This is a genomic window from Luteolibacter flavescens (assembly GCF_025950085.1).
Classification (GTDB): Bacteria; Verrucomicrobiota; Verrucomicrobiia; order Verrucomicrobiales; family Akkermansiaceae; genus Haloferula; species Haloferula flavescens.
Genome location: NZ_JAPDDS010000007.1, coordinates 228894 through 283795, shown reverse-complemented (window position 1 = coordinate 283795; position 54902 = coordinate 228894). Strand labels below are relative to the sequence as shown.

The window sequence follows — 54902 nt, the reverse complement described above, 5'->3', positions numbered from 1 at the left end:
CAAGGCATGGTTTCCTCCTCCTTGAAGGTGTAACCCATGTCCCCGAACACCTGCTACCTATGTCCCCGGTCTATACAAGATCCCTGCCCTGCTCGATCCCGCGAAAGTGCAAGTCGTGAACCGCGCGATCGGCGGCCGTTCCTCGCGGACCTTTTTCACGGAAGGCCGCTGGGACGACATGCTGGCGACCATGAAGCCCGGGGACGTGGTGCTCGTGCAGTTCGGCCACAACGACGTCGGCCCGCTCGACGAACGCGGGAAATTCCGCGGCTCGGTCAAGGGCATCGGCATAGAAACCGAGCAGGTGACCAAGCCCGACGGCAGCGTGGAAACTGTCCGCAGCTATGGATGGTATCTCAGGCACTTCGCGCAAACGGCCAAAGCCAAGGGCGCGACCGTCGTGCTGTGCTCCCCCGTCCCGCACAGGAAATTTGCCGGCGACTGGGAGCAGTGGCGAGGCTGGGTGAAGGACTCCGCCACGGCCGAGGGCGTGCTTTACCTCGACCTCGCAGGCCTGATCGGCACGCGCTATGCCTCGATGACTCCGGAGGAAGTCGGGGCGCTCTTCGCCGACAAGGGCACTCACACGAATGCCGCCGGAGCGAAGCTCACCGCCCGCGTCGTGATCGAGGGCCTGAAAGCATTGCCCGGCAATCCTTTGGCCGACCTCTTGCCGAAAGCCGCAGGCACGCCGCCTTGACCGGGGCCTAAATCCGCGCAGTCTGCATGTAGCGGATGTCCACCCATTTGAAAACCCTTCAGGCCCATGCGAAGACGGCTCTCAAGCCCGCGGTGCAAGGCCACCTTTCCCCTGCCGAGCGCATCGCGCTCTACAAGCGCTTCCTGAAGATCGAGGAGCACCGCATCAAGCTGCGCCACCGCGCGGGTGCGGGCGGGCTGGAGATCGCGAGTGCGCGCGCCGAATTGCTCGATGTGGTGCTGCGGTCGCTCTTCGACCTCGCGCTGTCGAAGCGCAAGGAAGCGCCGGTCCTCGCGCTGGTAGCCGTGGGTGGCTACGGCCGCGGCACGCTGAATCCTTGCTCGGACATCGACCTGCTTTTCCTGCTGCCCCGCGCGTCGAACAAGCTGCCGGAAGACCTGACCTCGTTGATCCAGGAGATCCTCTACCTGATGTGGGATGTCGGCTTCAAGGTGGGCCACGCCTGCCGCTCGGTGGCCGAGTGCCTGGAGCAGGCGAAGGCCGACCAGGAGAACAAGACCGCGCTGATCGAGGCGCGGATGATCGCGGGCGACAAGAAGCTCTTCGCCGAGTTCCAGAGCCGCTTCGACAAGGAATGCCTGACGAAGGGACAGGAGGCATTCTTCGAACTCCGCCGTCAGGATCTCCGCAGCCGCCACCAGAAGTATTCCAAGACCGTCTTCCTCCAGGAGCCGAACGTGAAGGAAGGCTGCGGGGGGATGCGCGACTATCACAACATCCGCTGGGTGACCCGGGTGAAGCGGGGCAGCACCGACCTGCGCGACCTGGTGGACGGCCGCCTGCTCACGGCGCGCGCGCTCCGGAACATCGAGGCCGCGTATGACTTCCTCAATCGCGTCCGCAACGAACTGCACTATCAGGCGGGCCGCGCGAGCGACCAGCTCACGCTGCGGTTACAAGGCGTGGTGGCCACGAATTTCAACTACCCGCAGCGCAGCATCCTCCGCCGCACGGAGGCTTTCATGCGCGACTACTACCTGCACACGCGCTCGCTCTACCAACACACGGGATCGCTGATGGAGGCCTTCGAGCTGGAGCAGGAAGAGACCACCGTGACCGGCCTAAGATCCTTCCTCATGCTGCGGACGAAGAAGCGCGAAGAATTCGACGGATTCATCGCTCGCGAAGGCCGCATCTACCCGGTGAACAACGACATCTTCAACGATGATCCGAACCGGCTGATGCGTCTCTTCCAACACACGCAGGTCCGCGGGCTGAGGCTGAGCCCGCACATGCGGAAGCTGATCAAGGCGCACCGCGACGCGATCGACCGGCCCTTCCGCTATTCGAAGGCGAACCGCGAGACCTTCCAGGGCATCCTCGAGCGAAAGGGCGATGTCTCCCGCACGCTGCGGCAGATGCATCGCGTCGGCTTCCTCGGGCGCTACCTGCCGGAGTTCGGCGCGCTGGATTGCCTGGTCCAGCACGAGTTCTTCCACCGCTACACGGCCGACGAGCACACGCTGCGCTGCATCGAGGAACTCGACGCGCTGGTCGGCAACGAGGAGCCGAAGAAAGCGATCTACCGCCGTCTTCTCCATGAAGCGGAGGACCCCTACGCACTCTATCTCGCGCTGATCCTGCACGACACGGGCCGCGCCGAGAATGTCCGCGAGCACATCGACGGCTCGGCGATGCTGGCGTCCCGCCTCTGCAATCGCCTGCAGGTCCACGGAGCGCGCCGCGCTCTGATCATGTATCTGGTGGACCACCACCTCACCTTCTGGCGCTTCGCCACCACGCGGAATATCGAGGACCCGGACGTGGTCTCCGAATTCGCCCGCATCGTCAAAACGACCGAGCGTCTCGACCTGCTGATGCTCTTCACCTACGCCGACTCGAACGGGACGAACTCCGAGGCATGGTCGAGCTGGAAGGAAACGCTGATGCTCCAGCTCCACTCCAGCACGCGTCGCTTCCTCAAGGAGGGCAAGGAGCGCTACGCCGCCTCCATCCGCACCGAGAAGAAGGCGCTGAAGGACGAGGTGAAATCCGAGCTGAAGGACGAGGATGCCGAATCCGTGGATGAGCACTTCCGCCGCATGCCGGAGGCCTACTTCCGCTTCCGCGAGGCGGACTCCGTCGCCGCCCACGTGAAGGCGGTGATGAAGCTGGGACCGAAGGCCGAGGAGGCGAATTTCGAATGCTCGCTGCAGTGGCTCGACAGCCCGGAAAAGGGCTACACCGAGCTGGTCATCGCCACCCACGACCGCCCGCTGCTGCTGGAAAAGATCTGCTGCGCGCTCGCCTCGGAGGAGCTGAACATCCTGGCCGCAGACTTCTTCACCCGGACAGACGGCATCGTGCTGGATATCTTTCGAGTCTGCACCACGAACTTCGAGCCGGTGTCCGATCTCTCCCTGCGCAAGCGCCTGTCCACCACGCTCCGCGAGGTAGGCCTGCTGGAGAAATACGAGCACGCCCGCTACTTCCGCCGGAAGCCGAACCTGCTCCGGCCGAAGGACGACCACGGGATGCAATTCCCGGTGCGCGCCTACATCTCGAATAACCTGCACCCGGCATTCACCGCGATCGAGGTACAGGCGGTGGACCGTATCGGCCTGCTGCACGACCTGTTCCACGCGATCAATACCCACGGGCTGAACACCGCCAACGCACGGATTTCGACCGAAAAGGGTGCCGCGATGGACACGATCTACATCACCACGCGCGATGGGAAGAAAGTGGCGGACGACGCACTTTTGAGCCGGCTTCAGGACAGCATCGAGGACCTTATCGGCAAAAAGGATCAATAAATCATCGCTTCAAGCGGTCGCTTGAGGCGATTTGTGAATGGCTGTGAACAAGTTTCTTCGCCCGCTGCCATTTCTTCCTAGCTAAAAACAGGTCGTGGGACATTTTCCACCAACCTGAGCGGAATCCATTTCGGATACCGTTTCAGCACGCGGGAAACCCAAGCGCCGCATTATCTTAATTGGCAAGTTCCGGGGGGAGCTTCCGATCAAGGGCAGGCCGTGCGGATTTCCGCGAAAAACCAGAAAAGGCGTGAGTCGGAATCCGGGGGGACTACGGCTCACGCCTTTCTCGTGTCCGGAGGCATGGACGCCGCCGCGGTTACCGGGAAATCAGGGTGCCTTCGTGAAGGGCCGGGCGTTGAGGCGGTCATTCACTTCCTGCGGCATCCAGGTCCAAGGATCGACGCCCTTTTCCGTGAAGACGGCCAGGCCGATAACACCGACATTCCGGTGATCGCCATGCGCGAGATTCGCATAGGAACCCGCGACGGTGGAGAAGCGGAAACGAGCGACCGTCTCGGGACTGGTGCGCCAGCCCTTCACCTCCAGCGTTTCATTCGGATCGATGATGTAGCCGCGCTTGGCGAAGGAAGCTTTCTTGCCGTCCATCACATCGAGGCCGTCCACGCTGAGCACGACCTCGAGGCGGCTCTTGCAGCGGTTTTTGAGGACGATGGAGTAGTGGCCATCGTTTTTGCCGACCACGAAGCGCCGTTGGTCGCTGGTCCACGTCTTATAGGTGGGCAGATAGCGGAAGCCACCTTTGATCCCCCACTCCAGCTTTTCGCCGGCGGCGGTCTCGAGCGGGCTCATCTTCCACTTTGAGCCGGTCATTGCATCGATGCCCTCGCGATTGTTGTAGAAGACGACACCGGTGCCGTCCGGCTTCGAGGACTCGCGGGTGAATGACTTGTTATACCACGGGGAGACCACGGAATCCCCGAAGGCGGTGGCGAGACCGGGACGCTCTTCGGCGGCCTTTTGCCTCGGCTTTGATTCGCGCGTGGCGGCTGGCTTGGGGTCGTTCAGGATGGCATCGATGCTGTTGCGGTTGACCGCACCCAGACCGCTTCGATTGCCCGCGGTCACGATGTTCGAGACGTCAGTGGAAGGTTCTGCCGGAATGTCGGGAATGGTCACATTCGGCAAAGCTCCGATGAAGTCCTGATTTGATCTACCCGGCGGACCATATGGTGCTTGAGGCGCACATGCGGATAACCACAGCGCTGCCAGCGTGGGGGTGAAGAAGAAACCACCGGCCCGCAGACGGGACCACATCGACTTAGCGTTCCATTTCATGGTGCTGGAAAAACAGCACTTCGGGATTCCGCGGTCAATTCCTTTGTGCTGTTTTTTCAACATTTAAATTGCAGCTTTTCCAGCAGGATCGTATGACCCTGTCATGAGCAATGCGGAAAGTCTGGCAAAGCGGGAGCGGCAGGTCATGGACATTCTCTATCGCCGCGGTGAAGCCACGGCGCAGGAGGTGATGGAAGACATGCCGGAGCCGCCGACCTACTCGGCCGTGCGGGCGCTGCTGGCCACGATGATGGAGAAGGGCTTGGTCGAGTATCGCAAGGACTCGCGCCGCTACATCTACCGCCCCGCGGTGCCGGAGAAGAAGGCAAAGCGCTCGGCGCTGAAGCAACTGCTCTCCACCTTCTTCGACGGCAAGCCGGAGAAGCTGGTGGCGGCGCTGCTCGATCCGAAGGACCAGCAGCTCAGCACCGAGGAAATCGAGCGGATCCGCACCCTCATCGACAAGAAGGACTGACCCGCCATGCTCCCCACCGCCATCGCCTTTTCGCTGATCTCCGCCGCAGTCGTGTGGTTCGCCGGGCGGCGGGATGAGGCGCGTGATCCGCGGCTCACATTGATGGCGCTGGGTCTGCTGGCGGTGTTTCCCCTGCTCTTTTTCCTGCCGGAGTGGCGGGTGCTGCCCCCTGCCGACGGCACCCGGAGCGATGCCCCGGACCTGATCTCATGGCTGCCGTGGATATGGGGCACAGGCGTGCTGCTCTTCTCCACACGATTGTTCGCAGCCCTCGTGGCGCTGCATCGCTGGCGGAAGAACTCGGAGAGAATCGAGGTGCGCGAGGCCGGGGAAGCGCTTGTCGATATCCGGCTGCTGGAAGGCATCTCGGGACCAGTCGCAGCCGGGATTTTCAAGCCCGTCGTCTTCGTCCCCGCGGCGTGGCGCGAGTGGCCACAGGAGACCCGCGACGCGGTGCTCGCGCACGAAATCAAGCATCACCGGCGACGCGATCCCCTACTTCGGGCGATCGGCGCCGTGGCCTGCACACTCCATTGGTTCAATCCGCTGGTGTGGTGGATGGCCCGCCGCCTCGCCGACCAGTGCGAATTTGCCTGCGATGAGGAAGTGCTGGCAGACGGCATGGGGCCGGAGCGTTACGCGAATGTCCTCTGCGATCTCGCGGCCTCCACACGTTCACCTGCCACCACGCTCGCGATGGCTCACGAAAGCGGGCTGGAGGCGCGGGTGAAGCGCATGTTTTCCAAGGTGCCGAAAGGTTCGCGGGCCGCGCTATCGGCCTTGCTGGTGCTCACCAGTCTCACGGCCCTAGGCTTGGCAGTGATCCGACGCGCCGATCCGCCACCGAAGCCCGCGATCCCCGTAGAGGAAATTCAGATCCGCCTGAGCGCGGACCCATTTCCCGGCAACTAACAGATTATCAGAACCGTGCAAAACGGAACTGAGGTCGGCTCTCATTAGGAATTTTTCGTAGGTGACGATTCCGTGCTGGCCAATAGGGGGGAAATCGGACAGGTTGCTCCCCGTAAGGGATAGTTGCACAGCCCCCAGGCAACTGGGACCACGGCCCCCGGACACTGGAACGGTTCCCCCCTCTAGTGTCCGGGGGCTTCCCATTTCCGGGCCTGATCCCCCTTGCTTGCCGGGGAAGGCAGGTTTTAATCCGCGGACATGGCGATCGACACAGGCTTCATCGGGAAAGTGGACTCACCGCGTTTTTGCGAGCGGTTGTTTGCCGTCCTGCCCGACGTGATGTTTTGCCTGAAGGACACCGACCGCTGCTACCGGGCACTCAACCAGGGATTCGCCGACCGCACCGGCATCAAGGACGCACGGCGGCTGATCGGGCGGCGTGCCGAGGACTTCTTCCCTCGTGCGCTGGCCGAGGTCTATCGCGAGCAGGACGAGGAGGTGCTGGAAGGTGGACGCGAAATCGTTGACCAACTGGAGCTTTCCCTGAACCGCGACGGCAGCCAGGGTTGGTATCTCGCGACCAAGGTGCCGCTGCACGACCGCGATGGAAAGATCATCGGCCTGGCCTCCGTTTCCCGCGACCTGCGGGCTCCCCGCGAGGGTGACGCCGAGCTGGCGGGCATCGCCAAGGTAGTCGAGCACGTGCGCGACCATCTGGACGACCCGCTCCGGGCTGCGGAGCTTGCGGCGATCGCGAAGCTCACGCCGACCCAGCTTGAGAGGCGGATGCGCCGCGTCTTCCAACTCAGCACCACGCAGTTCGTGAGAAAGGCCCGCATCGGCCACGCGGCCAAGCTGCTGGCGGAAACGCCGATGGCCATCGCCGACGTCGCACTGGAGTGCGGCTATGGCGACCAGACCGCGCTCACCCGGCAATTCCGCAGCATGGTGGGCATGCCCCCGGCGGCCTACCGGGATCACATGAAAAAGCGCGGCATGGCATGAGCACGCCGCGCCGCATCGCGCTTTTCGGCGGCACCTTCGACCCGATCCATCAGGGGCATGTCGAGATCGCCTTGCGGGCAAAGGAACTGCTGGATCTGGATCAGGTCCGCTTTTTCCCCTGCCATACCTCCCCGCACAAGCTGGGCTTGACCAGCGCGCCCGCGGGAGACCGGCTGGAAATGGCCCGCCTCGCAACCCGCGACCTGCCGTGGGCCGTGGTCGATGACTTCGACCTGAGCCGTCCCCCGCCCTCCTACTCGTATGAGACCGCGGAGGAAATGACCCGCCGCTTCCCCGATGCCCGTCTCTTCTGGCTGATGGGGGCAGACCAATGGCGGGCCCTGCCGCGCTGGAAGGAACCGGAGAGACTTGCCGGGCTGGTGGAGTTCATCGTCTTCGCCCGCGATGGCGAGCCGGCCCCTCACCCCGGATGGACGATGCATTTCCTGACCGGAACGCACCCCGCCTCTGCTACGGCGATCCGCGAAGCTGCGGCAGATGGACGAGAAGAGCTGCCATGGCTGGATGCGGAAGTCGCGCGCTACATCAGGGAGCGGGGACTTTACGCCCGCTGAAAAACCCCGGCTTGCACGGTCATCCGCCACTGCCTAGCTTGCGGCTAAGAATTCCCCTGCCATGAAATCCATCGCGACTTTCCTTTGCTGCCTCGTCCCGCTTGCCGCCGTGAATGGTCAAGAGGCCCAGGCACCCACGAAAAAAGAGGTCCCAGCCTTCATGGTAGAATTCTCCAATCTTCCGAAAGAGGATCGCGAGAAATTCGAGATCGCTCTGGCCGAAGCCCAGAAGCTTTTCAACCAGAAGCGGGTTTTCGAAGCCATCGTGAAGGCAGAAGAGGCGTCCAAGATCTTCAAGGACCGGCCGGAAATCCATAACATCCTGGGTGCCTGCCAGGTCGAGTTCCGCAACTTCGACAAGGCGATGGAGCACTTCAAGGAGGCGGACAGGCTCGCTCCGAACGAATCCAGCATCGTCTTCAACATTGCCGAGCTGGACTTCGTCACCAAGAACTGGGAATCCGCCGAAAAGAATCTGGAGAAGGTGCTGACCCTCGTTTCGAAGGCTTCCGGTCAGGAGGACCTGCAAGTCGCCCGCTTGGTCGAGTTCAAGCTCCTGCTTTGCAAGCTGAAGCTCGACAAGAAGGCCGAGGCGGTCTCGATGTCGAAGAAATACGATTACCTCGATGATTCCCCATATCCGTATTTCGCAGACGCGGCGATTGCCTTCTCCGAGGGCCGGGAAGTGGACGCCGAGGGCGAAATGGCCCGTGCCGTGCGCATCTTCCAGAACCCCGCCCTGCTCGCCGCATGGCAGGACACGATGATGGAATACGGCTACATCAAGGGCTTCTTCGGCGGCGACGTCGCCGAGCCGGCTGCCGCAAAGTAAGGATCCCTCAGGCCACCGGCCCCACCGTGCCATCGAACGGCGTGAACTCGACCTGCTCGAGCTTCACGCTATAGAGGCGGGCGATTTCCGGGGCATCGGAGGCGTGATAGATGTCACGGTAGTAGATCTCCTTGATGCCATAGGCGCACAGGGTCTGCATGCAGGCCGTGCAGGGCATGGTCGTGGTGGCGATGATCTTGGCCTCACCGCGGCGGAAGAGGCTGCAGAGATTCACCTCGGCGTGGAGCATGAATTTCTGCCGGGCCTCGCGGTCGTCCCAAAATCCGGGAGGAGCATTGAATCCCGGAGCGAGGCCATTGTAGGCCGTGCCGATCACGCGGTTGTCGAAATCGAGCGCTGCGGCACCCACCTTCCGGTACGGGTCTTCCGAGCGCATGCTGGCCACATGGGCCAGCGCCATGGCGTATTCGGGGATGCTGATGCGGGACACGGCACGACTCAAGTCAGCCCGTGCCCGCTCGTCAACGTCCCGAGGAAGCGATGTCGAGGGCTTTGCCCACAAGCTGCCGGATTTCGGCGGACCGCGGGTCAGGATTCTCCTCCGCAGCGACCAGAATCCTGCGCAGCCGGGTGTCATCGACCCCCTCGCCCCGCAGCCAGATGCCAAAAGCCGCGACCAGCCCGGCCTGCTCAAGGCTCGGTGCCTTCGTCTCCACGGCGGGGATACGGCGGCTGCGGCCATCCGCAGCGACGACCAAGTCGCCGACTTCTTCTCCTGCGGCAGAGGTCAGCTCGATGAGGACCAAGGTGCGATTGCCTGCGGGCAGGGTCGAGGGCACGGACGCCGCTCCACCTGTCGATGCAAGCACACGGACCAGCCCGCCGCGCGAACCGGCCGCCGGACGGAAGGCCCACGAAACACGCCGCGCCTGATTCGACTCATTGGCGATCTGGACGCCCACCAGACGTCCCTCGCCCGTCAGTCGCGAGGGCATCGAGACGCAGGCGACTTTCAGGCCAGCGAAGGACTCCGTCTCCTCTTCCGGCGGAAGCGGGAAAGCATTGGCAAGCTCCTCGATGCGAACGGCTTCCTTCGGCGGAAGCTGGTTCTTTTCCTGAATCCAGCCGCGCACCCAGTCATAGCTCGACCGCCCGACGACGAGCGGCAGATCGATGTCCGCGGCCTGATTCATCGGTGTCGCGGGGAGCTTTGCGGCGTCCGGAAGCTTCACATGGGAAAAGTCCGCCAAAGCAGTGCTGGAAGCGTCATCGATCCCGTGGACATGGCGGGAGCCGCCTTGGGCATCACCCTTGCCAACTGTCGGTCGGATGGAAGGGGCATCGCCAGCCTCCGGTGGTGAAAGCTTCGCCATTCCGGAATCAGCACCCCTCTCCTGCCCCATCTGGGAGGCGAGAAAAACGCCGAGGGTGATGACAGCAGCCGTGGCAAGCAGCGCATGCCACTGCTGGAATCCCGCCTTTTTCTTCGGCGCGGGAAACTCGATGACCGTGCTGCGACCCGCCTGACGGACCGCCTCGCGCTGCTCGGGACGGAGCGACGGTGCCGCAAAGGTGCCGCCGAGAAAATCGCACACGCCCTGCAACTCGGTCACGGCTGCCTGCAACTGCGGATCGGCAGCCACAGCAGAGGCCACAGCATCGGCTTCGTCGGCCGGGAGTTCGCCGAGCACCCAGGCGCTCAGGCGGGGATCATCGGGATGGAGATTCATGGTTCGAGAAGTTCGGAGGGGAGGAGTTCGCGCAGCCGCTTGAGGCCGGCATGGATGAGAAAGCCGATGTTGCCACTCGTCAGCCCGGTGGCCTCGCTGATTTCCTGATAACTGAGCCCGTCGCGGAATTTCATCAGAATGACGGTCTTTTGATTCTCGGTCAGGCGATCGAGATAGCGCATCACCGAGGCGATCCGCTCGGATTGGTCGAGCGAGTCATCCGGCGACGGGGCCTCGGTGGCGCGGCGCTTGAGCAGGTCGTCATCCAGCGGGCTGACGCGGGATTCCTTCCGCAGCACGTCGAGCGCCCGGTTGCGGCAGACGGTGAAAAGCCACGTCTTCAGGCCGTCCTTCACCTTTGCCACATCCTGCTGGCAGAGGCGGATGAAGGTGTCCTGGACGATGTCGCGTGCCCGCTCGAGGTCGTGGACGAAGCCGTAGGCATATCCGACGAGCGGCGACTCATACTCGGCCAGCGCGCGTTCGACGAATTCTTCCCGGGTCTCCACCATGCCACTTGAGGCATCGCGCGACGGCGTGCCACCGGGGGAAACGGATGGCTCCGGATTATCTTGGGAAAAATTCGCCATTATCCCTCGGGCCGGAGATTACACCCGGTCAGCGCACGAAGAAACTGAGATGCTCCAGTTCGAGCGCGAGATCGACGTTGTTCACCACGACATCCTCGGGCACCTCCAGCACCACCGGGGAGAAATTCAGGATGCCCTGGATGCCGGCGACGACGAGCCGGTTCGCCACGGCCTGCGCGAAGCCGGCCGGGACGCAGAGGATGGCGAGCTTCACGCCTTCCGCCTGGACGAATGTCTCGATCTCGTGGTCACCCCTGACCGGGATGCCGATACCGCGGCGGATCGCCCCCTCGGGATCGGCGTCGAAGGCGCAGACCACCTCGAAGCCCTCCTTCTGGAAGCCCTGGTAGCGCAAAAGCGCCGAGCCGAGATTACCCGCACCCACGAGCACCACCGGCTGGAGTCGCTCCCGGCCCAGCAGGTCGCGGATCATCGAGGCCAGCGTCTCCACCGGATAGCCGAGGCCGCGCGTACCGAACTGGCCGAAGTAGGCGAGGTCCTTGCGGAGCTGTGCGGGCTTCACCCCTGCCGCCTTCGCAAGCGCGGTGGAACTCACCGTTTCCTGAGCGTTGTCATGCAGACGCTGGAGGCAACGGTGGTAGATCGAAAGGCGGTAGATGGCCTTTTTGGGGATATCGATCTTTTCCACGCGGGCGGAGGAAACGCAGGGATTGTCCCCGGGTCAAGCCCGGGTGCTCGGGCGGAAGGTCCCGCAGAACCACAACATCACCAATGCCAGGAGCACCGCCGACAGGCCGAGATGGGCGACCTGGACCACCGGATGGATCTCCACCCGGGCCATGATCAGCCCCAGAACCATCTGGCCCAGCACCACCGCCAGCACGCCGGTGACCACGCGCCCGGGACCACCGACCTGCTTCGCGCGCCACCAGCCGAAGACCGCAGCAGCGAGAATCACCCAGGAAAAGCTGCGGTGGATAAGGTAACTCCATGTGTGCTCCAAAATCCCGATCCACTCCGACCGGTCGAGGCCCGCGTGCGATTTCGCGAGCTCCGTATTCATCTCACGGATGCGGGTTCCGAAGACTCCCTCGACGAAGATCAGCACGAGCAACAACCCGGAGAGCCAGCGCATGCCGGTGCGGAAGCGGTCGTCGCCCTTGATCGTCCACGGACGATCCGCCCCCCGCCACGCGGTGTAGGTCATGGGGATGACCACCATCATGGCCAGTGCCATGTGGACGGTCAGCACGCCCGGCTTGAGATCGCTGGAAACCACCTGCGCCCCCATCCAGGCATTCACCCCGACGAGGAAAACCGAGGTGAAGGCCGCCAGCGGCACCGATGGCCGACGCCTCTGGCGAAGCAACGCGAGCGCCAGCGTGGACATCGAGAAGAAGCCTACCGGCAACGAGGACAGCCGGTTGATGAACTCCGTCCACGTGTGGACCGGATTGAAATTCTCCAGCAGGTGCTCTGGCGTGACGGTGGATAGATCCCGACCGTGACGAACGGCAGCCCGCTCGAACTTCTTGAAGTCGATCTTCGACAGGTCGATCTCCTCGATTTTCGTCGGCGGGATAAGGCGGCCCCAGCAGCGTGGCCAATCCGGGCAGCCCATTCCTGCCCCGCTGACACGGACGATCGCGCCGACGCAGATCAGGAAGATCACGGCGACCAGCGCGGCAGTGGCGGACTTCTGAAACAGAGACATGATCAATTCCCGCCGGGCAGCTTCGCCGTATCGCTGGTCGCGGCTACGGAGTCATTCGCCACGTCCGGCGGCGCCCCCTCAGTCTTGCGCGGCTCTTGGCCGATCGCCACGGCGACCCAGCGGAACTCGTCGCTATTATCCAGGATCACCTTCAGGATCATGGTGAGCGGCACTGCCAGCACGATGCCGATGAGGCCCCACAGCCAGCCCCAGAAGAGCACGCAAAGCACGACCACGAGGATGGAAAGGCCGAAGCGCTTCCCGAGCAGGGTCGGCTGCACGAAATTGTCGAGGAACATGTTGATCAGCCCGTAGCCGCCCGCAACCACGATGGCATTCGTCGTCCCTCCGTCCTTGGCGATCAGTGCCAGGAGGATGGGCGGGACCGAGGCGATCAGCGAGCCGACCGCCGGGATGAAATTCATCACAAAGGCAAGGATGCCCCACAGCAGGAAGAAATCGATGCCCGCCACCCAGCAGAGGATGCCTGCCAGCACGCCGGTCGCGAGACTGATGACCGTCTTGATGCCCAGATAGCGCTGAGTATCAAGCATGGCACCCGACAGGCGCTCGAAATTCGGTCCGCGGGCTGCGCGGATGGCACCGAAGCGACGGCTGAATCCCTGTGCCTCGGAGAGCATGAAGATGGTCAGCACGATCACCACGCCGAAGGTCGCGAAGAACGTCAGCACCCGTCCGACGACGCCCGTGCTGACCGTCCAGATCTGGGCGAACTTCACGTTCTTCAGCTCGGCGAGATTCTCGTTGGTGAAGGTATTCAGCTTCTCCACCGCGTCCTCGACGCCCCACTCGTCGAGCTTGCTGGCGATCGCGCCGTTGGCTTCGAGGATCTTCGCTTTCGCGAGCTCATAGTACTCGGCATCCCACTTCTCCTGCAGGTCGCCCACGATGGTCACCCCCAGCACCACCACGGCGGCGAGGAAGGCGAAATCGACCAGTACCGTGAAGACCACCGAGACGGCGGGCGGCACCTTGTGCCGCTGGAGCCAGCCCGTGATCGGGTAGCTGATGGTGGCGATGAAGAAGGCCAAGAAGACCGGGACAAAGAACGCCTGGGCGGCCTTCAGACCGGCCACGCCGATCACCAGTGCGGCAAAGAGCAGCACCATCTGCGAGGCACGCGGTTTTCTGGGGGTGATTCCGTGTTCCGACATCCGGTTTGGAGATCAGACTAGAAGACAACCTGACGTTTCACAAAGCATTCCTCTGTGAAAAATCAGGGAGTCCATGGGGAAATCCCCCACCCTCAGCGGCTTCCTGCAGCGATCTTTTTTCCCGGCGTCCAGACGCGCACTCCGGCGGAGCGGCGGTCGGGCTGATGGAAGAATCCCTCAAGGCCGTAGCGCCCCTCCAGATCGGCCAGGGCGGTGTCCAGCTTCGGCCAGCGCCAGCGGAATCCTTCCTGCCGGAGCCTGAGCGGATCGGCCCAGCGGCTTTTCAGCACCAGCTCGGTCTCGGTCTTCATGACACGCGCTCCGATCTCCAGCATCCAGCGGGAAGCAGGCAGGCCGAAGGGTGCACCCTGCTGCTCGCGGAAGGCCTGCATCAGCTCGCGATTCGTCGGATGCTCCGGCGCGGCGATATTGTAAACCCCGTCGCGCCAAGGCTCAGCGGCGATGAACTCGATCGCCGAGATGAAGTCGTCCATGTGGATCCAGCTCACGCGCTGGTTCCCCGCGTCCATCCGGCCACCGAGGCCGCGACGCGTGAGGTGCCGCAGCACCTCGAAGACGGTGCCGTCTTCATAAGCCATTACCATGCTGGTGCGGAGCGCCACCTTGCGAGTCGCCCCGGGGACCTGTGCGGCGAAAAAAGCCTCTTCCCAAGCCTGTGCCACGCCGACCGAGAATCCGGTCCCGGGCTCGCCGGTCCACTCGTCCTGCGGGCAGTCCTCCGCGTGGCGGTAGAGGGTGGCGGTGCTGGAATTCATCCACAGCTTCGGCGGCACTTTGCAGGCAGCTATGGCCTCCCCGATGACATGCGTGGAAGCGACACGCGAGTCCATGATTTCGCGGCGGTTCCGCTCGTCGTAGCGGCAGTTCACACTGCGCCCGGCGAGATTGATCACCCGCTCGGCTCCCTCCAGTGCGAGTGCCCACGGGCCGAGGGTCTTGCCATCCCACTCCAGGAACATCCCGTCCCCGCTCCATCCGTCGCGGCTCCTGGCAACGCACACCACCTCGCGGCCTTGAAGTTGGTAATACCGCGCCAAGTAGCGGCCTAGGAAGCCATTCGCTCCGAACAGCACGATCTGAGGATTCATATGCGCCTCGCTTTCCTTTCGATTTTTCTAAGTTCCTTTCCTTTCGGAAAATTCTGAAAATTGATTTCAAAAAATAGTCCCGCCCTACCCCAGCAGCTTGGCAGCAAGTTGGATGGCGAAGCCGTGCTTCATGGCCCCCACCTTGTCCGCCACCTTTGAAGCGAAGCCGACAAACTCCTCCAACTGCTGCATCTGGGCATAGAAGGCCTTTCCTTCCGCGGACCGGAGGTCGCGGGTGGTCTCGGAGCAATGCTGGAGCACGCCGAGCGCAGGCTGGATCTCGCGCTTCTTTCGCTCGCGGGCGACGATGGTGAAGATCTGCCACACGTCTTTCTCTGCCTCGAAGTATTCGCGGCGTTCGCCCTTTTTCACCACGATCCGGACAAGGCCCCAAGCCACCAGTTCCTTGAGGTTCGTGTGGGCATTGCCGCGGCTGATCTGGAGCTCGGCCATCACCTCATCGGTGTCCACCGCCTCCGGAGCGGTCATGAGAAACGCATGGATCTGCGCCATCGTGCGATTGATCCCCCACTGCGACCCCATCGCGCCCCACTGGGCCACGAACTCGTCGCGAGCTTGTTTCAGGATCGCCGCCTCGTCGCTCATCTCGTTTTCAGTATTTACTGAAAATTCGGGGACTCAAGCGGAAACTTCGCATTTCCCCTCACTGCCCCTTCCATCACTTGGCAAGCAGCAGAACGGGTCTAGCGTGGAAGGTCCGGTTGATATTCCCCTGCACCTGAAGATGAATGGCATGCTTTCCATCACCCTGTCCGCCCTGCTGGGACTGACCGGGACCGCGATCTCCGCCCCGCTCCGTATCATGGCGATCGGCGACAGCATGACGGAGGAGTATGCCTACGAACTCCCCTTCTCCGCTCCGGCATCTGCCCCGACGAATGCGAACACGCGGAGCTGGCCGGAACTGCTGAGGGTGTATCGCCCCACGGAGGCAAGCCTCGGCCCGCTGGAGGCGACCGGTGGTGCCTACGGCGATCTCCGCAATGCCGGGCACGAGTGGAACTTCGGCATCCCCGGGATGACGACGCGGAACTGGATCCAGTTGCTCGCCGCGGACGATCCGTTCGACTTTTCCACCGACCCGCTGGAGATGCTCTACTATCGCACGCGGCAGAGCCTCATCGACGAGTTGCAGGTGGCCGAGGTCGTGGTGATCCTGCTGGGGGCAAATGACCTGAAGCAGGAATACAACGACATCTTCAATAACACCGAGCCGGCGAACCTTTTCACCGGCATCAAGAACCGGATCACGAAGATCCACCAATTCGTCCGGGAGCGCCGGCCCAACCTGCCCATCGTGGTCTGCACGGTGCCCGACGTGGGAGCGACACCGCAGATCTCCGGGACCTACTCGGACCCGGTGAAGCGGTCGAGCACGCGGACGAAGATCGCCGGTCTCAATGCCTCGATCATCACATGGGCGGATGCGACGCCGCTCACCGGCGTTGCACGGCTCGACCGGCTGACAGACCGGCTCTTCGACGAGCAGCCCTTTCACGTGAATGGCACCGTCTTCACGCCGGAAGGGCATCCGGAAAACCTGCCGACGAGGATCTTTTGCCGCGACAACTTCCACATTGCGACCATGGCCCAGGCCCTCCTCGCCAATGAGATCATGGTGACGATCAATGCGGAGCTTGGCACCAGCCTCACGCCATTCGCCAACCGCGAGATCCTGAAAAACCTGCTCGGCCTAGAACCCGACCAACCCTACCTGACGTGGGCCACCGGGCTGGCGGATGCAGGCATGGACGCCGACCCGGATGGTGATGGCATTCCGAATCTCGCGGAATTTGCCCTCGGAAGCGCCCCGGGCACACCGGGCCGGGCATTCACCGGAAGCTACGCGCCCGGCAAGACGTTGTCGTGGAAACCCGATCCGGTCGCGCTGCGCTTCGCCAACCTGATCCCCGAAGAATCCACGGATCTCTCCACGTGGACGCCGGTACCTGCCGCCCGTCCACAGACGGCGGGCGACGGAACCGTGTCCGTGACGCCCGCCGCGGGATCGAAGGGCTTTGTCAGGCTGCGTGCCGCGACAAAGCTGTGAGGGTCACTTGTCCACCTTCACCTTGAAGTCGCCGAGAGCCCACTGGATGCCGGCGAGGTAGTGGCTGAGGATGGTCGGGTGCCAGTACATCTCGTGATTGTGGCCGATGGAGCAGTAGAAGACGCGGCCCTTGCCCCATGAATGCGCCCACGCCACGCCGAAGTCGCCATCGGTGCGCTTGATGCCGCCGATCTTCATGTCGGTCTTCTCGGTGTCGAGGCGCAGCAGCATGTGATACTTCTTCGAGTCGTAGGGAGCCTTGAACTGATAGATCTCCTCCTTGAACTCGACATTCTTTCCATCGAACATGGCCACCAGCGGGTGCTTCTCCTGACCCGGCTCGACCTTGATCGAGACGTCATTGCCCGCGCCCCATGGATGGCCGTCGAAGAAACCGCCAACCATCTCGCCATACTCGGCCCAGTCGTAGAAGGTGTCCGTGGCGGCGTGGATGCCGACGAAGCCCTTCCCGCCCTTCACGAAGTCCATGAGGCTCTTCTTGAGGACCTCGACTTGCTCGAGCGCCTCCTTGCGCCGCTCATCGCTGAGGCCCTTCAACACGTCCTGCGGCGGCATGAAGGGGTCCATCGTGGTGCTGAGGAAGACGATGGCGTCGAATTGATCGATGGTCTTCGGCTCGAAGTTCGACAGGTCGTCGCTGACCACCGTCTCGAAGGCCCCGGTCTTCTTGCCCAGCTCGGTGAGAGCCAGCTTTCCGGTCGGGATCGACTGGTGGCGGAAGCCTGCGGTCTTCGAGAAGACAAGCACCTTGCGGGTTTTCTCAGGCTTGGCGAAGGCCTTCTCGGGCAGCGCCTTGGCGATCGCCTCGGCGGCTCCTGGAGGTACCTGTTCTTGGTTTTCGCCTGCGGCCACGAGGAAAAACGCGGCGGCAGCCCCGACGAGCGGGAGGAAAAGGGTCGGTTTCATGGAGTGGGAGATGATTGCAGGTGCTCTTACGCGCCGGGCTTCGTCCAAGCTGCATTGTTTTTCGAGGAAGCCACGGCCGCCTCGATGAATGCCATGCCGGCGACGCCGTCCTCGACGGTCGGGAAGTCGTAGCCTTCCGCACGCGGGAACTTGCCCTCGACCTCGTCACGGATCGCTTCGCCCGCGGCGAGGTAGGTATTCGCGAAGGCCTCGATGAAGGCCTCCGGGTGGCCGAAGGGCAGGCGCGTGAAAGCGGCAGCCTCCGGGCCATTGTATGAATTGCCGCGGCGCCAGATCTCGCGGGGCTTGCCGAGCCACTTCACCACGAGTTCGTTCGGATGCTCCTGATGCCACTCGATGGATCCCTCGGTGCCATAGACGCGGATGTTCAGGTTGTTCTCTTCACCGGTGGAGACCTGCGAGGCGAAGAGGATGCCCTTCACGCCGTTCTGATAGCGGACGAGGATATTACCGTCGTCATCGAGCTGGCGACCGGGGATGAAGGTCGTGAGTTCCGCGGCGAGTTCCTCGATCTCCAGCCCGGTGATGTAGCGGGCGAGATTCTCCGCGTGCGAGCCGATGTCACCGATGCAGTTCGAGATGCCGGAGACATTCGGGTCCATGCGCCAGTTCGCGATCGCGCCGTCGGCGGCTTCCTTGAAGGCGCTGGAGCCGTAGCCCTGCGGATACTCCGCCACGATCTTGAGCAGCTTGCCGAGCTTGCCCGCCTTCACCATCGCGCGGGCTTCCTTCACCATCGGGTAGCCGGTGTAGTTGTGGGTCAGGGCGAAGACCTTGCCGGACGACTTCACCACGTCCACGAAGTCCTTTGCCTCGGCGAGCGAGATCGCCAGCGGCTTGTCGCAGATGACATTGATGCCCGCCTTCAGGAAAGCGGTGGCCACCGGGACGTGCAGGTTGTTGCGGACGACGATCGAGACGAAGTCGATGCGCTGGTCCGCGGGCAGGGCGGCTTCCTTCTGCGCCATCTCCTCGTAGGAGGTGTAAACGCGGGCGGGATCGAGATAGAGATCCTCGCCGGAAAGGCGGCTCTTCTCAGGATCGGACGAGAAACAACCGGCGACGAGCTCGATCTTGCCGTCGAGATTTGCCGCCATGCGGTGGACGGCGCCGATGAAGGCACCGCGGCCGCCACCGACCATGCCCATGCGGAGTTTTCGATTCATGTGGAGTGAAGTCTGGAGTCGCACGGAGATCGATGAAACTCCGGTCGGTGAAGATGGAATGATTTATCAAATAGGGATATGCCGGAAACCCACGGCATCCCCTCAGGGAGAAAGGCCGGTCGTTTCCCTCACGAAGACGCAGAGGACAACATTCCCTTCGCCTCGCCAGACATGAATGGCGGAGGTGGAAAAGAGTTCCCACCCCGCCTTCTGCATGTCGTTCAAGTACTGGTCGAATTTGTCCGTATCGACCTGCCCGCCCCTGATGGGCCACTGCGAGGTCTTGTACTCTTTCATGAAGGAAACGACCGGTTGGTCAGATCAGACGGCCACCGGTGCGCCGGACTCAGCCGAGGCGTAGATGGCGTCGATGATCTTCATCAGCTTGAGCGCCTGGTCGGGCGTATTGAGCGGTTCGGCGGTGCCTTCGATCGCCTGGATGAAGTTCGCGGCGGAGGCGCTGCGGCCCATGTCCTCACAGGCTTCGGTGACGATGCTGCGGTTCACGGAGCAGCCGTTTTCCTGCACGTAGAGTTCGCAGGTATCGATCGCGGTCTCGTCGATGCCGTCGCGGCCGAAGAGACGCTCGACCTTGCCACCGGCCTTCGAGCCCTGGAAGACGACGGACACTTCCTCGCGCTTGATCATCTCCGCCCAGGAGACTTGGAGCGAGAGGACCTGGCCGGTCTTGAAGGTGACGAAGCCATGGGCAGCGGCCTCGACGTCATTGACGCCATCGGCACGGTCCGGGATGCCCCACGGGCCCTTGAAGCCCTTGTCGGTGATGTGGTCGTTGAAGGTCTGCGCGAGGACGTGGGACGGCTCCGGGTAGTCCATGAAATACAGCGCGAGGTCGATCATGTGCAGCAGGTCGATGACCGGGCCGCCGCCGGAGAGCGCCTTCGTGGTGAACCAACCGCCGAAGCCCGGGATGCCGGTGCGGCGGATCCACTTGGCCTGCGCGGAGTTGATCTTGCCCACGGTGCCGTCGGCCGCGTAGTTCTTCATCGCGATGGACTCGGGACGCGCGCGGTTGTTGAAGTTGAACATCAGCTTCTTCCCGGCGGCATTCGCGGCGTCGATCATCTCCTGCACCTCGGCGGCATTGAGCGCCGGGGGCTTCTCGGAGAAGACGTGCTTGCCCGCCTGAAGGCACTGGATGGCCAGCGGCTTGTGGAACTTGTTCGGCACGATGATCGACACGGCGTCGATGTCCGCCTTGGCGAGCATGTCTTCGACGCTCTCGTACGCGCCTTCGATATTCCACAGCTTGGCGGCGCGCTCGGCGGCACCCGGTGCGGCGTCCGCCACGGCGGCGACGGTGGCTCCTGCCTTGCGGAATCCTTCCGCGTGATAGCGCAGCATGCCGCCGGCTCCGATGACTCCTACTTTGATGGACATGATCTTTTGTGGGGAAAGGGAAAGAGAGATTGCCAGTGAGGCTTGCGGCAAGATGCCGCAGCCACGTTATTGGTTCGATTTGTCGAAGGCCGCGTCGAAGGCGACGGTGTTGCGCGGGAAATCGAGGCCCTTGATGAAGGCACAGCTCTCGGTGGCACCGTGGAAGCGGTCCATGCGGCCGTCTTCCCACTCGATGGAGAGCGGGCCATTGTAGCCGGTGTCGTTGAGAGCGACGATGACTTCCTCGAAATTGATGTCGCCGCGGCCGACGCTGCGGAAATCCCAGTAGCGGCGGGCATCGCAGAAATCCGTGTGGCCGCCGAAGACGCCGACCTCGCCGGTGCCGTGGCCCCACCAGACGTCCTTCATGTGGGCGTGATGGATGCGCTCGGAGAACTGGTAGATGAACTTCACGTAGTCCACGCCCTGGTAGCCGAGGTGGCTCGGGTCGTAGTTGAAGCCGAAACGCTTGTGGCCGCCGACGGCGTCGATGGCGCGCTGGGCGGAGACGATGTCGAAGGCGATCTCGGTCGGGTGGACCTCGAGGGCGAAGAAGACGTCTTCCTTGTCAAAGGCGTCGAGGATCGGCTTGAAGCGGTTCCCGAAGTCGTCGAAGCCCTTCTGGATGTATTCCTGGCTGGTCGGCGGGAAGGCGTAGAGCGCGCCCCAGATCGAGGAGCCGGTGAAGCCGTTCACGACGGTCTTGCCGGAACCCGCGGCCTTCGTGGCCATGTATTCCTTGCCGACGTCGAAGAACTTCCGGGCGGCCTTGGCCGTGTCGATCAGCTCCTGGGCGGCGCGCTGGCGCACGCCTTCCGGATCGCCATCGCCCCAGACGTAGTCCGGCAGGATGGACTTGTGGCGCTCGTCGATGAGGTCACAGATTGCCTGGCCGACGAGGTGGTTGGAGAGTGCGTAGCAGGCGAGGCCGTGCTTTTTCAGCAGTTCCCAGCGGCCTTCGATGTAGCCGGGCTCATTGAGCGCCTTCTGGACGTCGAAGTGATCGCCCCAGCAGGCCAGCTCGACCCCGTCGAAGCCCATGGCCTTGACCTTGGGAAAAAGCTCTTCCGCGGGAATGTCGGCCCACTGGCCGGTAAAAAGGGTAACGGGTCTGGACATAGGCGTCGGTAGGATGGTGCGGGGAGATTGGCGAAGGCCTTTCAGGGGAGGAAAGGGAAAATCCCCGCCGGAGTGAAAATTGCGCCATGATCCGGCCTCCTCCCCGCCCGACCCCTTGACCTGCGGCCCGGCGCGGATGAGTCTCCCCGCGCCCATGGCCACCCCGCTCATTTTCAGCCCTGTCGAGGAAATCATCGCCGACATCGCCGCCGGCCGCATCGTGATCGTGGCGGACGACCCGGATCGGGAGAATGAGGCGGACCTCATTGCCGCGGCCTCGCTGTGCACGCCGGAGACGATTTCCTTCATGGCGGTCCACGCCCGCGGCCTGATCTGCGCGCCCATCACCCTGGAGCGCGCGGAAGAGCTTGAGCTGCAACAGATGACCCGCCGCAACCGGGAGGTGCTGCGCACGGCTTTCACCGTCTCGGTGGACGCCGCGAAGGGGGTCACGACGGGTATTTCCGCCGCTGACCGGGCGCTGACAGTGCAGTTGCTGGCGGACGGAAAGGCGACGGCTGACGACTTCGTCCAGCCGGGCCATATTTTCCCCATTCAGGCACGGGACGGCGGCGTGCTGCGCCGAGCCGGGCATACCGAGGCTGCCGTGGACCTGGCCCGCCTCGCCGGACTGCCACCCGCCGGGGTGATCTGTGAGATCATGCACGAGGACGGCACCATGGGACGGGTCGGCGATCTGGGAGAATACCAGCAGACCCACTCGCTGAAGGCCTGCACCATCGCCCAGATCATCCAGTGGCGTCGCCGCTCCGAGAAGCTCGTGGTGCGCGAGGAGACGATCAAGCTGCCGACCGACCACGGGGATTTCGATTGCCACCTCTACCGCGTGGAGACGGATGGCTCGCACCACCTCGCGCTGAGCCGCGGGCCGATCAGCCCGGACACGCCGACGCTCGTCCGCGTCCACTCCGAGTGCCTGACCGGCGATGTCTTCCTCTCCCAACGCTGCGACTGCGGCGGCCAGCTCGATGCGGCCATGGAGCACATTTCGAAGGAGGGCGGCGTGCTGCTCTACCTCCGCCAGGAAGGCCGCGGCATCGGCCTCGCGGCGAAGATCCACGCCTACAAGCTGCAGGAGCAGGGATTCGACACCATCGAGGCGAATGAGAAGCTCGGCTTCCCCTCCGACCTGCGCGACTACGGGATGGGTGCCCAGATCCTTTGCGATCTCGGCGTGAAGAAGATCCGCCTGCTGACGAACAATCCGAAGAAGGTCGTGGGCCTGGAAGGCTACGGGCTCGAGATCGTGGAGCAGCTTCCGATCCGACTGCCGGAGAACCAACACAATGCCCGCTACCTGGCCACCAAGCGCGAGCGCATGGGCCACCACCTCTGAAGAAGGACATGATCCGCAAGGCCTTCATGATGTCGGTGAATGCCGGCTCGGAAGACGAATACCAGCGCCGCCACAGCCCCATCTGGGAAGATCTGGCCGCGGTGCTGAAGGATCACGGCGTGCATAACTACTCGATCTTCCTCGATCCGGAGACACGGCGTCTCTTCGGATATGCGGAGGTCGAAAGCGAGGAGCGCTGGGAAGCCATCGGACGCACCGAGGTCTGCCAGCGCTGGTGGAAGCAGATGACCGACGTGATGCCGGTGAACGCAGACGACTCACCGGTATCGGCACCGCTGCGCGAGGTGTTCCATCTGGCGTGACGCGGTCTTGTTGTTAGGTCGCGCATTCGTTTCGTCCGGGAGTTTTCCGGAATGCGTTGTATAGTGGCGATAAGTCGCAACCAGCGCCCGTCGCTTTTTCGCAAATTCCCTGCGCTTTTGCGACCCGTTTCATTTTGACAATGGACTCACCTGCCGCCACTTCCGCCGCATGACCCAATCCTCTCCCGCCCGCGTTTTCGCAGACCGTGCCGAAGCCTGCCGCATCCTTGCGGCGGAGCTCGCCGAGTTGGTCGCGTCGATCAACGCATCCGGGAGACCCGCAGTGCTGGGGTTGGCGACGGGCCGCACTCCCCTGCCCTTTTACGCCGAGCTGATCCGACTCCACCGCGCCGGTCAGTTGTCATTTGCAAATGTGGTGACCTTCAACTTGGACGAATATCTCGGCCTGTCGGCGGATCATCCGGAAAGCTACCATGCCTTCATGCGTCGGGAGCTCTTCGGCCATGTGGATATCCCCGCGGAAAATATCCACATCCCGGATGGCACGGTGACGGATATCCCCGCCCACTGCGCCGCCTATGAAAAGACGATCCGCGACGCGGGCGGCATCGACTTCCAGCTCCTCGGGATCGGGCGCACCGGTCACATCGGCTTCAATGAACCGGGCTCGCCACGCGACAGCCGCACGCGAAGGGTCGAGCTGGATCCAATCACCCGGCAGGACGCCGCACCGGCCTTCGGCGGACTGGAAAACGTGCCGACGCACGCGATCTCGATGGGCTGCGGCACCATTCTGGAGGCGCGGAAGATCGCGCTGCTGGCATGGGGCGAAGCCAAGGCCGCGATTGTGAACGAGGCCCTCTCAGGCCCCGTCACCGATCAGGTGAGCGCGTCATTCCTGCAGCAGCATCCGGATGCGACCTTTTACGTCGATGCCGATGCGGGTGCCCGACTGTGATTGACGGGACCGGTGCCGGATTGGGAGTCTCGGACCGTCATGAAACCTTTCCAGTTGCTCGCCGTCCTCGCCGGAGTCTTCGCGCTTTCCTCCTGCATCCCGCAGGGACCGGGATACTACCCGCCCTCCGCCGGACCGGGACCTGGTCCACGCCCCGGCCCCGGACCGCGTCCCATCCCGGGCCCGCCGGTCCCCGGACCGCCGATGGGTGGCGGCGGCCTGCAAGCCGAGCGCGACAAGGCCTATCAGCAGGGCTGGAGCATCGGCCGCCGCGACGCCCTGCAGCACAAGCAGGCGAACTTCATGATCTACAGCAACTTCTACAACTCTGCCACTAAGAAGGACTTCGGTGCGGGATACATGAATGCCTACCGGCGCTTCCACCGCTGAGGCGGACAAGGCTCACATGCCGGTGAAGTAGGGATTGATCCCGTGCTGCTGGCGCGCCCGGCGGCGGCGCTCTTCCCGTTCCTCGTCCTCCTGCTCCTTCGCCACGGCCCGGCGGGCGTCGATCTCGTGAATCTCCGCCTTCATCTCGTCGATCTCGTGGTCGGAGAAACGCACGCCGTCCGGCAGGATGCCGCCGCAATGCCCGCACCGGGCGTGCTGGCGGCTGTAGAGGAGACGCTGGCAGTGGGGGCAATTCATCGCACCCGGAGATACGCCGTCGGGTGAAGTCATCTTGCTTTCATCATGGCAGCCCGCGGGGGTGATGAAACTTCCCGCCGGTGCCACGATTTCTAGTTTGGCATTTCGCCAGTCCCGGCTTCATTCGGCTCGTGAAGGGCCCTCGTCGGTATCCGCTCATTTTCAACCCCAAGGCCCGCAGCCAGAAAGGCCGCCGCGCCCTGCGATTCCTCATGGATCATGCGACGCGCTTCGCGCTGCATGCGACCCGTAGTGCCGAGGAGGCACGCGAGCTCGCCGCGATGTTCGCCCGTCATGGCGAGCCCGTGGTGATCGCGGCCGGCGGCGACGGGACGCTGAATGCCGTGGTGCAGGGCCTCGCAGGCTCGCAGACCGCGCTCGGGGTGCTGCCCGCCGGGACCATGAATGTCTTCGCCCGCGAGCTGGGCATCCCCTTCGACAATCTCGCGCGGGCCTTCGAGGTCATCGAGGAAGGCCGTATCCAGGAGATCGACCTTTTCGAGGCGAATGGCACGCCCTTCGTCCAGATGGCCGGGGTGGGCTTCGACGCGATGGTCATCGAGGAGACGACCTGGGAGAGCAAGAAGATGCTCGGCCCTCTCGCCTACCTGCTGGCCGCGGTGAAGGTGCTCGGCGAGACGCCCCCGCGCATGATGGTGACCTGCGACGATGGCACGCAGGAGGAAGGCGTGGCCGTGCTGGCGGGCAATGGCTCGCTCTACGGCGGCCAGTTCAAGCTCTTCCACAAAGCCGACAACCGCGACAGCATGCTCGACGTGCTCGTCTTCAAGGAGGCGGGCTACAAGCTGGTGACGGATTCCCTGCGCGGGATCGCCCTCGGAAATCTCGATCAGGCGGGCTCCACCGTGACCTACCTGCAGGCGCACTCGCTGCGCGTCACCGCGGACCGCGAGGTGCCGGTACAGGTTGATGGCGAGCTGGTGGGACGGTGCCGGGAGGTCGCCTTTGGCAATCAGGATCCGGGACGCCTGCGAGTGCTGGCACCCGAGGAGCCGATCGGCAGCCGCTTCGTGGAGGCGGTGAAGTCGATGGTCTCGTGGACGAAATGGAAGCCGCAGGACCAGAAGTCGTGAGCAAGGGCACCACGCCTCTCAAGCGCTGGCTGAAACGGACCGTGCTCGCCACGGGTGCCCTCGGTGTCCTTGGCGCAGGATTCGTCGGTTGGGCGAATTTCGCCGCGGTGAATGCCGGTCGCGACAAACTCTACAACGACGTGGCGCAGGTGCCGGCGGGCAAGGTCGCGCTGGTCTTCGGGACCGATGACCGCACCCAAGGACGGGAGAACCTGTATTTCCGCTACCGCATCGATGCCGCGGAGAAGCTGTGGAAGGCAGGCAAGGTCCGGCTGCTGCTTGTCTCCGGCGACAACCGCCAGAAGCACTACAACGAGCCGGAGAAGATGAAGGCCGCGCTGATCAAACGCGGCGTTCCGCAGGACCGGATCGTGTGCGACTACGCGGGCCTGCGAACGCTGGATTCTGTGGTGCGGGCGAAGGAAATCTTTGGCGTGGACGACGTCGTCTTCGTCTCCCAGCGCTTCCACAACGAGCGCGCGGCGTATCTGGCGAAGGCCAACGGGATCGCCTACTGCGGCTTCAACGCCCAGGACGTGGCGACGAAAGGCGGGCTGAAAACGAAGGTCCGCGAGGTGGGCGCACGGGTGAAGATGTGGCTGGACGTGCGGGTGCTGGGCACCCGGCCGCGGCACCTCGGCGACAAGGTCCCGCTGCCGGAATAACGCCGGCTCCCAAAACGAAGAAGGCCTCCCGCAATGGGGAGGCCTTCGTGAGATCGGAAGTCTGTCCGGGACGGTCGATCAGCGGACCTTGAAGTGCACCGAGTTGCGGAGCTTGCCGCCTTCGATGCTCTCGCTGATGCTGAGGCTGTCGAATTCCTCGAAGGCTTCGAGGCCCTTCTTGATGCGCGGGAGCTCTTCCTTGAAGGCAGCGAACTTGTCCGGATCGCCGAAAGCGACCTCGCCGTGGGCTTCAAGGAGGTTCACCCAGTCACCGGTGAACTTGCGCAGCGTGTCGAAGTCCAGCTCCAGCCAGGCGCCCTTGCGCTCGCCTTCGGCCGCCTTGTCGGCAGCACCTGCGAGTTCCAGCGCCTGGAGCTTCGAGGTGGAAGCCACGAACCACTTGTCGCTGACGGTCACGGACGGGAGGAAGTCGTCATTGAAGAAAGGCATCGAGAAGAACCATGTCTTGAAGTCGTCCTTCTCCGACGACATCGGCTTCTGCATCGGGATGTCCTCACCGGCCATCTCGCTGACGGTCTTGAAGATGTTCTTCATCGAGCCATCCAGCTTGCTCCAGCCTTCCTGCAGCTTCGCGCGGTCGGTGACCGGCGAGATGAGGGAGGCGCGGACGAAGCGGCCATTGTCCACGATTTCCTGCGGGACATTCGGCACGGGTGGCACGGTGCCCTTGAGATCCACGACCAGTGCGGACTCGTTGCCGAGGCCGTCGCCTGCGACCGAAAGAGCGTCCCAGAGGGCGATCGTGTCGGTGCGGAACTTCTCATTGAAGAGCGCGAAACCCTGCTGGAACTGGGCGAAGTCCTCGGCATCCTCGGAGCCTTCCATGTTCAGGCCGGAGACCTTCTCGGCGATGGCATAGGCAGTTTCCACCAGCGCTTCGCCGTATTCACCGGCGCGCTTGGAGTATTCCGCATCGGCCACCCAGTTGCCGAAGAGCAGCACGTCATCGGACGAGCCGAGATTCGCGAGCTTGTGGGTCGCGGTGTGATCCACCGAGCCGCGGTTGACGCCGCCGAAGAACTCGAACTTCACGCCTTCCTCCAGCACGACGAGACCGCCGAGCGTGTCGGACTTCGCCAGGGAGATCAGCGCGTCTTCCTTCTCGCCGACGAGTTCCAGCAGCGAGGCCAGCTCGCGGGTGTCGCCGAGGCCCTCGGCACCGGCGAGACCGTCGCGGATGCCCAGCGCCATGTCCTTCAGGCTGCCGGACACACCGGCCTTCACCACGCCCTGCTCCCCGTAGAGGAAGCCGGCGAGCTTCTTGCCCTGATAGCCGTCCACGAAGGAGATCGAGTCATTCGCGGCAAGCGAGTCCTCCACCTTGTCCGCCAGCGGGCAGAGTTCCTCGTTGTCGCCGACGAAGATCATCAGGTAGTCGCCGAGGGCCGCCTGGGCGATGGCGAGATTCTTGGTCTTGAGGGTGGCGAGCAGGCGATCCACGTCGGCAGGCTCGAGGGTCTCCTCCATGTCCGCGCGGTTTTGCTCCATCTGCTCGGCGAGGAAGCTTCCGGCCAGCTTGTAGCCCTTGAAGGTAGCTCCGCCCTTGGTGAATTCCAGCGGTGCAGCACCTTCACCGAGCATGCTCGGCAGGTTTTCCAGACCGGAGACGATCTGCTCCTGGGCCATGTCCAGCGACTCCTTGTCCTGGGCCTTGATGCCGACCAGCAGCGGCGGCATGACGGCGGCTTCCACGAGCGCCATCTCCTTGCCGATCTCCTTGGCCATTTCCATCATCGCGCCTTCGCTGGCGCTATCCATTCCGGAGAAATCGCCCTCCTTCGCACCGGCGGCGAAGGCCTGCGCGAGCACGCGCATCTGGTAGTAGTTGCTGCGCTGGCCGAGCTTCGTGAGGTTCTCGACCTGCGGGCCGGTGCCCTTGCCGCTGGCGAAGAACACTTCCTGGCCGAGGAACTTGCCCGCCTCGGTCGCGCCGTCGGTCATCTCGGCCTCGAGGTCGGTGCCGTCTTCCTTGGCGAGTTCATTGATGAAGCCCCAGCTCTTCAGGGACTTCATGCGGGAAACGATGTCCTTGCCGTCATACACGGCCAGAACGGCCTCGGTGTCCTTTGCAAGATGGCCGACGATGCCGAGCATGGCGGCACGCTCGCCGGGGGTGAGGGCTTTCACCGCGGGAGCGGCAGGAGTTTCGACGGGGGCTTCAGGTTTCGCGGCGGGGGCGGTGGCGACCTCTCCGGGAGCTGCCGGGGCGGCAGGCTTGGCCTTCTCCTCGCAGGAGGCGAGGACGAGGGCCGACACGGGAAGGACGGTGAACCAAGGACGAAATGCTTTCATGGCTCGCGAATGCTACGGGAAACCACGAAGGCCGGGCAATTCCAAACCGGGACGGATTACGGAATCCACTGGGGCTCAATCCCCCGCCCGCCGGAAAACCCGCGCCGGATCGTTGTCGTTTGTGGCGGGCGTCCTGCTTTGTATGCTCCCCCGAGTGACCAACGCCGAACGCCCCGTAATCTACCAACTCCTGCCGCGGTTGTTTGGAAACACCTGCGAAACCCGGAAAACCAACGGCACTCTGGAGGAAAACGGCTGCGGGAAATTCCGCGACCTGGACGCTGCGGCGCTGGAGGCGATCCGGTCCATGGGCTTCACCCACATATGGCTGACCGGCGTGCTGGAGCAGGCCAGCGGCACCGCCTACCCGTGCCGGGCCGCCGATGAGCCGGATATCCTGAAAGGCATCGCCGGGAGCCCCTATGCGATCAGGGACTACTTCGACGTGTGCCCGGACTACGCGCTCGATCCCGTGAACCGGCTGGCGGAGTTCCGGGAACTGCTGGGCCGCTGCCGCGATCACGGGCTGAAGGTCATCATCGACTTCGTGCCGAACCACGTCGCCCGCTCGTATCAGTCGGACGTGCGGCCGGAGGAGTCCTTCGGAAACGGGGACGACAAGGACGCCTTCTTCGCCCGGGACAACCATTTCTACTACCTCCACCGAGACCACCCCGGCGGCGGCCCGCCATTGAAACTGCCGACCGCACACCTGCCCGGATGCAGCGGACTCTTCGCGCCCGAGACGGACTTCGGACGGGTAACGGGAAACAACGTTATCTCGTGGTCGCCCTCGATCAACGACTGGTATGAGACGGTGAAGCTGAACTACGGCCACGACTTCACCACAGGCCGTGATACCTCCCATCTCCCAAGACCTGAAGCATCGCCTGAAGAGGTGCCGAAGACCTGGCGGACGATGGATGCGATCCTCGCCTACTGGCAGGAGATGGGAGTGGATGGATTCCGCGCGGACATGGCGCACATGATCCCGATGGAATTCTGGCGCTGGGCGGTCAGACGCGCGCGTGACCGCAAGGCGGACGTATTTTTCTCCGCGGAAGCCTACGACAATGACCCGGCCAAGCTGACGGACGGGCACGTGCTGGATGAATTGCTGAAGGCTGGCTTTGACGCGGTTTACGACGACCCGGCCTACGACGCGCTCGAAGCTCTCTACGACTCCGGCAAGTGGGCGAATGACCTGGATGGCCTGACCTTCACCGGCGAGCGCTTTCACCGGTCGCTGCGCTATGCGGAGAATCACGACGAGGTGCGGCTCGCGAGTCCGAAGGAATGGGGTGGACTGGGGATGCATGTGGGCAGGCCGGTGACCGCCGTTCTCTTCGGCATGGGTCGCGGGGCGCTGATGATTTACTCGGGCCAGGAGGTCGGCGAACCCGCCGCGGGATCGGAGGGCTTCAGCGGCGACAATGCCCGCACGACGATCTTCGACTACTGGTCGATGCCCGAATTCACGAAATGGGTGAATGGCGGGAAATTCGACGGCGGGCGGCTGAGCGACGAGCAGAAGGCGCTGCGCGATTGGTATGGAGCGCTGATCCGGCTGATGAAGGAGCCAGCCTTCACCACGGGCGAATTCTACGGGCTGAACCACGCCAACAAGGAGAATCCCGGCTATGGCAGGCTGGACGGCGAGACCACCAGCGGCCACTGGCTCTACAGCTACCTGCGACAGGACAAGGCGACCGGGCAGAGCTTCCTCGTCGTGGCAAATTTCAATGGCTGGCACGCGATCGAAGGCGCGACGCTACGTCTGCCAGAAAACGCGCTGGAGTGGCTGGGCGTGACGGAGGCCGGTCAGCTTGGTTTCGCAGACCGGCTCGGTTCGGGGTGGGAGACATCGTTCGCAACCGCCCCCCTGCCCCATGACGGCTTGCCGCTGCCGAGGCTCGATCCGCTCAGCTCGCTGGTGATCGAGGTCAGCCGGTGAGCTTCCGTCATTTCAGGATGACCAGCAGCGGGCGGTGGTCACTCGCGCGCGAGACCTCGGGGCCGTCGATGATGCGGCAGTCGTCCCACTTCACGGACTTCCGCAGCGCATCGCTGACCATCACGTAGTCGATGCGCGTGTAGGTGTCCTGATAGTCCCAGAAGTGGGTCCAGGATTCGCCCTGCGAGTCCTTCAGCGAGATCATCTGCAGGGTGGCCCGGCCATTCCCCGATCCGCGGACGGTGCGCACGGCGGGGCTGTTGCGGGTGTCATTGAAATCGCCGTAAACGACCAATCGCGCGGCGGGATCCTCGTGAAGGATGCCATCGAGCTTCATCCGCAGCAGGTGCGCCTCGCCGAGCCGCATGCCCTCTTGGTCCCCGTCCTGTGTCTCGCGCTTCGACTTCAGGTGGACACCGAGGAATCGATAGGCACCCGAAGGCGTCTCGATGGAAGCGTCTAGGATGCCGCGCTGCATGCCGTATTCCTTCCCCTTTGAGCGGTAGGTGAGGCCGTCGTGAGCGACGCTCCGGGCAATGGGAAAACGGGATAGGAGAACAAGGTTCCGGACCGGGTCCGCGCCGCGATTCAGGTGAAAATGCGGCATCGGATGCCCCGCTTTCTCCAAATGCGTCTGGAGGTCCCGCACATCTTCCTCCGTGCCGATCTCGGAGACGCCCAGAATATCGGGCTGCGCACCGGCCAGGACGCTGGCGACGGCGAGGCGCTCCTTTTCCGGCTTTGGCCGACCCGGCTGGGCCTTGCCAGCCACGTAGCGCTCCATGGTCAGCCAGTTTTCCACGTTGAAGACGACGAAGCGGATCGTGCCCGCCTCGACTGCCGGAATCGTGGAGGCAGTCGTGCCGGAATTTTCCGCCGTCGGAGCAGGCTTCGGGGCGGAGACAGGCTTCGCAGGGACATCCGCACCGGGAGGCTGGGCCAGAGCCGCCCAATCCCCGGTCTGGTCCTTCTTTTCGCAGCCTGCCAGCGACAACAAAAACGCCCCGAGTATCCCCGGGGCGGTCTTTGAAAAGAAGTGCGCGTGAAATCTCACGCCGGAATCATGCCTTGTCGCGGGCTTCCTTGCCAGACGCTTCCTTGATGCGGACTTCGTCTTCGGAGCGCGTGATCTCGTGCTCGAATTCCTCGCGGGCCTTCTTGAACTCACCCATGCTCTTGCCGAGGCCGCGTGCGAGTTCCGGGATCTTCTTCGCTCCAAAGAGCAGGAGGACGATCACGAAAATGATCATCATTTCTTGTCCGCCGAGGTTGCCGATAAAGCCGAGCACCGTGTTCATGAGATTTAGCGTAGGCCCCTCATGGGCCCCTTGCAATGGGAATAACGGTGCGTAACGGCCCCGTCGTTCAACGATTTCGTCCTACAAAAGTGGGAGATTCAGGGGTGTGCGAGAGTGTTTTGAGATTTAGCCGAGCCTTCCCTCCAGCTTTTCTGGTCCGCCCACCTCAGTCACCGTCAGATTTAATCCCGGCAGGTGCCGGAAGAGCCGGACCTTGGATCTTTGGCTTCGCAAACCGTGCGGCAGGGAATTTCAGGCCGCCAAGGGCAATTGGGGTGCGCTCGATCATTGATTTCTCTTTCACCTCAACAACATCCCCCGACTGCAGGATGAAACTCCAGGCCATGTCCTGATCCTTCTCGAAATCAAAAATGAAGTCTTCGGCAGACTTACCGGGCGCATGCTTCCGTCTCACTTGAATTCGGCACGAGGCCAGATTCCGTTTGCCATTCACCTCGTATTCCGCGCGAATGATACCCCCGATTCTTTCCACAAAAGCTCCCAAACTCTCTTTCTCAACAATGGAATGCGTCCCAACTTCTTGGTAATGCAAGGACCCCCCTAAAAAGACGGTTTCGCCTGCAGGGACTGGCAGCGTCACGCAGCATGCCACCGCGATTGATGGAATCATTCCGGGGGTAAATCTCACTTCGCGATGATGCCAAGTTAAACCAAGATCCGCAGCCAAAATAGACACTCCATTATTTTCACTCCGATTGGCCATTCCCAAGTTCCGCGTCCCCCGCTATCGCACGTGGCGTGCGATTGCCGGTTCATGAAATCGAGGCCGACCTGAAAGCCGCCGTGGCCCGCGGCGAGCGAGACCGCTTGCTGCTGAAGGCACCGACGGGCTCCGGCAAATCGACGGCCGTGCCCGGAATGCTGATGGATTCGGGCATCCCGGGAAAAATCCTCGTGATCGAGCCCCGGCGCATGGCCGCCAGGCTGCTCGCCGGGTGGGTGGCCAAGCTTCGCGGATCGCGCCTCGGTGGCGAAGTCGGTTATGCTGTCCGCTTTGACACGAACTACGGGCGTGATACCCGGCTGATTTACATGACGGACGGGGTTTTCCAGCGCTGGCTGCAGGAAGACCCGGAGCTCAGGGACGTCGGGGCGGTCGTTTTCGACGAATTCCACGAGCGCCGCCTGGCCGTCGATGTGGCGCTCGGGCGTTGTCTGGATGTCCAAGAGTCCACCCGCCCTGACCTGCGCGTGCTTGTGATGTCCGCGACGCTGGAGACCCGGGGTCTCGCCGACTACCTCGCGCCCGCGCAGATGCTGGAGGCCGGTGGCCGGACCTTCCCCATCGAGGTCGCGTATCGCGCCGAGCGGCCGAAGGTGACCGATCGCCGCGGCGGACCACCGCAGGAGACGCCCGTGTGGGAACGCATCGCCGCGGTGTGCAAGGAGGCCCTCGCGATGCCGGATCCCGGCGACGTCTTGTGCTTCCTGCCCGGCATGCACGAGATCCGGAAGACGGTTGAGACGCTGGAGAACTCCTCCTTCGCCCGCGGGCACGATATTTTCCCGCTGCACGGCGGTCTGCCCCCTGCAGCGCAGGAGGCGGCGGTATCGCCGGGCAAGCGACCGAAGATCATCGTCTCCACGAATGTCGCGGAAACCTCGCTGACCATCGAAGGCGTGCGCACGGTGATCGATGCGGGTCTTGCCCGCGAGGCGAGCTTCGATCCGCGGCGTGGGATCGACACTCTGCTGGTGCGAAAGATTTCCCGGGCCTCCGCCGAGCAGCGCGCTGGACGTGCCGGCCGGACAGGACCGGGCCGGGCCTTCCGCCTGTGGAGCGAGAGCGAGCATGCGCGGCGCGAGGCATTTGACGCGCCGGAAGTGCGCCGCGTGGACCTGGCGGAAACGGTGCTGCTGCTGAAGGCCGCAGGCGCCGGCGACGTGCGTGACTTCCGCTGGCTGGATGCGCCGCTGGAGGAAAGCCTGCTGCGCGCGGAGACGCTGCTCCAGGACCTCGGCGCGATTGATTCCCACGGCGACCTGACCGCTGAAGGCCGGGCGATGGCCGCGCTGCCGCTGGAGCCCCGCTACTCGCGGCTGATGCTGGCGGGTGTTGAGCAGGGCTGCGTGGCAGAGATGGCATTCATCGCCGCGGCGGTGCAGGGCGAAGGCATCTTCGTGAACAAGCGCGGCGGGATCGGCAGGAAGGATTTCGTCTTCAAGGAAGACACCAGCGACTTCGAGGCGGAGTGGCGGGCCTTCGACTCGGCGGCGGGGATGGATTTCCACCCGCAGCGTTGCGCGCCGCTGGGCATCCATGGCCGCGGCGCGCGCGAGGTGGCACAGGGATTTGACCGGCTGCGGAAGCTGGCGCTCCAGCGCGGATGGCCGTGGGAAGAGGTCGATTTCGCGAAGCACCGCGAGGCGGTCGGCCGTGCGATGCTGGCAGCCTTCAGCGACCGGCTGGCGGTGCGCTTCGGCGAGGCGACGCTCGCCTGCCGGGTGGTTCACAAGCGGAAGGGCAAACTGGATGACGACAGCGCGGCGAAGCACGCCGTGGCATTCGTCGCGTCCGAGATCACCGAGGTGGAAGGCCGCGACGTGACCGTACAGCTCCGTCGCGCAACGGCGGTCGATCCCGCTTGGCTGAAGGAACTCTTCCCCGACGACTTCACCCTCAGCGACGGCGCTGCCTACGATGAACCTCGTAGAAGGGTCGTCTCACGGAAGGAGACGCGATTCCGCGATCTGGTGCTGGAGGCGAAGGAAAGCGACCACGGCATCAATCTGGATGCCGCGGCGGAGATCCTCGCCGCCCGCGTTCTCTCCGGCGAGCTGGTGCTGAAGAATTGGGACGCCGCGGTGGACCAGTGGTGCACGCGGCTCGATAGCTTGGGCAAGTGGATGCCGGATCTGGAACTGCCGGGATGGTCCGACGAGGACCGGGCGGCAGCGGTGGCGCAGATCTGCCATGGTGCCGTGAGCTACAAGGACATCAAGGAGCGCGACGTGTGGCCCGTGCTGCGCGAATGGCTGAGCTATTCGCAACGCGGGGCACTCGATTCTTACGCGCCCGAACGCATCTCCCTGCCCAATGGCCAGAGCGCGAAGGTGACCTACGAGCCCGGCAAGGACCCGTGGATCGCCTTGCGCGTGCGCGATCTTTTCGGCGTGTGGCAGACACCGATGATCGCGGGTGGACGCGTGCCGCTGCTGGTCCATATTTGCGCACCGAACCACCGCCCGTGGCAGATGACCAAGGATCTCGCCAGCTTCTGGGCAAGCGGCTACAAGCAGATGAAGAAAGACATCGCGGGCCGCTACCCGAAGCATCCATGGCCCGACGACCCGAAGGCATGGCTTGCCGAAGGTGGCCAGAAGCGCTGATATCAATTCCTGCTCTCTAACAAGTCGTGTGGAAGATCCTGCTCATCCTCTCCCTGATCCCGCTCGTCGGCGCCGGGTTCGGCCGGCATTGGTTCTGGACGCGGATCCGCATGAAGGGACTGCGCCGGGACTGCGGGCTCACCGTGCGTGAGTTGCGGGAAAAGCTGGGGCTGCCACCGGGACGCGGTCGCCGGGGCATGGAGACCCATGCGGCAGCTCTGGGAAATGCCCTGCGCGAGTGCGGGCTGGCCCTGCTGGAGAAAGAGGGCAACACCATGGCGAAGGCCCGGGTGAAAGGTGCTTTCCTCACGAAGGCACTGCCAGCTCTGGTGATGATGATCGCGGTGTTCGCGATCCTTTCGAAACGGGTGTCTGCCGGTTGGGCGATCTCGGGCGCGGTGGCCACGGTAGCCTTCTGGACTCTGTTGCGGCTGACCGGACTACCCATCGAGCTGCGGGCCGCGGCCAGAGGAGCCGAAGCACTCAAGGCCAGCCGCGCGGTGAAGCGGGTGTCGGATGAAGACGAGATCGTCCGCTGTGCGAAGGCCAGCGTGTGGAGCACTGTGTGGCCCTTTTAACTCATCCTCCCGATGTTGCATCCGGAGTAATGACCCTCTCCCGCCAACTCCACGTGGCGTCCGGATGAATCTCCAGCACGGCATCGTAATCGCTCTCCGAGGTCTTGCCATTGCCGAAGACGACCGCCGCAACCCCGCGGCGCGAGATCACCTGCCGGACCCGGCGGAACTCCTCCGCATCGAGAGCGGCATCGAGGTGATCCAGCAGGATGAAGTCCGGCTTCGTCAGCAGCGCGCGAGCCACGGCGAGGAGCTGCCCCTCGGCGAGATTCAGCTCGTCGTCCCATTGACGCGAGGTGTCGAAGTCACGCTCACTCGACCCCGGGACCACGAGCCCCAGGTCATCCAAAATCGCGAGGATCTCGTGGTCGGCGATTGCCGGGAGATCCGGCGGCGTGAGGAATTCCCGCAGCGATCCCGCCGGCAAGTACGGCCGCTCTAGTACGAATGCCAGCTTCTCCTTGGGCGGCCGGTGGATGCTGCCGCTGCCCGCATCGTGCAGGCCTGCCGTGGCATGGAACAAGGCGGCTTTCGCCGCGGGATTCGGCCCGGTGATAAGGACGCTGTGCTTGCCGTCGAAGGTGACATCGAGATCGGCGAGCAGGATGCGATCGTCCTTCTCCGACGCCTTCAGGGAGAGCTTTGAAAACACGATGCGGTCCGCATCCATGCTGCATCCCAGGCATGAGCGCGAATTGCGGAGTGCGGCACTCTCCGAAGCGTCCATCAGTTCGCTGAGGCGGGTGACCACCGAGGCGTAGGACGAGATGGACTGGAATTGCGTGATGATGAGCGAGAAGGCTCCGACAAGCGTCGCAAAGGCCATCGTCGCCTGGCCGATGACGCCGAACTCCACGCCCCCGGCGATGAACATCGGAGCGACGAACAATGCCGGGATGAGCTGGATCATGTAGTTGTAGCCATTCGTGAAGAAATTCAGGTTACGGTTCACCGCCACGATCTTGCGGTAGTTCAGGACGAGCTGGTCGATGCGGGCACCGAGCCTTTCCTTCATACGTGCCTCGTCGCGGGTGAAGGCGAGGCCTTCCGCCTCCTGATGCACGGAGATGAGCTCGGAGCGGAAGTCCGCCTCGCGGTCCGCCTGCTGGTAGTTCAGCCGGATCAGCGGACGCCCGAGCAGGATCGTGAGCCCCGAGCCGATGGCCGCATAGAGCACCGCCACGCCGAAGAGGATCGGACTGATGGACCACAGCACGCCCGAGAAGGAGATCGCAGTGAAGGTGCCATTCAGGATCATCAGCAGGAAGGACAGCGACGTCGTGGTCAGCGAGCGGATGTCCTCCGTCATCCGCTGGTCGGGATTCGTGATCGAGCCGGTCTGCTTGATGTGAAGATAGATGTGCTGGTTCAGGTAGCCGCGCACCACCCGCTGCGTCTGCCACTCCCGCCAGAGCAGCGCCAGGCGCTCCTCGCAATAGCGGAAGAACACGGCGACCACCGTGGACGCCGCGAAGACCCCCACATAGCGCCACGCGTGAAGGGCGAAGCCAGCGCTGTCCCGACGCTCGATGGCCGAGAAAAAATCGCGGCCGACGTAGCTGTTCAGCACGTTCATGCCATTGATGACGAGCATCAGGATCAGCAGTCCCAGCAAGAGGAACCACGCCTTCCCACGCATCCGCTTCGAGCGGAGGAATGCCCACACGACGCGGCCGAGGCGACGCAGGATCTCGCGGGTGACGGCGGGCTTCTTCTCGGGCATGGCTTGGGTCCGGTCGGCGGGATCGGTCTAACGGAGCGGGCCGTCGGTCATCTTGGAGTTAAGCATCCCCGGCCGCGTCCGGAAGCACAATCCCGGGCACGCGCCAGCGAAGGATGTGCGTGCCCCGTGAAATACTTCCCTTTCCGATTTCGCGACTTCCGCTAGATTCGGCGGGATGCCGGGCCCGCAGCCCGTCCACCCTCCCCTTGCATTCACCCGCTCCCGATGAAGACCCTCGCTGAAAATATCGCCACCCGGCTCACGGAGGGCTGGCGCACCGCAGACCTGCCCCGCCGTGGCCGCACCTACCGATGCTCTTGCGGACGCCCGGTTTTCTTCCGGAACAGCGTGTGCCTCGCCTGTGGATCGATGCTCGGATACGAGCCGGAGCGTGTGGACATGCGCGCCCTGCTACCCGGCACCATCGCGGGGACATGGACGCTGGCGGGCGACGAGGCCCCGGCGCAGGCCTACCGGCGATGCGCGAATCTCGACTCGCCAGCAGGCTGCAATTGGCTGCTTCCCTCCGAGCATGCCTCCGACCTCTGCATCTCCTGCCGCCTGAACCGCACCATCCCGAATCTCGCCGATCCGGACAGCGGGCGCTATTGGCGGTCCATCGAAAATGCCAAGCGCCGCCTCGTTTCGCAGCTCCTGGCCATCGGCCTACCGGTGAAATCGAAGGTCGAGGAAGATCCGGAGAGCGGCATGATGTTCGATCTCCTGCGCACGCCACCCGGAGGCCCGCACATCCTGACCAGCCACGGCAACGGGCTCATCACCATCAATGTCGAGGAAGCCGACGACTCCATCCGTGAGCGCATCCGTCATGAGATGCACGAGCCGTATCGCACGCTTCTCGGCCACTTCCGTCACGAGATCGGCCACTACTACTGGGACAGGCTGGTCGCGGGCACGCCATGGCATGAGAAATTCCGCGCGCTCTTCGGTGACGAGCGGGACGACTACAATGCGGCGCTTCAGCGAAACTATCAGAACGGCCCGCCTGTCGATTGGCCGAACAACCACATCAGCGCCTACGCCTCCGTGCATCCGTGGGAGGACTGGGCCGAGTGCTTCGCCCACTACCTGCATCTGGTGGATAGCCTGGACACCGCACTCGGCTACGGGATGAGCGGCGATGACATCGAGGTGGAGATCGAGCCTTTCCAACTGGAAGATCTCTACGATCCCGAGGACGCGGATGCGAAGCGCCTGCTATCGCTGGTGAACTCCTGGATGGACCTCGTCACCGCGCTCAATGAGATCGCCCGGAGCATGGGTCAGCATGACTTCTATCCCTTCATCCTCTCGCGTCCCGTGCTGAAGAAGCTCCAATTCATCCAGCTCGTGGTGAAGGAAGCGCGCGATGCGACCGCAGCGGAAAACGGCACCACTCCCGAAGTGCATCTCATCTGACAGCACGAAGCTTCAGGTCGTCTGCCCGACGAGCAGGGTCGGGCGATAGGACACCGAAGGAATGTCCACGCCCTCGCGGAAAAGCTCGAAGGCCATCTCGGCGGCCTTCTTGCCCATCTCGTAGGCAGGGATCTGCATCGTGGTGAGACGCTGCCATGCGCAGAGGGAGGCGTAGTCGCCATTGAAGCTGGCGATCGCCAGTGAATCCGGGACGCGCACGCCGCGGTCATAAGCGGCCCGGCCGACGAGATTTGCCAAGTCATCATCGTAAGCAACCACGGCATCGAATCCGGAGATCACTTCCCAATCCTCCGCGGACATCTCCACGTCGAAACCGACGATGGCCTTGATCGTGACCGGGTGGCAAGTAGCGGGGAGCTTCGCCTTCCGCATCGCCTTGCGATAGCCATTCTCGCGATCCACCGCGCTGTGATGCATCAGCTTCACCGGCGGGCCGCCCTCGACATTCCGATGGAGGAAGCCGATGCGCTTGTAGCCCTTCTCGATGAGATGCCGGGTCAATTCACCCGCCGCCCATTCATCGTCCACATACACCGAATTCGTCTCGTGACGATCGTTGAGGAAGATCACCGGCAGACGGGACGCCTGCACCCGCTCGTAGATCTGGCGGGCGAGCTCGCTGTAGCTCTCGATGACGAGCGCATCCAGATTCCGCTCGCTGAAGACGGTCGGCATTGCCTGCGAGAGATCGGCGGTATCCACCTGCAGGCGGATCAGCGTGATGCGGGAACGCTGGCCCTCCGCAATATCATGCACCCCGGCGAGATACCCGGCAGGCGAATTGATGAAGAGGCCGGTCTTCGCGGCGAAGTAGCCGATGGTGTCGAAGCTGTTCGAGCGGATCGAGCGGGCTCCGGCATGCGGCTGGTAATTCAGCTCGGCGGCGACACGCTTCACGCGCTCGATGGTCTCCTGCTGGAGCTTGATATTCGACTTCGGGTGCGGTCGCAGCGCCTGGGAAACGGCGGCGGTGCTCAGGCCGGCGGCATGGGCAATGTCCTTGATCGTCGCTCTGCGTGATGGGGGCATGGGACCGGAACCCGTGAAACGGGCCGTAGTCACTAGATGCTTTTCGATGCGACCCAATGCAAGCAACAAAAGCCATATGGCAGTCATGCCGATCTGACCTGCTAGGGCTCGGCGAACCCGACCCCGGTGATCCGGACTTCGCCGGGAGAGACCGCGCCGGGGAATGACACCGTGCCACGGCGGGTCCCTTGGCGGGGGACGAAATCGAAGCGAACGCCGGACTGTTGCACCGCGTCGCCTTCCGTCCTGGTGACGGCGACATTCACCTCGCTCGCCGCGATGTCGCCGTGGTTCACGACTTCCACGGGGACAATCACGGTGCCGTCCTTGAATTCCATCTCGCCGATCTTGGCAGACAGCGCGGGAGGCCGATCCTGCCACCTGAGTGCCTCCACCGTGAGGACGGCGATCATCGCGATGACGAGCACGGATGAGAGTGCGAAGACGATCCACTCGAGCGGGTTCTTGCCGCGCTTGCGATCATCGGCGGGATGCTTCGTCTGGGACATGGGAACTGTTTTCAAGATTGGAGGAGAAGACGACCGGCCGAGGCTCCGAGGGAGGCGGGCACCCCGGCCACGACACACATGGCGAATGAGAGCGTCAGCGGCTGGCCATCGAAGCGACCGAAGAAATACAGGCAGCCCGCCGCAGCGATGAGGGCCACCGCGTAGGTCGTGACGATTCCACGGACGTGCTCGACGCGGGTCTCCTTCCTCACATGACGGTCGGCACCGTGCATGCCGGAGTAGGTGAGAGTCCAAGCGGCCCCGAGCATGGACACGACGGCGAGCAGCAGTATGCGCGAGGGAGGACTGTCCATCGCGATGACCATGATTTCCTCGGTGGCCGCGACATTCGCCGCGAAGAGAACAGCGCCACACAGGGCAATGCCGACTTGCGGGAGATACTGCCCCTCCTCGCCGCCATCCGGGCTGCCCATGCCCTCGTCATCATGCTCCCCACCGCCGAGTTGGGAAGTCCCGACCGAGACCCCGATCGCGACGGTCATCGCTTCCATCACCACCTTGCCCGTGACCTCGTAGGTCCCGCTCGCGGTGTCGAGTTGACCGGTCAGCCACAAGACGACTGCGGCGATCACTAGCCCGAGACCCATCTCCTCCACCGAGTCGATTGCCACCTCGCGGAAAGTCGCATCACGGCGCAATCCGGCGAAGCGATTATAAAGGAGCAGCAGTGCGAAAGTCGCGATGACGTAGAGCAAGATGCGCCATGGATCGAGCAGGAAGCCCGACCACCACACCTCCATCGTGTAGAGCAACGGCAGCGAAAAAATCAGTCCGCCCGCGATGCCACGCCCGTATTCAAGCAACGACGCGGAAACGGTGCGGTAGTGGCTGAATTCCATGCAAGGCGGGGTGCTTCTCCCCTAGCTTTCACCAGCACGTCGCGACCCACTCAGAACGACGGAACACCATCTGCTGGAATACCTGTGCAAGCAACCCAAGCCATGCTCCCCGGAGACACCTCTCACTCCATACCAAGATGAACACGGACCCAACAAGCAATGGAAGCTGCCGCATCGCCCGCGAGGACTGCGAAGTCGGCGACTGGATCGAAGCGAGCCACGTGCCCGAGTGGAGCACGGGAAAACTCTCCCACGTCTTCCGCCGCGAGCGGATCACCATTTCACCCCAGGAGGGTGATATGGGCGGCATGATTCCCGCCAGGCCGCAGGAGTGGACATTCCTGGCCGACCGGATCAATGGACGGCTGGTGTGGGTCCGCGAGCAATGAATCTCATGGAACGAAAAAAGGCCGGTCCGCACGTGGCGGACCGGCCTCTTTCGCGTGTGTGAGAATCACTTCGCGCGCAGGCGATCAAGCGCGGCGATGTGCTCGGAAAGCGGAGGGAGGAGCTGCTGGCGGATCACCACCTTCACCTCTTCCATTACGTCGCGGTTGCGGAGAGCCTTTTCATACTCGTCGATGCCGTGTTCTTCACCCTGCTGGAGGGCGGCGAGAGCGGGCGATTCGCCGAGCATCTTGGCGGTGCCTTCCACTGCCTTAGCAAAGGTGCCCCAAGCACCTGAATCGGTGGCCGCGGCGGCTCCCATGTCATTCAGGTGCTCGCGAAGAAGTGCGGCGCTCGCATCGTGCTCATTTCGGATGGCGCGGAGGGCGGAGCGTTCGATCTCGCTGTCAAATTTCTCGATGGCCTGGTCGTAGGTCTCGATGGCGGAGAGTTCTCCACGGAGGAGGCTATTGCAGACGTCGATACATTCGTGGGTAGCATTCATGAGTTCAGTCGGATTGTTGGCGGGGCCTTGTTGACCCCTGCCATAACTCAGCAATCGCGATACCGCTGTGAATCCCGCGCTGCTGCAATGCGTGCCTGCGCCGCACGTTTGCAAGGTGCGCATTCACCGCTGGCAATCTGCATTTGCCGAGCATCCGCAGACACGGACCGGGCCCGCATCCTTCATGGTGTGGAATCTGCGATCTGCATGACAGCCATGAAAGCGTCACTTGCAGCATCACTTGTTCTCGCGCTATCGCTCCATGCAGAGGAGGCGAAGGAGCCCGCCACCATCACCGGCAGCGTGAACCGCCCTCCCCTGGTCCCGGCGAGTGAAGAGCGCATGGCCTCGCTGAAAGTGGCGGATGGCTTCACCGTGACCGTGTTCGCCAAGGATCTCGGGAAGCCGCGAATGATGGCCGTCTCGCCGGAGGGCCGGGTTTACGTCACCCGCCGTGGCGAAGACGGCGACGTGATCATGTTGCAGGACAAGGATGGCGACGGCCTCGCCGAGGAGCCCATCACCGTCCTCAAGCTCCCCCACGTCCACGGCATCGCGATCCGCGAAGGCATCGCCTACCTAGCGGCGATCCGCGAGGTCCACACCGCGCAGATCCGCGAGGACGGCACCTTTGGCCCCCTTCAGAAGCTCTACACCGACCTGCCCGATGCCGGACAACACCCGAACCGAACCATCGGCTTCGGCCCGAGTGGTTCGCTCTATCTTTCCGTCGGCAGCACCTGCAACGCCGCACCGGAACCCAATCCTGAAAGCGCTACCATGCTGGAGCTACAGACCGACGGGAAGGGCCGCCGGATTCATGCCACCGGCCTGCGGAACACCATCGGCTTCGCCTGGCACCCCGAGACGCTGCGGATGTATGGTGTGGATCACGGCATCGATTGGCTCGGGGACGACTCGCAAGGCGAGGAGCTGAACGAGATCAAATCGGGGAAGAACTACGGTTGGCCCTTCGTGTTTGAGAACGGGAAACCGAATCCGGCGCGAGACCCGAAGGAAGACATCGGCAAAACATGGGAAGCGTATGCCAAGGAGTGCGAACCCAGCCTGATGACGCTCGATGCCCACAGCGCACCGATGGCGATGATCTTCCCCTCGGCAAAGCAATTCCCGGAGGACTTCCACGGCGACGCGCTGGTCACACTCCATGGCTCATGGAACCGCAGTGAACCGAGCGGCTACAAGGTGGTAAGGCTCCGCTTCAAAAACGGGGAGCCACAGGCATTCGAGGACTTCGTTACGGGCTTTTATCTGGAAGGCGACAAGGCGCACTTCGCGAGACCGTGTGGACTCGCGGAGTGGACCGATGGCACGATCCTCATGAGCGATGACAGCGGTGGAGTCATCTATCGGATCTGGCACTCGAAGGATGCGCTGAAGGAAGAGCCTGGATCAGACTGAGACCACCGTCGCCCCGGCATCATCAGCTTTGTCCGCATTGTCCGCATTGTCCACGATGCCTTCGGCACCTTGTTGCCGGGAGCAATGTCCACAGCAATAGATCACGCCCTCCGCCTCCACTCCGTGGCCGATGATACGGCAGTCGCAGTGGGGACAAGTTGGCGCAAGCATCTGGATCGCACATTCGAAACAGTCGAAGGTGAAGGTCTGACCATCGACGGAGACTTCGATGCACCTCTCGTATTGGTTGCCGCAGCATTCGCAGGTTTTCATGGTGGATCACCATTCGCAGCCTGCGTGCCGCCGTCACAGAAACTGGTGCGACGATTGCGAAGGAGAGCCATCATGGCGGGACTGATTTTCACGCACGATGGCATGCCGGGGTACCGCAGGGGCCGGGCGGGCCGTGGCTTTTCCTATCATCTGCCCGAGGGCACGCTGCTCCGCGACAAGCTGGAGCGCTCGCGTATCGCCTCGTTGGCCGTGCCGCCCGCCTACGAGGGTGTGTGGATTTGCATGGCGGAGAATGGCCATCTGCAAGCGACCGGACTCGACCAAAGGGGCCGCAAGCAGTACCGCTATCACCCGGAGTGGCACCGTCTGGCAGGCGACCGGAAATTCATGCACCTGACCGACTTCGCGAAGGCCCTCCCCAGCATCCGGCGAAGGGTGCGCGCCGCGCTTGATGGGGACTCACTGGATCGGGACCGCATCATCGCCGGCATCGTCACCCTGCTGGACCAGACGGGCTTTCGCATCGGCAACCACCGCTATGTCCGGGAGAATCGAAGCTTCGGACTAGCTTCACTCCTGACCCGCCATGTCCGGGAAACCGATGAGGGCTTGCAACTCCGCTTCAGGGGCAAGGCGGGAAAGGAGCATCGCACCCGCATCGACGATGCACGGGTGAGCGCACTGGTGGAGGAGCTGCAGGAGTTGCCCGGGCAGTATCTCTTTTGCCACCGGGTCGGGCGACGCTGGCGGCCGATCGAGTCCGGGGACGTGAACGATTGGCTGAAGGAGATCAGCGGCGGGGATTTCACAGCAAAGCAATTCCGAACCTGGCGTGCCACTGTGACTTGCGCACGAGAGCTTGGGCGCATGCCACCGCCCGAGTCGAAAACCGCAATCAGGAGGGCGGAGAACGTCGCGATACGCACCACGGCGGAGCGGTTGAATCACACACCTGCCACTTGCCGCAGCTATTACATCCATCCGGCCATTTTTCGCGCCTTCCGGAAAGGCGATCTTCACGGGCGCATGCAGGCTCGCCCGCCACTGCTGAGAAAGTCTGATGGGAGCGCATTCCTGCGTGCCGACGAGAGGCGCGTTCTCTCGGTCATCGAGGCGCATGAGCGACCGCCGAAACGGCCGAAAGGTGCGCGCCGTCCAAAGCTGGAATGCATCGTGCGAGAGGGAACGAAACAACCCCAACGCCCACGCAAATGACACCGATCGATCCTGTCCAGCCGGCATCCCCCGATCCCCGCAGTCCGATGGCCCCGCCCTACGTGGACGAGGACGCTAATGAGTCGATGGTCGAACAAGGCCTTGAAACCGCCGAGAACGAGGTCCGCGACATCGTGGCAGACTCCTACGAGGAAGGCGCGCTTGAATCATCCGAATCCTCGGAGCTCTTGGACGACATCGACTACGTAGAGGCCGAAGAAGACGAGGATGAAGCGCCGGAGCTGGACGCCATCCACGGCGACGCGAGCCCCGAGAACGACAAGTAATGGTCTTCGAGCAATACACTGTCGTCACCTCCGACGACCTCGGGAAATTCGAGGACCGGGTGAATCAGCTCCTCGGGGAGGGATGGGTGTTGAAAGGTGGCGTGGCCGTGTGTCCGACGACGCCGGCTTCAGATTCGACTCACGCACCGGATTCCTGTGTGCGCCTCCAGTGGAGTCAGGCGATGGCCCTGCCGTCTCGTCATGTGCCCTCGGCCCTGCAGGAGGAGGCAATGCCCCTGCCGCACGCGGCGGAGGACTGGCGGAAGGGGGAGCCCCCTCTTTCGGAATTGTAGGCTATCAAGCGAAGTCCTGCTTGGACACCGCGGCGCTTGCTGGCTATAACATGCCGGAACCCGCGCGGCGTGGCAGCCACCACTTTCGCGCGGGGATGGGTCACCCTCTCCATGCACCACCCGAGTGAAGCCAGCGTAGCCATCTACTTCTGCGGACCCGCGGGAGAGATCTTGTCCTACAATCAGGCTGCGCACCTCCTGTGGGAAGGACTTCCGGGCAGCGTGCCGTGGTGCGGACCCATCCGTTTCCTAAGGGAAGACGGCAGCCCGATTCCGGACGAGGATCTGCCGCCACTGCGGGCATGGCGTGGCGTTGGGGTGATTCCACGGGAGGATGTTTTGTTAGAAGCCCCATCGGGCAAGCGGATCCGGGCATCGGTCCGAGCGGAATTGCTGTGCAATGCCACCGGCCAGGCAGCCGGCGTCTCGGTCAGGATCATGGTGGCGGATGCGGGTGATACAGAGTCAACCCTGAGCCGACTTCCCCTTGAGAATCCTTCTCCGGTCATCCGCCTTGATGGCGGCACGTGGCTCGGATTCGCCAATCCTGCGGCGATCAAATGCCTGCGGGAGTGGAATGTGCAACCGGGGCAGCCTGCACCGACCCCGCTGGTGAAGCTGGCGGCAGAGGCGGCGATGCTCGGAGTGGCCACGGACTTCGAGCAAACCATCGGAGGCAAGACCTACATCATCAAGGTGGTGCCGGTGTCTCCGGGAATGCATACGAACTTTTACTTCACCGACATCACCGAGCTGACGAGGCTGGAGCACGGCCTGAGATACAGCCAGAAGCGCCTGGAAGCGCTCGCGCTCCATTCTCCGGTAGCAACGTATGTGAAGGATTCTGCGGGCCGCTACACCCAGGCAAATCCGGTGGCATGCCACTATCTGGGTAGCACGGGCGAGGTCGTGGGCTTGACCGATCAGCAGCTTTTGCCACCGGACATCGCCGAGAGGATCCGCAGGATCGATCTCGAAGTCATCCAGTACGGCAAGTCCATCCTCACGGAAGAGCAGGTGGGACACTGGCGCTTCCTTAGTTCGAAATTCCCCCTCCCCGATGAAAACGGGAACATGACCCAGGTGGGCGGCATTTCCCTGGAGATCACTGAGCGTGCCGAGATGGCGACGAAGCTCCGTGAAAGCGAGGAGCGCTTCCGTATCCTCGCGGAAAATGCACCCGTCGGCATCTTCCTTTCCTCCGTGGAGGGCCAAGTGCTTTTCGTCAACCGCAGTTGGTGCGCGATGGCCGGACTTACCGCGGATCAGGCGCTGGGCAGCGGCTGGACTTCCGCCCTTCACCCGGAAGACCGGGAGCGGGCGTTGAAAGACTGGCACGGCTCGATGGTGGGAGAGGCGCCTTCCACCTGCGAATTCCGCTTTCTCCACGCGGACGGCACCGAGGTGTGGACGCTGGGATGCGCAACGCCGCTGACAGACACGAAAGGCACGGTCACCGGCTTCATCGGGAGCTGCACCGATGTCACCGAGAGCCGTCAGGCGGATCTCCTCCTGCAGCGCCAGGCGGCACGCCTCCGCCTGCTGTGGGAGGCGGCCGGGATCATCCTGAGCAACGAGCGGCCGGACGTGATGCTCCAGCAGCTCTTTGACAAGATCCGCCCGCATCTCGATCTCGATGCCTTTTTCAGCTTCATGGTGGATCCGGATGGCGACGGCCTATCGCTCTTCTCCTGCTCCGGCATCACGGACGAGCAGCGGGCATCGCTGGGCAAACTCCAATATGGGCAGGCCATCTGCGGGACGGTCGCACTGAATCGGGAGCCGATGGTGGTGACCTGCATCCAGCAGTCGGACGATGACATCTCCTCCCTGGTGAGGGGGTACGGTGTCTCGGTATATGCCTGCAATCCGCTGATGGCTGGCGGCGAGCTGTTAGGGACGCTTTCCTTCGCCAGCCGCAGGCGCACGCAATTCGACGCGGATGAGATCGAGTTCCTCGAAACGATCTCGCATTACTTCACCGGAGCGTATGTGCGCTGGCGATTGCTGGAGGACCTGCGGGCCACAGACCGGAGGAAGGATGAGTTTCTGGCCACCCTCGCCCACGAGCTGCGGAATCCCTTGGCGCCGATCCGTGCGGGACTGGGCGTGATCAAGATGACCGAGGGGATTCCCCAGGAACTCGATGTCGTCAGATCGGCGATGGAGCGCCAGATGGACCAACTCGTCACGCTCGTGAACGACTTGATCGACGTGTCGCGCATCACCCTCGGCAAGATGAACCTGCGGCTCAGCCGCTGCCGTTTCCACGAGATCCTCGATAGCGCCACCGAGGCCTCGCGACCTGGCATCGACGAGGCTGGACACCGGCTGGAGATTTCCATTCCGGATCACGACATCCACTTGCACGCCGATCCGCATCGTCTGGCACAGGTGATCTCGAATCTCCTGAACAACGCCGCGAAGTACACTCCGCGAGGCGGCACCATCCGGGTGGAGGCGGAGGTCATCGACGGAGAAACCCTCGCCGTGCGGGTGAAGGATACCGGCAAGGGCATCCCGGCCCACATGCTGGAGCGGATTTTCGATATGTTTGCTCAGGTCAATCCGGCACCGATGGACGACGGTGGCCTGGGAATAGGGCTCACCTTGGTGAGATCACTCACCCGGATGCACGGAGGCAGCGTGCGGGCGGAGAGCGCCGGCCCCGGTGAGGGCAGCGCATTCCAACTGCTGCTCCCCATCCTGCCGGCAGCGCCCGTGACGGAATGGTCTAATGAAGAAGAATCGATGGACAAGAACAGTGGCACGGCCGGAACGGCCAAGAGGGTATTGATTGTGGATGACAATGCGGATGCAGCCACAACCCTCGCGATGGCGGTGAAGCTGATCGGCCACAAGGTGGCAACCGCCGAGAATGGCCTAGCCGCGCTGGACCTAGCACCGAGCTTCCTGCCCGACGTGGTGCTCATGGACTTGGGCATGCCGGTGATGGATGGCTGGGAGGCCGCCCGGAGGATGCGCGCCGAGCCTTGGAGCAAGTCGGTCCATCTCGTGGCCGTCACCGGTTGGGGACAAGACAGCGATCGAGAGCGAACCAAGGCCGCCGGATTTGACCATCATATCGTGAAGCCGACCGATCTGGATACTTTGCGCAGCCTGCTCGGCTCGGCGTCGTGAGGAAGAATGATCGGGCCTCTAAGCCTGTCCTTGCTGATAGCCACGGATCACGGCACGCAGGTCATCCGGTCGAACCGGCTTGGCCATGTGGTGATCAATCCCCGCCTCGGCGCAGGAGCGCTTGTCCTGCTCCAGATCATGGCCGCTGAGGGCGATGATGACGATCTCCTTCCCATCCGGTTGCTCACGGATGCGGCGTGAGGCTTCCAAGCCATCCATCTCCGGCATGCCGATGTCCATGACGATAAGCTGCGGCTGGAACGACGGCGTGACCTCGACTGCCATCCGCCCGTCATAAACCACCTGCACGGTGTGTCCCTCCATCTCGAAAAACATCGCCAGAATGTCGGCAGCATTCTTGCCATCGTCCGCCACAAGGATCCGAAGATTTCCTTTAGGCAAGCTGATCGGCAGGTGGTCGGTGGGGACGGTCATCGTATCACGGGCCTCAGCCTCGAAAATCACCGGGGAGTGAATCGCTTTTATCCGGGAAAATTCAAGCAAACCTTGTCGCCGGTGCAATTTGCTTTGGCTGGCCCGATATGACGGGCAATTTGCCACGTCACTCCGACACCTTGATCATCAAAACCTTCTCGGTGGGAATCCAGTTTTCCACTGTTCCGTTCTTCAAGACACACCATTCGCTGGAAAGCCGGATGAGTTCTCCCTTCACCGTACCGTCCGCCTCAAAGCCGGACGATGTCATTTCTGTGCCGGAACGACCTTCACGGATAGCTCGCGCGTCGACGGAAACGACACACTTCTTTCCGAGTGGGTTGTCTCCATTGGCAACCGATGTGCCGGGGCTCACAGGAGTTTGCCCTTGCAGTCCCATCAGGGCAAAGCCGCCGAGGGTCAGGGCTGATGCAATGAACAATGAATTCGATTTCATGGGTCTGGAAGATGGAAGCTTTGAATGTCTCCAACAGGATGCGGGCCGCTTTTGGCCCGCAGGTCACTCGGTGTCTGGCTCCAGCACCATATTGATCACGTGGACCACGCCATTGGTGGCTTCGATGTCAGCGTCGAGCACCTCGCCCCGACCGACCCACACAATGCCGTCCGACTTCTTCAGAACGACGCGGCTACCCTGCAATGTCGGAACGTCTTCAGTGGAGATGTCGCCTGTCTTCATCTCTCCGCGGAGAATGTGATACTGGATGATCCCTGCGAGCAGCGCGCGGTTTTCCGGTTTGGATAGCTCGGTCATCGTGCCCTCGGGCAAGGCGCGGAAAGCATCATTCGTGGGCGCAAGCACGGTGAAGCGGCCATTCCTGCGCAACGAGTCTTCCACACCCGATGCCTTGATGGCGTCGGCAAAGAGGGAAAGCTCGGGCTTCGCGGCGATCACGCCTAGAACATCCTTGGGCTGTTCCTTAGGAGCGACGGGACGCACCGGATCGTTTTGAGCTAGTCCCGTCCCGAAGATCAGGGCCGCGGCGAATGATGTGATGGTCTTGGCAGTAGTTTTCATAAGATACCTCCTTGATCCCATCTCAGCATTTGGCGGGCAGATAGCCTCCGCAGTGAAGAACCACTTGATTCGTTCGGATCCAAAGCGATCATGACAATTGGTCACATCGACCGAAAGCATAGCGAACAAGTGGCGGAAGAATCACGCATCATGCTTGTTACCTGATAATTGCAGCCAATGCCCTCCCAAGAAGAACATCCTATATCCAGGGCCTTGAATGCGCAATAAGGCGACAAACCTGAAAAAATTGAGGTGCCCAATCAGGTTACAAATCCCCATCCAAATGCCTCAAATCTTCGCAAGCTGCACCTCCTGAACCCACGATTTGCAATCTATCATAAATACATCCCATGTATCGATTCAGACGGTTCCAGCCGATGACGAGAACCCATTCTCATAGTCATCCGGTCAGACTCCTGACGCACCCATTGCAGAGCACGTCGGGAAGCGCTGAATCCGTGATCAAAGCTTACTGCCCTTCCATCAGGATCACGTTTCCCGGCGCGCAGTCGCCCAAACGTCCACCACAAAGTTCCATTCAAGAAGTCGGCGACTCGGACTTCTCAAGCCGCTCCCATGCGGCGCGTGCCGCCTGTTTTGCCTGACTCCACTCCAAGGCTGAGTTGCCCTTTCCCTGTTCCCACTGTTCTCGCAGCTTCGTCTCGTTTTCTTCAAAGCTGGTGCCACCGGAATCTCGGAAGCCCTCCTCGCCGATTCGCAATGCTGCAGCGAAGTCATCGTAGCTGTAGCCGCGGTCAAAGAACGGCTCTCGCTCGAGGTTTTCCTTCCAGTATATCTCCTCGCTCTTGGCACCCGCTCCGGCGACAAATCCTATCGCGGCACCGGCTCCTGCGCCGATCACCGCTCCGGCGACCGTTCCGGCGGGACCTGCGAGCGAACCGATGACGCCGCCGGCAATCGCACCATGCGCTGCGCCGAAGGTCGTTCCGAACTCCTTGCCCTCGGGATCATCCGAGAGCGACTTGGCCTCTAGTTGGTGGTCCTCCTTCATGAAGACCTTTCCAGCGGATGATGTACCGCTCGCAGCCGCGAAACTTCAGCTCCTTGAAATAGGAGACTCCAATGCAAAAGGCCGACGCAGGTCTTGCAATGTGCTACTGCGGCGGAGGCGGCTTCATCACGGGATCACATTCTTCGCAGTGCCGCCCATCTCCACCCACACGACCGCTTCACGCATCACCGCCGGAGCGTCGGCCAGTCCGAGCTTCAGGCGGATGTTCGTTCGATGCGCGTCCACGGTGCGCGGGCTGATATGCAGCGTCTCGCCGATCTGTGGAGTCGGCACGCCGCGGCCGATCATTTCGAAAACTTCCAATTCCCTGTCGGTGAGGCTGGAGAGCCCGGAGCGCGTGTTCCCCCGGCCCAGACGATTCAGGATCTGACCTGCCACGCGTTCGCTGAGGTAGAGCGAGCCGCGCAGGACATCCATCATCGCCTTCAGAAATTGCTCGGTGGAAGACCCCTTCATCAGGTAGCCGCGACCGCCCGCGCGGATCACCCGCTCCGCATAGAGCAGTTCGTCATGCATCGAGAAAACCAGCACCGGAATGGACGGGCAGAGCGCCTGTAGATCCTTGATAAGCTCGAGCCCGCTCTTATCGGGCAGGGTGATGTCCATGATCACCAGGTCAGGCATCACCTGTGGGATCAGAGTCAACGCCTCGGCCGCGTTTGCCGCTTCGCCGCAAAAGGTCCACTCGGGCTCCGCACCGATCGAGTGTCGCAGTCCGCCGCGCAGCATGGGGTGGTCATCAACCACGAAAATCTTGGGCATGGGGAGGTAGTTTTACGGGACAATCATCGGTCTGGTCAAACGAGTTTCAAGTCCCCCTTTCACGTCATCCGCATGCCGCATTGCCTCCTGCAATGCGATCCGTGCAATTCATGGAGCTGCAAGGATGAAGGGTCACCCCTGATTGGCGAAAAAGTCCTGAATCCATAAGGATTACAGCCCACTCGCCGACCGGCATGGGAGCTGCGGAATGCTGGCGTTTTCTCCGACCATGAAACACCCGCTTCTCACGCACTACCGGAGCCAACTCGCCGCCCTGCATGAAACCGAACTCCGGTTCCAGGCCCTTTCCGGCCAGCTCGTCCTTTCGGTTCCTTCGCTGGGTGGCTACCTGTGCGGCATCGAGAGCGACTCGCTCCAGAGGTGCGACAGCTTGCGGTCGCTTCTCACGACACTCCCCCACCCCCGCTGCACGGCGAGCGTCGGAGGGAAGGAGATCGCGCAAGTCGCCATCGCTCGCGGACTCACCGAGAAGCGGGCACTTGCTCTGGAAATCTGTGCGCGGATGCACCACCAGCTTATCAATGGGTATCGTGTCGCCCGGGAACTGGCCCACCGGCTCGAGCGGCATCGCCATGCCTCGCGCATCGACGTGATGCTCGCGAAGATGACCGACAACTTCCCTTGCAGCAAGATGCCGGAAGAAACGCAGCAGGAATTCGCAACCATCGCTGGATGACTGATGATCGTGTGCCCCCCGCTGACCGCATCAGCGCGAACAGCGGAGGTCTCTTTCATTCTCAATCGGGCGACGCTATCGTTGCTCGCCGAAGGCATTCGAGGAGCCGACCTTGAAGAACATCCGCGGTCTATCCACCGCGTGTGGAAACTCGAAATATAGCCAATCGGCATCCATCCGTGCTGGCTCGCTCGCCAGAACATCGCCGGTAGCTGACCAAGTGCGAAGATCTTCGCTGGTGTAGATGGTGAATTTCTCCGCTGCTGGCGCATTGTCGGCTCTCGGATAACGCCATTGAAGTTCGGCCTGTCCGGGCGATCCCACGCTCACCGAGGTATCGGCGACGGGTAGCGGCACTTCCGCTTTCACGGTCAGCTCTGCTGAGAGCGGGCCTTCATCTCCTGCGGCATTGTAGGCGCTCACCGCGAGGAAATAGGGCGTGCCCAGGCTGACAGGCGGGAGTTCCACGCGGGTGGCACCCTTCACATCGATGACCGCGGAATAGCTGCCGCTGTCGGTGCCGAAGTGGACCTTGTAGCCCACCACGTCCGGCTCGGGATTTGGCGACCACTCCAGCGAGACGCTGCTGGACGGCGTGATCGCAGCGGAGGCGGCCATGGGCGTTGCACCGAGGAACAGCAGGCCACCGGCGAAGAGTCGCCACGGCGAGATGGCGAGATTTCGGGTTTCTAAATGAGACATCTCCCACGATGCCGGAATCCCGCGTACCCGACAGGGGCGCTCTTGCTGATTTCCTTGTCGGTGGATTCACCGACAAATCCCTAACAATATCCGTTCGTTGACAAACTCCGCTTATCCTAGCTGATGATCCCGTGTTTCATCGCGTAACGGGTCAGCTCCACGTTCCCGGCTAGCTGCAGCTTCTCGGAAATGCGGCTGCGATAGGTTGCGATGGTCTTCTCGCTCAGGGCCAGCTCGGCGGCGATCTCCTTGATCGAGCGACCTTCCGCGATGCGCTTCAGCACCTGCAGCTCACGATGGGACAAAGCCTCATGCGGCTCGCCGTCCCAGCCTTCCGCCACGGCGCGGGCCAGCCTCTCCGCAACGATGGCGCTGATGTAGCGGCCCCCAGCTAGCACCTTCTTCACGGCCGAGACGAGCACGTCGGCGGCGCTTTGTTTCGAGACGTAACCGGCAGCTCCCAGCTTCAGCGCCCGGATGGCAAATTCCTCCTCGGTGTGCGCACTCACCATCAGCACCGGCAGGGCAGGATACAGCCGACGGAGATCGCCGAGCAGGTCCAGACCATCGCGGCCGGGCAGATTGATATCTACGATGGCGAGGTGGTAGGTGACGACGCCCGCCATCTCCAGCGCGTCGCTCGCGGAGCCCGCCTCTCGAATGTAGGCGTCCGGGTATTCGTCGCCAAGCAACGAGCGCAGGCCGCGCCGCACCAACTCGTGATCATCGGCGATCAGGATGTTCATTCCCCCTTTGTTCATTCCCGCTTGCATGGCAGTTCAGCGACGACCTCGGTACCCTTGTCTGGATTGGAGGTCACGCGCAGGGAGCCGCCGCAGGACTCCGCACGCTCGCGCATGCCGAGAAGTCCCAAGGCTCCTCTTCCCCGATCTCCGTCGGGCTTCATGCCCACGCCGTCATCGGTGATGGAAAGCCTCAAGCGCCCCTGATGCGTGCCACAGCAAACAACAACCTCCGACGCTTCCGCGTGGCGAATCACGTTCGTCATCGCTTCTTGAAAAATCCGGTAAGCAGTGGTGGCGATCTCTTGCGGGAGCCTCTCCGGCACTCCGGTGACGTCCACCGTGATGGCAATGCCGCTGCGCTGCTGGAGACGCTTCGCCTCCTGGATGAGCGCATCGTGTAGTCCGAGCCGGTCCAAGGCATCC

The 54902-nt window shown here is 62.9% G+C and carries 58 protein-coding genes (1 of these 58 only partly in view); 25 read left to right on the top strand and 33 right to left on the bottom strand.

Annotated elements, in window-relative coordinates; genetic code table 11:
• Nucleotides 1-106: 106 nt before the first annotated feature.
• The gene (locus OKA04_RS14740) at nt 107-700 is read left to right on the top strand and encodes a GDSL-type esterase/lipase family protein (RefSeq protein WP_343226884.1); all 594 of its coding nucleotides are present in this window, start codon (nt 107-109) and stop codon (nt 698-700) included.
• A gap of 47 nt (nt 701-747) precedes the next feature.
• Nucleotides 748-3477 carry a [protein-PII] uridylyltransferase gene (glnD, locus tag OKA04_RS14735; protein WP_264501947.1) on the top strand — a complete coding sequence of 910 codons (2730 nt, stop codon included), beginning with the start codon at nt 748-750 and terminating at the stop codon, nt 3475-3477.
• 330 nt (nt 3478-3807) lie between these two features.
• Here the strand turns inward: glnD and OKA04_RS14730 are convergent, their stop codons facing one another.
• Nucleotides 3808-4776: a hypothetical protein gene (locus OKA04_RS14730; RefSeq protein WP_264501946.1), complete on the bottom strand. Its 969-nt coding sequence runs from the start codon at nt 4774-4776 to the stop codon at nt 3808-3810.
• A gap of 103 nt (nt 4777-4879) precedes the next feature.
• On the opposite strand from OKA04_RS14730, the gene OKA04_RS14725 reads away from it, so the two are divergent.
• The 5 genes from OKA04_RS14725 to OKA04_RS14705 all read left to right on the top strand — a co-directional run bounded on the left by OKA04_RS14725 (nt 4880) and on the right by OKA04_RS14705 (nt 8575).
• Complete coding sequence (locus OKA04_RS14725) at nt 4880-5251, top strand: BlaI/MecI/CopY family transcriptional regulator (protein WP_264501945.1); 372 nt, start codon at nt 4880-4882, stop codon at nt 5249-5251.
• Nucleotides 5252-5257: 6 nt separating this feature from the next.
• A complete protein-coding gene (locus tag OKA04_RS14720) occupies nt 5258-6163 on the top strand; it encodes a M56 family metallopeptidase (RefSeq protein ID WP_264501944.1) in 906 nt (301 codons plus the stop codon).
• Between the two features lie 258 nt (nt 6164-6421).
• Nucleotides 6422-7168 (top strand): AraC family transcriptional regulator, encoded by a 747-nt coding sequence (locus OKA04_RS14715; RefSeq protein ID WP_264501943.1) that lies wholly within the window; start codon nt 6422-6424, stop codon nt 7166-7168.
• Nucleotides 7165-7743, top strand: a complete 579-nt coding sequence (gene nadD / locus OKA04_RS14710; protein ID WP_264501942.1) for a nicotinate (nicotinamide) nucleotide adenylyltransferase — start codon at nt 7165-7167, stop codon at nt 7741-7743. Before OKA04_RS14715 ends, nadD begins: the two co-directional genes overlap by 4 nt.
• A gap of 61 nt (nt 7744-7804) precedes the next feature.
• Nucleotides 7805-8575 (top strand): tetratricopeptide repeat protein, encoded by a 771-nt coding sequence (locus OKA04_RS14705; protein WP_264501941.1) that lies wholly within the window; start codon nt 7805-7807, stop codon nt 8573-8575.
• Between the two features lie 7 nt (nt 8576-8582).
• On the opposite strand, the gene OKA04_RS14700 is transcribed toward OKA04_RS14705, so the two are convergent.
• From OKA04_RS14700 to OKA04_RS14665, 8 genes are all read right to left on the bottom strand, one after another.
• Nucleotides 8583-9026: a deoxycytidylate deaminase gene (locus OKA04_RS14700; RefSeq protein ID WP_264501940.1), complete on the bottom strand. Its 444-nt coding sequence runs from the start codon at nt 9024-9026 to the stop codon at nt 8583-8585.
• Nucleotides 9027-9057: 31 nt separating this feature from the next.
• Nucleotides 9058-10266, bottom strand: coding sequence for a VWA domain-containing protein (locus tag OKA04_RS14695; protein WP_264501939.1), 1209 nt, complete (start codon nt 10264-10266; stop codon nt 9058-9060).
• Nucleotides 10263-10856, bottom strand: coding sequence for an RNA polymerase sigma factor (locus tag OKA04_RS14690; RefSeq protein ID WP_264501938.1), 594 nt, complete (start codon nt 10854-10856; stop codon nt 10263-10265). Before OKA04_RS14690 ends, OKA04_RS14695 begins: the two co-directional genes overlap by 4 nt.
• 28 nt (nt 10857-10884) lie before the next feature.
• A complete protein-coding gene (locus OKA04_RS14685) occupies nt 10885-11505 on the bottom strand; it encodes a redox-sensing transcriptional repressor Rex (RefSeq protein ID WP_264501937.1) in 621 nt (206 codons plus the stop codon).
• Between the two features lie 33 nt (nt 11506-11538).
• The gene (locus OKA04_RS14680) at nt 11539-12531 is read right to left on the bottom strand and encodes a COX15/CtaA family protein (protein ID WP_264501936.1); all 993 of its coding nucleotides are present in this window, start codon (nt 12529-12531) and stop codon (nt 11539-11541) included.
• 2 nt (nt 12532-12533) lie between these two features.
• Nucleotides 12534-13706, bottom strand: a complete 1173-nt coding sequence (locus OKA04_RS14675; RefSeq protein ID WP_264501935.1) for an AI-2E family transporter — start codon at nt 13704-13706, stop codon at nt 12534-12536.
• Between the two features lie 92 nt (nt 13707-13798).
• Nucleotides 13799-14815, bottom strand: a complete 1017-nt coding sequence (locus OKA04_RS14670) for a TIGR01777 family oxidoreductase (protein WP_264501934.1) — start codon at nt 14813-14815, stop codon at nt 13799-13801.
• An 84-nt stretch (nt 14816-14899) separates the two neighbouring features.
• Nucleotides 14900-15421 (bottom strand): GbsR/MarR family transcriptional regulator, encoded by a 522-nt coding sequence (locus tag OKA04_RS14665; RefSeq protein ID WP_264501933.1) that lies wholly within the window; start codon nt 15419-15421, stop codon nt 14900-14902.
• 148 nt (nt 15422-15569) lie between these two features.
• On the opposite strand from OKA04_RS14665, the gene OKA04_RS14660 reads away from it, so the two are divergent.
• The gene (locus tag OKA04_RS14660; RefSeq protein WP_264501932.1) at nt 15570-16886 is read left to right on the top strand and encodes an SGNH/GDSL hydrolase family protein; all 1317 of its coding nucleotides are present in this window, start codon (nt 15570-15572) and stop codon (nt 16884-16886) included.
• Nucleotides 16887-16889: 3 nt separating this feature from the next.
• Here the strand turns inward: OKA04_RS14660 and OKA04_RS14655 are convergent, their stop codons facing one another.
• The 5 genes from OKA04_RS14655 to OKA04_RS14635 form a co-directional block, all read right to left on the bottom strand.
• Complete coding sequence (locus OKA04_RS14655; RefSeq protein ID WP_264501931.1) at nt 16890-17813, bottom strand: ThuA domain-containing protein; 924 nt, start codon at nt 17811-17813, stop codon at nt 16890-16892.
• Between the two features lie 26 nt (nt 17814-17839).
• Nucleotides 17840-19000 (bottom strand): Gfo/Idh/MocA family protein, encoded by a 1161-nt coding sequence (locus OKA04_RS14650; RefSeq protein WP_264501930.1) that lies wholly within the window; start codon nt 18998-19000, stop codon nt 17840-17842.
• A 102-nt stretch (nt 19001-19102) separates the two neighbouring features.
• On the bottom strand, nt 19103-19297 hold the full coding sequence (locus OKA04_RS14645; protein WP_264501929.1) for a DUF4177 domain-containing protein: 195 nt from the start codon (nt 19295-19297) through the stop codon (nt 19103-19105).
• A 24-nt stretch (nt 19298-19321) separates the two neighbouring features.
• Nucleotides 19322-20401 carry a Gfo/Idh/MocA family protein gene (locus OKA04_RS14640; protein ID WP_264501928.1) on the bottom strand — a complete coding sequence of 360 codons (1080 nt, stop codon included), beginning with the start codon at nt 20399-20401 and terminating at the stop codon, nt 19322-19324.
• 66 nt (nt 20402-20467) lie between these two features.
• Nucleotides 20468-21520, bottom strand: coding sequence for a sugar phosphate isomerase/epimerase family protein (locus OKA04_RS14635; protein WP_264501927.1), 1053 nt, complete (start codon nt 21518-21520; stop codon nt 20468-20470).
• Nucleotides 21521-21674: 154 nt separating this feature from the next.
• On the opposite strand from OKA04_RS14635, the gene OKA04_RS14630 reads away from it, so the two are divergent.
• The 4 genes from OKA04_RS14630 to OKA04_RS14615 all read left to right on the top strand — a co-directional run bounded on the left by OKA04_RS14630 (nt 21675) and on the right by OKA04_RS14615 (nt 24509).
• A complete protein-coding gene (locus OKA04_RS14630; protein ID WP_319800617.1) occupies nt 21675-22877 on the top strand; it encodes a bifunctional 3,4-dihydroxy-2-butanone-4-phosphate synthase/GTP cyclohydrolase II in 1203 nt (400 codons plus the stop codon).
• Between the two features lie 8 nt (nt 22878-22885).
• A complete protein-coding gene (gene rhaM / locus OKA04_RS14625; RefSeq protein ID WP_264501926.1) occupies nt 22886-23200 on the top strand; it encodes an L-rhamnose mutarotase in 315 nt (104 codons plus the stop codon).
• 169 nt (nt 23201-23369) lie between these two features.
• Complete coding sequence (gene nagB, locus OKA04_RS14620) at nt 23370-24119, top strand: glucosamine-6-phosphate deaminase (protein ID WP_264501925.1); 750 nt, start codon at nt 23370-23372, stop codon at nt 24117-24119.
• A 39-nt stretch (nt 24120-24158) separates the two neighbouring features.
• Entirely contained in the window at nt 24159-24509 is a 351-nt protein-coding gene (locus tag OKA04_RS14615; protein WP_264501924.1) for a hypothetical protein, read from the top strand.
• A 12-nt stretch (nt 24510-24521) separates the two neighbouring features.
• Here the strand turns inward: OKA04_RS14615 and OKA04_RS14610 are convergent, their stop codons facing one another.
• Complete coding sequence (locus OKA04_RS14610; protein ID WP_264501923.1) at nt 24522-24800, bottom strand: TFIIB-type zinc ribbon-containing protein; 279 nt, start codon at nt 24798-24800, stop codon at nt 24522-24524.
• A gap of 98 nt (nt 24801-24898) precedes the next feature.
• Between OKA04_RS14610 and OKA04_RS14605 the strand changes: the two genes are divergently transcribed.
• Together OKA04_RS14605 and OKA04_RS14600 are read left to right on the top strand one after the other, a co-directional pair.
• The gene (locus OKA04_RS14605) at nt 24899-25861 is read left to right on the top strand and encodes a diacylglycerol/lipid kinase family protein (RefSeq protein ID WP_264501922.1); all 963 of its coding nucleotides are present in this window, start codon (nt 24899-24901) and stop codon (nt 25859-25861) included.
• Nucleotides 25858-26526 (top strand): SanA/YdcF family protein, encoded by a 669-nt coding sequence (locus OKA04_RS14600; RefSeq protein WP_264501921.1) that lies wholly within the window; start codon nt 25858-25860, stop codon nt 26524-26526. The genes OKA04_RS14605 and OKA04_RS14600 overlap by 4 nt, the downstream gene beginning before the upstream one ends.
• Nucleotides 26527-26604: 78 nt before the next feature.
• Here OKA04_RS14600 and OKA04_RS14595 read toward each other — a convergent pair whose 3' ends face one another.
• Nucleotides 26605-28839, bottom strand: coding sequence for a hypothetical protein (locus OKA04_RS14595; RefSeq protein ID WP_264501920.1), 2235 nt, complete (start codon nt 28837-28839; stop codon nt 26605-26607).
• Between the two features lie 154 nt (nt 28840-28993).
• On the opposite strand from OKA04_RS14595, the gene OKA04_RS14590 reads away from it, so the two are divergent.
• Nucleotides 28994-30793, top strand: a complete 1800-nt coding sequence (locus OKA04_RS14590) for an alpha-amylase family glycosyl hydrolase (RefSeq protein ID WP_264501919.1) — start codon at nt 28994-28996, stop codon at nt 30791-30793.
• Nucleotides 30794-30800: 7 nt separating this feature from the next.
• Here OKA04_RS14590 and OKA04_RS14585 read toward each other — a convergent pair whose 3' ends face one another.
• From OKA04_RS14585 to OKA04_RS14575, 3 genes are all read right to left on the bottom strand, one after another.
• Nucleotides 30801-31847 carry an endonuclease/exonuclease/phosphatase family protein gene (locus OKA04_RS14585; RefSeq protein ID WP_264501918.1) on the bottom strand — a complete coding sequence of 349 codons (1047 nt, stop codon included), beginning with the start codon at nt 31845-31847 and terminating at the stop codon, nt 30801-30803.
• Nucleotides 31848-31854: 7 nt separating this feature from the next.
• On the bottom strand, nt 31855-32091 hold the full coding sequence (locus OKA04_RS14580) for a Sec-independent protein translocase subunit TatA/TatB (protein WP_264501917.1): 237 nt from the start codon (nt 32089-32091) through the stop codon (nt 31855-31857).
• Nucleotides 32092-32257: 166 nt separating this feature from the next.
• Nucleotides 32258-32815, bottom strand: coding sequence for a hypothetical protein (locus OKA04_RS14575; protein WP_264501916.1), 558 nt, complete (start codon nt 32813-32815; stop codon nt 32258-32260).
• Between the two features lie 35 nt (nt 32816-32850).
• Here OKA04_RS14575 and hrpB point away from each other — a divergent pair, with 35 nt between their 5' ends.
• Nucleotides 32851-35442: an ATP-dependent helicase HrpB gene (gene hrpB, locus OKA04_RS14570; protein ID WP_264501915.1), complete on the top strand. Its 2592-nt coding sequence runs from the start codon at nt 32851-32853 to the stop codon at nt 35440-35442.
• Nucleotides 35443-35468: 26 nt separating this feature from the next.
• A complete protein-coding gene (locus tag OKA04_RS14565; protein WP_264501914.1) occupies nt 35469-36020 on the top strand; it encodes a zinc metallopeptidase in 552 nt (183 codons plus the stop codon).
• Nucleotide 36021: 1 nt separating this feature from the next.
• Here OKA04_RS14565 and OKA04_RS14560 read toward each other — a convergent pair whose 3' ends face one another.
• The gene (locus tag OKA04_RS14560) at nt 36022-37743 is read right to left on the bottom strand and encodes an ABC transporter ATP-binding protein/permease (protein ID WP_264501913.1); all 1722 of its coding nucleotides are present in this window, start codon (nt 37741-37743) and stop codon (nt 36022-36024) included.
• Nucleotides 37744-37968: 225 nt separating this feature from the next.
• Between OKA04_RS14560 and OKA04_RS14555 the strand changes: the two genes are divergently transcribed.
• On the top strand, nt 37969-39162 hold the full coding sequence (locus OKA04_RS14555; protein WP_264501912.1) for a zinc-binding metallopeptidase family protein: 1194 nt from the start codon (nt 37969-37971) through the stop codon (nt 39160-39162).
• A gap of 12 nt (nt 39163-39174) precedes the next feature.
• On the opposite strand, the gene OKA04_RS14550 is transcribed toward OKA04_RS14555, so the two are convergent.
• The 3 genes from OKA04_RS14550 to OKA04_RS14540 form a co-directional block, all read right to left on the bottom strand.
• A complete protein-coding gene (locus tag OKA04_RS14550) occupies nt 39175-40212 on the bottom strand; it encodes a LacI family DNA-binding transcriptional regulator (protein WP_264501911.1) in 1038 nt (345 codons plus the stop codon).
• Nucleotides 40213-40313: 101 nt separating this feature from the next.
• Nucleotides 40314-40721: a hypothetical protein gene (locus OKA04_RS14545; RefSeq protein ID WP_264501910.1), complete on the bottom strand. Its 408-nt coding sequence runs from the start codon at nt 40719-40721 to the stop codon at nt 40314-40316.
• An 11-nt stretch (nt 40722-40732) separates the two neighbouring features.
• Nucleotides 40733-41581 (bottom strand): TIGR02587 family membrane protein, encoded by an 849-nt coding sequence (locus OKA04_RS14540; RefSeq protein ID WP_264501909.1) that lies wholly within the window; start codon nt 41579-41581, stop codon nt 40733-40735.
• 137 nt (nt 41582-41718) lie between these two features.
• Here OKA04_RS14540 and OKA04_RS14535 point away from each other — a divergent pair, with 137 nt between their 5' ends.
• Entirely contained in the window at nt 41719-41970 is a 252-nt protein-coding gene (locus OKA04_RS14535; protein ID WP_264501908.1) for a hypothetical protein, read from the top strand.
• Nucleotides 41971-42035: 65 nt separating this feature from the next.
• Here OKA04_RS14535 and OKA04_RS14530 read toward each other — a convergent pair whose 3' ends face one another.
• On the bottom strand, nt 42036-42473 hold the full coding sequence (locus OKA04_RS14530; RefSeq protein WP_264501907.1) for a DUF2383 domain-containing protein: 438 nt from the start codon (nt 42471-42473) through the stop codon (nt 42036-42038).
• A 216-nt stretch (nt 42474-42689) separates the two neighbouring features.
• On the opposite strand from OKA04_RS14530, the gene OKA04_RS14525 reads away from it, so the two are divergent.
• Complete coding sequence (locus OKA04_RS14525) at nt 42690-43895, top strand: PQQ-dependent sugar dehydrogenase (RefSeq protein ID WP_264501906.1); 1206 nt, start codon at nt 42690-42692, stop codon at nt 43893-43895.
• Here the strand turns inward: OKA04_RS14525 and OKA04_RS24830 are convergent.
• Nucleotides 43887-44126: a metallothionein gene (locus OKA04_RS24830; protein ID WP_498049455.1), complete on the bottom strand. Its 240-nt coding sequence runs from the start codon at nt 44124-44126 to the stop codon at nt 43887-43889. The genes OKA04_RS14525 and OKA04_RS24830 overlap by 9 nt on opposite strands.
• Here OKA04_RS24830 and OKA04_RS14520 point away from each other — a divergent pair.
• The 4 genes from OKA04_RS14520 to OKA04_RS14510 all read left to right on the top strand — a co-directional run bounded on the left by OKA04_RS14520 (nt 44019) and on the right by OKA04_RS14510 (nt 49065).
• Nucleotides 44019-45344, top strand: a complete 1326-nt coding sequence (locus OKA04_RS14520) for a DNA topoisomerase IB (RefSeq protein ID WP_264501905.1) — start codon at nt 44019-44021, stop codon at nt 45342-45344. The two genes, OKA04_RS24830 and OKA04_RS14520, sit on opposite strands and share 108 nt — an antisense overlap.
• Nucleotides 45341-45631: a hypothetical protein gene (locus OKA04_RS14515; protein WP_264501904.1), complete on the top strand. Its 291-nt coding sequence runs from the start codon at nt 45341-45343 to the stop codon at nt 45629-45631. The genes OKA04_RS14520 and OKA04_RS14515 overlap by 4 nt, the downstream gene beginning before the upstream one ends.
• The gene (locus tag OKA04_RS24755) at nt 45631-45924 is read left to right on the top strand and encodes a DUF1737 domain-containing protein (protein ID WP_425503681.1); all 294 of its coding nucleotides are present in this window, start codon (nt 45631-45633) and stop codon (nt 45922-45924) included. The genes OKA04_RS14515 and OKA04_RS24755 overlap by 1 nt, the downstream gene beginning before the upstream one ends.
• A gap of 69 nt (nt 45925-45993) precedes the next feature.
• Nucleotides 45994-49065 carry a PAS domain S-box protein gene (locus tag OKA04_RS14510; RefSeq protein WP_264501903.1) on the top strand — a complete coding sequence of 1024 codons (3072 nt, stop codon included), beginning with the start codon at nt 45994-45996 and terminating at the stop codon, nt 49063-49065.
• Nucleotides 49066-49083: 18 nt separating this feature from the next.
• On the opposite strand, the gene OKA04_RS14505 is transcribed toward OKA04_RS14510, so the two are convergent.
• The 5 genes from OKA04_RS14505 to OKA04_RS14485 all read right to left on the bottom strand — a co-directional run bounded on the left by OKA04_RS14505 (nt 49084) and on the right by OKA04_RS14485 (nt 52334).
• A complete protein-coding gene (locus tag OKA04_RS14505) occupies nt 49084-49569 on the bottom strand; it encodes a response regulator (protein ID WP_264501902.1) in 486 nt (161 codons plus the stop codon).
• A gap of 58 nt (nt 49570-49627) precedes the next feature.
• Nucleotides 49628-49957 carry a hypothetical protein gene (locus tag OKA04_RS14500; RefSeq protein WP_264501901.1) on the bottom strand — a complete coding sequence of 110 codons (330 nt, stop codon included), beginning with the start codon at nt 49955-49957 and terminating at the stop codon, nt 49628-49630.
• 63 nt (nt 49958-50020) lie between these two features.
• Nucleotides 50021-50539, bottom strand: coding sequence for a fasciclin domain-containing protein (locus OKA04_RS14495; protein WP_264501900.1), 519 nt, complete (start codon nt 50537-50539; stop codon nt 50021-50023).
• A gap of 538 nt (nt 50540-51077) precedes the next feature.
• Entirely contained in the window at nt 51078-51551 is a 474-nt protein-coding gene (locus OKA04_RS14490) for a hypothetical protein (RefSeq protein WP_264501899.1), read from the bottom strand.
• A 126-nt stretch (nt 51552-51677) separates the two neighbouring features.
• The gene (locus tag OKA04_RS14485) at nt 51678-52334 is read right to left on the bottom strand and encodes a response regulator (protein ID WP_264501898.1); all 657 of its coding nucleotides are present in this window, start codon (nt 52332-52334) and stop codon (nt 51678-51680) included.
• Between the two features lie 229 nt (nt 52335-52563).
• Here OKA04_RS14485 and OKA04_RS14480 point away from each other — a divergent pair, with 229 nt between their 5' ends.
• Nucleotides 52564-53031 carry a hypothetical protein gene (locus tag OKA04_RS14480; RefSeq protein ID WP_264501897.1) on the top strand — a complete coding sequence of 156 codons (468 nt, stop codon included), beginning with the start codon at nt 52564-52566 and terminating at the stop codon, nt 53029-53031.
• A gap of 75 nt (nt 53032-53106) precedes the next feature.
• On the opposite strand, the gene OKA04_RS14475 is transcribed toward OKA04_RS14480, so the two are convergent.
• From OKA04_RS14475 to OKA04_RS14465, 3 genes are all read right to left on the bottom strand, one after another.
• Nucleotides 53107-53733 (bottom strand): fibronectin type III domain-containing protein, encoded by a 627-nt coding sequence (locus OKA04_RS14475; RefSeq protein ID WP_264501896.1) that lies wholly within the window; start codon nt 53731-53733, stop codon nt 53107-53109.
• Nucleotides 53734-53849: 116 nt separating this feature from the next.
• On the bottom strand, nt 53850-54479 hold the full coding sequence (locus tag OKA04_RS14470; protein WP_264501895.1) for a response regulator: 630 nt from the start codon (nt 54477-54479) through the stop codon (nt 53850-53852).
• An 11-nt stretch (nt 54480-54490) separates the two neighbouring features.
• On the bottom strand, nt 54491-54902 hold the end of the coding sequence (locus OKA04_RS14465) for a sensor histidine kinase (protein WP_264501894.1). Its footprint extends 545 nt past the window's final position; only the last 412 of its 957 coding nucleotides appear in the window; its start codon lies beyond the right edge, outside the window; the stop codon is at nt 54491-54493.

Bases quoted from the DNA above. Each gene is read 5' to 3' on its own strand.
- OKA04_RS14515 (WP_264501904.1), top strand. From the start codon at position 45,341: ATGACACCGATCGATCCTGTCCAGCCGGCATCCCCCGATCCCCGCAGT.
- OKA04_RS14715 (WP_264501943.1), top strand. From the start codon at position 6,422: ATGGCGATCGACACAGGCTTCATCGGGAAAGTGGACTCACCGCGTTTT.
- OKA04_RS14530 (WP_264501907.1), bottom strand. From the start codon at position 42,473: ATGAATGCTACCCACGAATGTATCGACGTCTGCAATAGCCTCCTCCGT.
- OKA04_RS14485 (WP_264501898.1), bottom strand. From the start codon at position 52,334: ATGCCCAAGATTTTCGTGGTTGATGACCACCCCATGCTGCGCGGCGGA.
- OKA04_RS14555 (WP_264501912.1), top strand. From the start codon at position 37,969: ATGAAGACCCTCGCTGAAAATATCGCCACCCGGCTCACGGAGGGCTGG.
- OKA04_RS14705 (WP_264501941.1), top strand. From the start codon at position 7,805: ATGAAATCCATCGCGACTTTCCTTTGCTGCCTCGTCCCGCTTGCCGCC.
- OKA04_RS14695 (WP_264501939.1), bottom strand. From the start codon at position 10,266: ATGAATCTCCATCCCGATGATCCCCGCCTGAGCGCCTGGGTGCTCGGC.
- OKA04_RS14490 (WP_264501899.1), bottom strand. From the start codon at position 51,551: ATGAAGGAGGACCACCAACTAGAGGCCAAGTCGCTCTCGGATGATCCC.
- OKA04_RS24755 (WP_425503681.1), top strand. From the start codon at position 45,631: ATGGTCTTCGAGCAATACACTGTCGTCACCTCCGACGACCTCGGGAAA.
- OKA04_RS14630 (WP_319800617.1), top strand. From the start codon at position 21,675: ATGGCCACCCCGCTCATTTTCAGCCCTGTCGAGGAAATCATCGCCGAC.
- OKA04_RS14690 (WP_264501938.1), bottom strand. From the start codon at position 10,856: ATGGCGAATTTTTCCCAAGATAATCCGGAGCCATCCGTTTCCCCCGGT.
- OKA04_RS14645 (WP_264501929.1), bottom strand. From the start codon at position 19,297: ATGAAAGAGTACAAGACCTCGCAGTGGCCCATCAGGGGCGGGCAGGTC.
- OKA04_RS14495 (WP_264501900.1), bottom strand. From the start codon at position 50,539: ATGAAAACTACTGCCAAGACCATCACATCATTCGCCGCGGCCCTGATC.
- nadD (WP_264501942.1), top strand. From the start codon at position 7,165: ATGAGCACGCCGCGCCGCATCGCGCTTTTCGGCGGCACCTTCGACCCG.
- OKA04_RS14635 (WP_264501927.1), bottom strand. From the start codon at position 21,520: ATGTCCAGACCCGTTACCCTTTTTACCGGCCAGTGGGCCGACATTCCC.
- OKA04_RS14610 (WP_264501923.1), bottom strand. From the start codon at position 24,800: ATGACTTCACCCGACGGCGTATCTCCGGGTGCGATGAATTGCCCCCAC.
- OKA04_RS14725 (WP_264501945.1), top strand. From the start codon at position 4,880: ATGAGCAATGCGGAAAGTCTGGCAAAGCGGGAGCGGCAGGTCATGGAC.
- OKA04_RS14470 (WP_264501895.1), bottom strand. From the start codon at position 54,479: ATGAACATCCTGATCGCCGATGATCACGAGTTGGTGCGGCGCGGCCTG.
- OKA04_RS14650 (WP_264501930.1), bottom strand. From the start codon at position 19,000: ATGAATCGAAAACTCCGCATGGGCATGGTCGGTGGCGGCCGCGGTGCC.
- OKA04_RS14720 (WP_264501944.1), top strand. From the start codon at position 5,258: ATGCTCCCCACCGCCATCGCCTTTTCGCTGATCTCCGCCGCAGTCGTG.
- OKA04_RS14730 (WP_264501946.1), bottom strand. From the start codon at position 4,776: ATGAAATGGAACGCTAAGTCGATGTGGTCCCGTCTGCGGGCCGGTGGT.
- OKA04_RS14640 (WP_264501928.1), bottom strand. From the start codon at position 20,401: ATGTCCATCAAAGTAGGAGTCATCGGAGCCGGCGGCATGCTGCGCTAT.
- OKA04_RS14660 (WP_264501932.1), top strand. From the start codon at position 15,570: ATGCTTTCCATCACCCTGTCCGCCCTGCTGGGACTGACCGGGACCGCG.
- rhaM (WP_264501926.1), top strand. From the start codon at position 22,886: ATGATCCGCAAGGCCTTCATGATGTCGGTGAATGCCGGCTCGGAAGAC.
- OKA04_RS14580 (WP_264501917.1), bottom strand. From the start codon at position 32,091: ATGAACACGGTGCTCGGCTTTATCGGCAACCTCGGCGGACAAGAAATG.
- OKA04_RS14480 (WP_264501897.1), top strand. From the start codon at position 52,564: ATGAAACACCCGCTTCTCACGCACTACCGGAGCCAACTCGCCGCCCTG.
- OKA04_RS14475 (WP_264501896.1), bottom strand. From the start codon at position 53,733: ATGTCTCATTTAGAAACCCGAAATCTCGCCATCTCGCCGTGGCGACTC.
- OKA04_RS14540 (WP_264501909.1), bottom strand. From the start codon at position 41,581: ATGGAATTCAGCCACTACCGCACCGTTTCCGCGTCGTTGCTTGAATAC.
- OKA04_RS14500 (WP_264501901.1), bottom strand. From the start codon at position 49,957: ATGAAATCGAATTCATTGTTCATTGCATCAGCCCTGACCCTCGGCGGC.
- OKA04_RS14655 (WP_264501931.1), bottom strand. From the start codon at position 17,813: ATGAAACCGACCCTTTTCCTCCCGCTCGTCGGGGCTGCCGCCGCGTTT.
- nagB (WP_264501925.1), top strand. From the start codon at position 23,370: ATGACCCAATCCTCTCCCGCCCGCGTTTTCGCAGACCGTGCCGAAGCC.
- OKA04_RS14680 (WP_264501936.1), bottom strand. From the start codon at position 12,531: ATGTCTCTGTTTCAGAAGTCCGCCACTGCCGCGCTGGTCGCCGTGATC.
- OKA04_RS14615 (WP_264501924.1), top strand. From the start codon at position 24,159: ATGAAACCTTTCCAGTTGCTCGCCGTCCTCGCCGGAGTCTTCGCGCTT.
- OKA04_RS14575 (WP_264501916.1), bottom strand. From the start codon at position 32,815: ATGGCCAATCGGAGTGAAAATAATGGAGTGTCTATTTTGGCTGCGGAT.
- OKA04_RS14535 (WP_264501908.1), top strand. From the start codon at position 41,719: ATGAACACGGACCCAACAAGCAATGGAAGCTGCCGCATCGCCCGCGAG.
- OKA04_RS14670 (WP_264501934.1), bottom strand. From the start codon at position 14,815: ATGAATCCTCAGATCGTGCTGTTCGGAGCGAATGGCTTCCTAGGCCGC.
- OKA04_RS14595 (WP_264501920.1), bottom strand. From the start codon at position 28,839: ATGAAAGCATTTCGTCCTTGGTTCACCGTCCTTCCCGTGTCGGCCCTC.
- OKA04_RS14675 (WP_264501935.1), bottom strand. From the start codon at position 13,706: ATGTCGGAACACGGAATCACCCCCAGAAAACCGCGTGCCTCGCAGATG.
- OKA04_RS14545 (WP_264501910.1), bottom strand. From the start codon at position 40,721: ATGTCCCAGACGAAGCATCCCGCCGATGATCGCAAGCGCGGCAAGAAC.
- OKA04_RS14665 (WP_264501933.1), bottom strand. From the start codon at position 15,421: ATGAGCGACGAGGCGGCGATCCTGAAACAAGCTCGCGACGAGTTCGTG.
- OKA04_RS14550 (WP_264501911.1), bottom strand. From the start codon at position 40,212: ATGCCCCCATCACGCAGAGCGACGATCAAGGACATTGCCCATGCCGCC.
- OKA04_RS14525 (WP_264501906.1), top strand. From the start codon at position 42,690: ATGAAAGCGTCACTTGCAGCATCACTTGTTCTCGCGCTATCGCTCCAT.
- OKA04_RS14560 (WP_264501913.1), bottom strand. From the start codon at position 37,743: ATGCCCGAGAAGAAGCCCGCCGTCACCCGCGAGATCCTGCGTCGCCTC.